The sequence below is a fragment of the Pantoea sp. sgz302252 genome, assembly GCF_047713085.1.
Lineage (GTDB): Bacteria > Pseudomonadota > Gammaproteobacteria > Enterobacterales > Enterobacteriaceae > Scandinavium.
The window spans coordinates 1-57,671 of sequence record NZ_JBLFJW010000030.1 but is presented as its reverse complement, the minus strand read 5'-3'; the positions used below and the strand labels follow the sequence as shown (position 1 = coordinate 57,671).

At 54.7% G+C, this 57,671-nt stretch carries 51 protein-coding genes and 2 pseudogenes (1 of these 53 running past the window's edge); 26 read left to right on the top strand and 27 right to left on the bottom strand.

Going from position 1 to position 57,671, the window contains the following annotated elements; all coding sequences use genetic code 11:
- On the top strand, positions 1 to 2,373 hold the 3' portion of the coding sequence (locus ACLW56_RS19735; RefSeq protein ID WP_330985411.1) for a valine--tRNA ligase. The gene continues 483 nt to the left of window position 1, outside the view; 2,373 of the gene's 2,856 nt are visible here — the last part of the coding sequence; its start codon lies off the left edge, out of view; the stop codon is at positions 2,371 to 2,373.
- Positions 2,374 to 2,421: 48 nt separating this feature from the next.
- Here ACLW56_RS19735 and ACLW56_RS19730 read toward each other — a convergent pair whose 3' ends face one another.
- Positions 2,422 to 3,621: a YjgN family protein gene (locus ACLW56_RS19730; RefSeq protein WP_330985410.1), complete on the bottom strand. Its 1,200-nt coding sequence runs from the start codon at positions 3,619 to 3,621 to the stop codon at positions 2,422 to 2,424.
- A 194-nt stretch (positions 3,622 to 3,815) separates the two neighbouring features.
- On the opposite strand from ACLW56_RS19730, the gene ACLW56_RS19725 reads away from it, so the two are divergent.
- Positions 3,816 to 4,319, top strand: coding sequence for a GNAT family N-acetyltransferase (locus ACLW56_RS19725; RefSeq protein WP_330985409.1), 504 nt, complete (start codon positions 3,816 to 3,818; stop codon positions 4,317 to 4,319).
- A gap of 70 nt (positions 4,320 to 4,389) precedes the next feature.
- Here the strand turns inward: ACLW56_RS19725 and miaE are convergent, their stop codons facing one another.
- Complete coding sequence (miaE, locus tag ACLW56_RS19720; RefSeq protein ID WP_415378001.1) at positions 4,390 to 5,184, bottom strand: tRNA isopentenyl-2-thiomethyl-A-37 hydroxylase MiaE; 795 nt, start codon at positions 5,182 to 5,184, stop codon at positions 4,390 to 4,392.
- 41 nt (positions 5,185 to 5,225) lie between these two features.
- Positions 5,226 to 5,648, bottom strand: a complete 423-nt coding sequence (rraB, locus tag ACLW56_RS19715) for a ribonuclease E inhibitor RraB (protein ID WP_330985408.1) — start codon at positions 5,646 to 5,648, stop codon at positions 5,226 to 5,228.
- A gap of 98 nt (positions 5,649 to 5,746) precedes the next feature.
- Between rraB and argL the strand changes: the two genes are divergently transcribed.
- Both argL and argF (ACLW56_RS19705) read left to right on the top strand, forming a co-directional pair.
- A complete protein-coding gene (argL, locus tag ACLW56_RS19710) occupies positions 5,747 to 5,812 on the top strand; it encodes a putative translational regulatory protein ArgL (protein WP_404660062.1) in 66 nt (21 codons plus the stop codon).
- Complete coding sequence (gene argF, locus ACLW56_RS19705; protein ID WP_330985420.1) at positions 5,812 to 6,816, top strand: ornithine carbamoyltransferase; 1,005 nt, start codon at positions 5,812 to 5,814, stop codon at positions 6,814 to 6,816. The genes argL and argF (ACLW56_RS19705) overlap by 1 nt, the downstream gene beginning before the upstream one ends.
- Positions 6,817 to 6,915: 99 nt before the next feature.
- Here the strand turns inward: argF (ACLW56_RS19705) and ACLW56_RS19700 are convergent, their stop codons facing one another.
- Positions 6,916 to 7,368 (bottom strand): YhcH/YjgK/YiaL family protein, encoded by a 453-nt coding sequence (locus ACLW56_RS19700; protein WP_330985407.1) that lies wholly within the window; start codon positions 7,366 to 7,368, stop codon positions 6,916 to 6,918.
- Between ACLW56_RS19700 and ACLW56_RS19695 the strand changes: the two genes are divergently transcribed.
- From ACLW56_RS19695 to ACLW56_RS19650, 10 genes are all read left to right on the top strand, one after another.
- Positions 7,352 to 7,651, top strand: a complete 300-nt coding sequence (locus ACLW56_RS19695) for a hypothetical protein (protein WP_330985406.1) — start codon at positions 7,352 to 7,354, stop codon at positions 7,649 to 7,651. The two genes, ACLW56_RS19700 and ACLW56_RS19695, sit on opposite strands and share 17 nt — an antisense overlap.
- A 379-nt stretch (positions 7,652 to 8,030) precedes the next feature.
- The gene (gene arcA / locus ACLW56_RS19690) at positions 8,031 to 9,251 is read left to right on the top strand and encodes an arginine deiminase (protein ID WP_330985405.1); all 1,221 of its coding nucleotides are present in this window, start codon (positions 8,031 to 8,033) and stop codon (positions 9,249 to 9,251) included.
- Between the two features lie 11 nt (positions 9,252 to 9,262).
- Positions 9,263 to 10,171, top strand: coding sequence for a carbamate kinase (arcC, locus tag ACLW56_RS19685; protein WP_330985404.1), 909 nt, complete (start codon positions 9,263 to 9,265; stop codon positions 10,169 to 10,171).
- Positions 10,172 to 10,209: 38 nt separating this feature from the next.
- Entirely contained in the window at positions 10,210 to 11,214 is a 1,005-nt protein-coding gene (gene argF, locus ACLW56_RS19680) for an ornithine carbamoyltransferase (protein ID WP_330985403.1), read from the top strand.
- Between the two features lie 53 nt (positions 11,215 to 11,267).
- Complete coding sequence (locus tag ACLW56_RS19675; RefSeq protein WP_330985402.1) at positions 11,268 to 12,668, top strand: YfcC family protein; 1,401 nt, start codon at positions 11,268 to 11,270, stop codon at positions 12,666 to 12,668.
- A gap of 149 nt (positions 12,669 to 12,817) precedes the next feature.
- Positions 12,818 to 13,315, top strand: a complete 498-nt coding sequence (locus ACLW56_RS19670; RefSeq protein WP_330985401.1) for an ArgR family transcriptional regulator — start codon at positions 12,818 to 12,820, stop codon at positions 13,313 to 13,315.
- A 42-nt stretch (positions 13,316 to 13,357) separates the two neighbouring features.
- The gene (gene pyrL, locus ACLW56_RS19665) at positions 13,358 to 13,522 is read left to right on the top strand and encodes a pyr operon leader peptide (protein ID WP_415378000.1); all 165 of its coding nucleotides are present in this window, start codon (positions 13,358 to 13,360) and stop codon (positions 13,520 to 13,522) included.
- A gap of 2 nt (positions 13,523 to 13,524) precedes the next feature.
- Positions 13,525 to 14,460, top strand: coding sequence for an aspartate carbamoyltransferase (gene pyrB, locus ACLW56_RS19660; RefSeq protein ID WP_330985399.1), 936 nt, complete (start codon positions 13,525 to 13,527; stop codon positions 14,458 to 14,460).
- 12 nt (positions 14,461 to 14,472) lie between these two features.
- Positions 14,473 to 14,934 (top strand): aspartate carbamoyltransferase regulatory subunit, encoded by a 462-nt coding sequence (gene pyrI / locus ACLW56_RS19655; protein WP_330985398.1) that lies wholly within the window; start codon positions 14,473 to 14,475, stop codon positions 14,932 to 14,934.
- Positions 14,935 to 15,021: 87 nt separating this feature from the next.
- Positions 15,022 to 15,408 (top strand): enamine/imine deaminase, encoded by a 387-nt coding sequence (locus ACLW56_RS19650; RefSeq protein ID WP_330985397.1) that lies wholly within the window; start codon positions 15,022 to 15,024, stop codon positions 15,406 to 15,408.
- 86 nt (positions 15,409 to 15,494) lie between these two features.
- Here the strand turns inward: ACLW56_RS19650 and ACLW56_RS19645 are convergent, their stop codons facing one another.
- From ACLW56_RS19645 to mgtL, 3 genes are all read right to left on the bottom strand, one after another.
- A complete protein-coding gene (locus tag ACLW56_RS19645; RefSeq protein ID WP_330985396.1) occupies positions 15,495 to 17,888 on the bottom strand; it encodes a beta-N-acetylhexosaminidase in 2,394 nt (797 codons plus the stop codon).
- 286 nt (positions 17,889 to 18,174) lie between these two features.
- Positions 18,175 to 20,883, bottom strand: a complete 2,709-nt coding sequence (gene mgtA / locus ACLW56_RS19640; RefSeq protein ID WP_330985395.1) for a magnesium-translocating P-type ATPase — start codon at positions 20,881 to 20,883, stop codon at positions 18,175 to 18,177.
- 154 nt (positions 20,884 to 21,037) lie between these two features.
- The gene (gene mgtL, locus ACLW56_RS19635) at positions 21,038 to 21,091 is read right to left on the bottom strand and encodes a mgtA regulatory leader peptide MgtL (protein ID WP_415378005.1); all 54 of its coding nucleotides are present in this window, start codon (positions 21,089 to 21,091) and stop codon (positions 21,038 to 21,040) included.
- 188 nt (positions 21,092 to 21,279) lie between these two features.
- On the opposite strand from mgtL, the gene treR reads away from it, so the two are divergent.
- The 3 genes from treR (at position 21,280) to treC (ending at position 25,496) form a co-directional block, all read left to right on the top strand.
- Positions 21,280 to 22,227, top strand: a complete 948-nt coding sequence (treR, locus tag ACLW56_RS19630) for a trehalose operon repressor TreR (protein WP_330985394.1) — start codon at positions 21,280 to 21,282, stop codon at positions 22,225 to 22,227.
- Positions 22,228 to 22,367: 140 nt separating this feature from the next.
- Entirely contained in the window at positions 22,368 to 23,786 is a 1,419-nt protein-coding gene (treB, locus tag ACLW56_RS19625; RefSeq protein ID WP_330985393.1) for a PTS trehalose transporter subunit IIBC, read from the top strand.
- A 51-nt stretch (positions 23,787 to 23,837) separates the two neighbouring features.
- Positions 23,838 to 25,496: an alpha,alpha-phosphotrehalase gene (treC, locus tag ACLW56_RS19620; protein WP_330985392.1), complete on the top strand. Its 1,659-nt coding sequence runs from the start codon at positions 23,838 to 23,840 to the stop codon at positions 25,494 to 25,496.
- A 98-nt stretch (positions 25,497 to 25,594) separates the two neighbouring features.
- On the opposite strand, the gene celB is transcribed toward treC, so the two are convergent.
- The 3 genes from celB to ACLW56_RS19605 all read right to left on the bottom strand — a co-directional run bounded on the left by celB (position 25,595) and on the right by ACLW56_RS19605 (position 28,668).
- Positions 25,595 to 26,947 (bottom strand): PTS cellobiose transporter subunit IIC, encoded by a 1,353-nt coding sequence (celB, locus tag ACLW56_RS19615; RefSeq protein WP_330985391.1) that lies wholly within the window; start codon positions 26,945 to 26,947, stop codon positions 25,595 to 25,597.
- A gap of 21 nt (positions 26,948 to 26,968) precedes the next feature.
- Positions 26,969 to 28,276 carry a 6-phospho-beta-glucosidase gene (locus tag ACLW56_RS19610; RefSeq protein ID WP_330985390.1) on the bottom strand — a complete coding sequence of 436 codons (1,308 nt, stop codon included), beginning with the start codon at positions 28,274 to 28,276 and terminating at the stop codon, positions 26,969 to 26,971.
- 83 nt (positions 28,277 to 28,359) lie between these two features.
- A complete protein-coding gene (locus tag ACLW56_RS19605) occupies positions 28,360 to 28,668 on the bottom strand; it encodes a PTS sugar transporter subunit IIB (RefSeq protein ID WP_330985389.1) in 309 nt (102 codons plus the stop codon).
- A gap of 255 nt (positions 28,669 to 28,923) precedes the next feature.
- Between ACLW56_RS19605 and ACLW56_RS19600 the strand changes: the two genes are divergently transcribed.
- From ACLW56_RS19600 to nrdG, 3 genes are all read left to right on the top strand, one after another.
- Entirely contained in the window at positions 28,924 to 29,667 is a 744-nt protein-coding gene (locus tag ACLW56_RS19600) for a MurR/RpiR family transcriptional regulator (RefSeq protein ID WP_330985419.1), read from the top strand.
- Between the two features lie 372 nt (positions 29,668 to 30,039).
- A complete protein-coding gene (gene nrdD, locus ACLW56_RS19595) occupies positions 30,040 to 32,178 on the top strand; it encodes an anaerobic ribonucleoside-triphosphate reductase (protein WP_330985388.1) in 2,139 nt (712 codons plus the stop codon).
- Between the two features lie 215 nt (positions 32,179 to 32,393).
- Complete coding sequence (gene nrdG / locus ACLW56_RS19590) at positions 32,394 to 32,858, top strand: anaerobic ribonucleoside-triphosphate reductase-activating protein (protein WP_330985387.1); 465 nt, start codon at positions 32,394 to 32,396, stop codon at positions 32,856 to 32,858.
- A 3-nt stretch (positions 32,859 to 32,861) separates the two neighbouring features.
- Here nrdG and ACLW56_RS19585 read toward each other — a convergent pair whose 3' ends face one another.
- The 12 genes from ACLW56_RS19585 to pmbA form a co-directional block, all read right to left on the bottom strand.
- Positions 32,862 to 34,772 carry a BglG family transcription antiterminator gene (locus ACLW56_RS19585; protein WP_330985386.1) on the bottom strand — a complete coding sequence of 637 codons (1,911 nt, stop codon included), beginning with the start codon at positions 34,770 to 34,772 and terminating at the stop codon, positions 32,862 to 32,864.
- A gap of 53 nt (positions 34,773 to 34,825) precedes the next feature.
- The gene (locus ACLW56_RS19580; RefSeq protein ID WP_330985385.1) at positions 34,826 to 35,971 is read right to left on the bottom strand and encodes a lactonase family protein; all 1,146 of its coding nucleotides are present in this window, start codon (positions 35,969 to 35,971) and stop codon (positions 34,826 to 34,828) included.
- 138 nt (positions 35,972 to 36,109) lie between these two features.
- The gene (gene dagF, locus ACLW56_RS19575; RefSeq protein WP_330985384.1) at positions 36,110 to 36,850 is read right to left on the bottom strand and encodes a 2-dehydro-3-deoxy-phosphogluconate aldolase; all 741 of its coding nucleotides are present in this window, start codon (positions 36,848 to 36,850) and stop codon (positions 36,110 to 36,112) included.
- Complete coding sequence (locus ACLW56_RS19570) at positions 36,847 to 37,965, bottom strand: DgaE family pyridoxal phosphate-dependent ammonia lyase (protein ID WP_330985383.1); 1,119 nt, start codon at positions 37,963 to 37,965, stop codon at positions 36,847 to 36,849. The genes dagF and ACLW56_RS19570 overlap by 4 nt, the downstream gene beginning before the upstream one ends.
- Positions 37,949 to 39,082: an amidohydrolase/deacetylase family metallohydrolase gene (locus ACLW56_RS19565; protein ID WP_330985382.1), complete on the bottom strand. Its 1,134-nt coding sequence runs from the start codon at positions 39,080 to 39,082 to the stop codon at positions 37,949 to 37,951. Before ACLW56_RS19565 ends, ACLW56_RS19570 begins: the two co-directional genes overlap by 17 nt.
- Positions 39,083 to 39,100: 18 nt before the next feature.
- Positions 39,101 to 39,745, bottom strand: a complete 645-nt coding sequence (locus tag ACLW56_RS19560) for a DUF4310 family protein (protein WP_097162682.1) — start codon at positions 39,743 to 39,745, stop codon at positions 39,101 to 39,103.
- Between the two features lie 11 nt (positions 39,746 to 39,756).
- Positions 39,757 to 40,533 carry a DUF4311 domain-containing protein gene (locus tag ACLW56_RS19555; protein WP_330985381.1) on the bottom strand — a complete coding sequence of 259 codons (777 nt, stop codon included), beginning with the start codon at positions 40,531 to 40,533 and terminating at the stop codon, positions 39,757 to 39,759.
- A 21-nt stretch (positions 40,534 to 40,554) separates the two neighbouring features.
- Positions 40,555 to 40,854 carry a DUF4312 family protein gene (locus ACLW56_RS19550; RefSeq protein WP_330985380.1) on the bottom strand — a complete coding sequence of 100 codons (300 nt, stop codon included), beginning with the start codon at positions 40,852 to 40,854 and terminating at the stop codon, positions 40,555 to 40,557.
- 2 nt (positions 40,855 to 40,856) lie between these two features.
- A complete protein-coding gene (locus ACLW56_RS19545; protein WP_330985379.1) occupies positions 40,857 to 41,219 on the bottom strand; it encodes an SFCGS family glycine-rich protein in 363 nt (120 codons plus the stop codon).
- Between the two features lie 10 nt (positions 41,220 to 41,229).
- The gene (locus ACLW56_RS19540) at positions 41,230 to 41,559 is read right to left on the bottom strand and encodes a glycine dehydrogenase (RefSeq protein ID WP_330985378.1); all 330 of its coding nucleotides are present in this window, start codon (positions 41,557 to 41,559) and stop codon (positions 41,230 to 41,232) included.
- 346 nt (positions 41,560 to 41,905) lie between these two features.
- Positions 41,906 to 42,292 (bottom strand): cytochrome b562, encoded by a 387-nt coding sequence (gene cybC, locus ACLW56_RS19535; RefSeq protein ID WP_330985377.1) that lies wholly within the window; start codon positions 42,290 to 42,292, stop codon positions 41,906 to 41,908.
- Between the two features lie 67 nt (positions 42,293 to 42,359).
- Positions 42,360 to 43,712: a metalloprotease PmbA gene (pmbA, locus tag ACLW56_RS19530; protein ID WP_330985376.1), complete on the bottom strand. Its 1,353-nt coding sequence runs from the start codon at positions 43,710 to 43,712 to the stop codon at positions 42,360 to 42,362.
- 93 nt (positions 43,713 to 43,805) lie between these two features.
- On the opposite strand from pmbA, the gene yjgA reads away from it, so the two are divergent.
- A complete protein-coding gene (yjgA, locus tag ACLW56_RS19525) occupies positions 43,806 to 44,360 on the top strand; it encodes a ribosome biogenesis factor YjgA (protein WP_330985375.1) in 555 nt (184 codons plus the stop codon).
- A 97-nt stretch (positions 44,361 to 44,457) separates the two neighbouring features.
- Here yjgA and mpl read toward each other — a convergent pair whose 3' ends face one another.
- Positions 44,458 to 45,831 (bottom strand): UDP-N-acetylmuramate:L-alanyl-gamma-D-glutamyl-meso-diaminopimelate ligase, encoded by a 1,374-nt coding sequence (gene mpl / locus ACLW56_RS19520; protein ID WP_330985374.1) that lies wholly within the window; start codon positions 45,829 to 45,831, stop codon positions 44,458 to 44,460.
- A 180-nt stretch (positions 45,832 to 46,011) separates the two neighbouring features.
- On the opposite strand from mpl, the gene fbp reads away from it, so the two are divergent.
- The 5 genes from fbp (at position 46,012) to ACLW56_RS19495 (ending at position 54,724) form a co-directional block, all read left to right on the top strand.
- Entirely contained in the window at positions 46,012 to 47,010 is a 999-nt protein-coding gene (fbp, locus tag ACLW56_RS19515) for a class 1 fructose-bisphosphatase (RefSeq protein ID WP_330985373.1), read from the top strand.
- A 569-nt stretch (positions 47,011 to 47,579) separates the two neighbouring features.
- A complete protein-coding gene (locus ACLW56_RS19510; RefSeq protein WP_330985372.1) occupies positions 47,580 to 48,116 on the top strand; it encodes a DUF2975 domain-containing protein in 537 nt (178 codons plus the stop codon).
- Positions 48,117 to 48,121: 5 nt separating this feature from the next.
- Positions 48,122 to 48,325, top strand: a complete 204-nt coding sequence (locus ACLW56_RS19505; protein ID WP_330985371.1) for a helix-turn-helix transcriptional regulator — start codon at positions 48,122 to 48,124, stop codon at positions 48,323 to 48,325.
- Between the two features lie 140 nt (positions 48,326 to 48,465).
- Positions 48,466 to 51,621 (top strand): S41 family peptidase, encoded by a 3,156-nt coding sequence (locus tag ACLW56_RS19500; protein ID WP_330985370.1) that lies wholly within the window; start codon positions 48,466 to 48,468, stop codon positions 51,619 to 51,621.
- Between the two features lie 70 nt (positions 51,622 to 51,691).
- Entirely contained in the window at positions 51,692 to 54,724 is a 3,033-nt protein-coding gene (locus ACLW56_RS19495) for an autotransporter outer membrane beta-barrel domain-containing protein (RefSeq protein ID WP_330985369.1), read from the top strand.
- 19 nt (positions 54,725 to 54,743) lie between these two features.
- Here ACLW56_RS19495 and ACLW56_RS19490 read toward each other — a convergent pair.
- From ACLW56_RS19490 to ACLW56_RS19475, 4 genes and pseudogenes are all read right to left on the bottom strand, one after another.
- Positions 54,744 to 54,845, bottom strand: a pseudogene (locus tag ACLW56_RS19490) (IS5/IS1182 family transposase); the annotation flags it as partial.
- A gap of 44 nt (positions 54,846 to 54,889) precedes the next feature.
- Complete coding sequence (gene yjfF / locus ACLW56_RS19485) at positions 54,890 to 55,891, bottom strand: galactofuranose ABC transporter, permease protein YjfF (RefSeq protein ID WP_330985368.1); 1,002 nt, start codon at positions 55,889 to 55,891, stop codon at positions 54,890 to 54,892.
- A pseudogene (locus ACLW56_RS19480) lies at positions 55,878 to 56,249 on the bottom strand (ABC transporter permease subunit); the annotation flags it as partial. The pseudogene ACLW56_RS19480 and the gene yjfF, both read right to left, overlap by 14 nt.
- 13 nt (positions 56,250 to 56,262) lie before the next feature.
- The gene (locus ACLW56_RS19475) at positions 56,263 to 57,588 is read right to left on the bottom strand and encodes an IS4 family transposase (protein ID WP_330983077.1); all 1,326 of its coding nucleotides are present in this window, start codon (positions 57,586 to 57,588) and stop codon (positions 56,263 to 56,265) included.
- Positions 57,589 to 57,671 lie beyond the last annotated feature (83 nt).

The following is a 57,671-nucleotide window of genomic DNA, read 5'->3' as shown; positions in this document are numbered from 1 at the left end:
AAAGAAGATTTAATCTATCGTGGTAAGCGTCTGGTCAACTGGGACCCGAAACTGCGTACCGCGATTTCTGACCTGGAAGTGGAAAACCGCGAGTCTAAAGGCTCGATGTGGCACATCCGCTATCCGCTGGCCGATGGCGCGAAAACCGCTGATGGCAAAGATTACCTGGTTGTCGCCACCACCCGTCCGGAAACCCTGCTGGGCGATACCGGCGTGGCCGTTAACCCGGAAGATCCGCGTTACAAAGATCTGATTGGCAAATTCCTCGTACTGCCGCTGGTGAACCGCCGTATTCCTGTCGTGGGCGACGAACACGCCGACATGGAAAAAGGCACCGGCTGCGTGAAGATCACCCCGGCGCACGACTTTAACGACTACGAAGTCGGGAAACGTCACGCCCTGCCGATGATCAACATCCTGACCTTCGACGGTGATATCCGCGAAAGCGCACAGGTGTTCGACACCAAAGGCGAAGAGTCTGACGTTTATCCGTCTGACATCCCGGCTGAATTCCAGAAGCTGGAGCGCTTTGCTGCCCGTAAAGCGGTTGTTGCGGCGATTGACGCCCTCGGCCTGCTCGAAGAAATCAAACCTCACGATCTGACCGTGCCGTACGGCGACCGTGGCGGCGTGGTTATCGAGCCAATGCTGACCGACCAGTGGTACGTGCGTGCCGACGTGCTGGCAAAACCAGCCGTTGAAGCGGTTGAGAATGGCGACATTCAGTTCGTGCCGAAGCAGTACGAAAACATGTATTTCTCCTGGATGCGTGACATTCAGGACTGGTGCATCTCTCGCCAGCTGTGGTGGGGCCACCGTATTCCGGCGTGGTACGACAACGAAGGCAACGTCTACGTGGGCCGCACCGAAGACGAAGTGCGTCAGGAAAACAACCTGAGCGCCGACGTTGCGCTGCGTCAGGACGAAGACGTGCTCGACACCTGGTTCTCCTCCGCGCTGTGGACGTTCTCCACCCTCGGCTGGCCGGAAAACACCGACGCGCTGCGTCAGTTCCACCCAACCAGCGTGATGGTCTCCGGCTTCGACATCATCTTCTTCTGGATTGCCCGCATGATCATGATGACCATGCACTTCATCAAAGATGAAAACGGCAAGCCGCAGGTGCCGTTCCACACCGTCTATATGACTGGCCTGATTCGTGACGACGAAGGCCAGAAGATGTCCAAGTCCAAGGGTAACGTGATTGACCCGCTGGACATGGTCGACGGGATTTCTCTGGCAGACCTGCTGGAAAAACGCACCGGCAATATGATGCAGCCGCAGCTGGCCGAGAAAATCGCCAGGCGCACCGAGAAACAGTTCCCGAACGGCATTGAGCCGCACGGCACCGACGCCCTGCGCTTCACTCTGGCGGCACTGGCTTCTACCGGTCGCGACATCAACTGGGACATGAAGCGCCTGGAAGGCTACCGCAACTTCTGTAACAAGCTGTGGAACGCCAGCCGCTTTGTGCTGATGAACACCGAAGACCAGGATTGTGGCTTCAACGGTGGCGAGAAAGTGCTGTCGCTGGCGGACCGTTGGATCCTTGCTGAATTCAACCACACCGTGAAAGCGTACCGCGAAGCGCTGGATAACTTCCGCTTCGATATCGCGGCAGGCATCCTGTATGAGTTCACCTGGAACCAATTCTGTGACTGGTATCTGGAGCTGACCAAGCCAGTCATGACCGGCGGTTCAGAAGCAGAGCTGCGCGGCACTCGCCATACTCTGGTGACCGTGCTGGAAGGTCTGCTGCGCCTGGCGCACCCGATCATTCCGTTCATCACCGAAACCATCTGGCAGCGAGTGAAAACCATCGTCGGTAACGATGCGGACACCATCATGCTGCAGCCGTTCCCGGCGTACGATGCGGCACAGGTTGATGAAGCGGCACTGGCGGACACCGAATGGCTGAAGCAGGCGATCATCGCCGTACGTAACATCCGTGCGGAAATGAACATCGCGCCGGGCAAACCGCTCGAACTGCTGCTGCGTGGTTGCAGCGCGGACGCTCAGCGTCGCGTGACCGATAACCAAAGCTTCCTGCAGTCAATGGCGCGCCTGGAAAGCATCACCGTGCTGCCAGCCGATGATAAAGGTCCGGTTTCCGTGACCAAAATCATCGACGGTGCAGAGCTGCTGATCCCGATGGCAGGCCTCATCAACAAAGAAGATGAGCTGGCGCGTCTGGCGAAAGAAGTGGCGAAGATCGACGGTGAAATCGGCCGCATCGAAAGCAAACTGTCGAACGAAGGCTTTGTCGCACGCGCACCAGAAGCGGTGATCGCTAAAGAGCGTGAGAAGCTGGATGGTTATGCGGAAGCGAAAGCGAAGCTGATTGAACAGCAGGCTGTGATCGCCGCGCTGTAATCGCCCTGAAAGTGAAAAAGCCGGAGAATGCTCCGGCTTTTTTTACGCCTAAATAAACGGCATAGCGGGAACAACGCCTCGCGACACCACCGCTAACAACCCAGTGTCGTTCTTCTCATCCGAATCGACTAATTCCACCGCATCGAGGTCGCCCTCTACTGAGGTGTGGTTGGCCAGGTAGCGAATAAAGCGAATCTTCGCCCACGGGTAGGCCAGACCCAGCGTTACCATTGAAACTAACGCCATCACCACGATTTGCAGCAACATGTCGATAAAAGTAATGGACGAACGAAAGCGCAGCGTATTCGCCAGCGTCAGGCCATTAATAAAAATATTACGTAATGCCGTCATGACAAACGTTGCAGCCAAAATAACGCCGACGAAATAAAGCAGATAGCTCATTGTGATTTCTGTCAGATATTGCGCGACCACGGCCTGCTGAGATTGCGCATCCATTCCGCCCAAAGCCATTGCGAAGGCGAATTGCTCGTAGAGTGGCGCAATGAGTTTGCCAATGACCACAATAAAAGGCAGCAAAATAAGCATCGACAGTACGCCCACTTTCATACAGCGTTTGAGGGAAACGGTAATATCAAAAGATTGGGTACCAAAGCGTGCATTTTTGCCCAACAATTGCATCCATTTTCCGTAGCAAATACCATTAATTACCCCAATCAGCAGCAGACCAGCCACCACCACCAGCACCATGTGGGCAATCAACGTCGTTAAATCGGATGGCTGGCCCAGGATAACATTGAACAGGTAGAGGAAAATGACGCTTGCCACCACCAACGCAGCCGGCAGGCCCAGCATCACCCACATGGCCTGCCCGGTACGACAGTGAAAACCGAAGCGGACATTATTCAGAGAGGTCATCATTGCCTGATAGCGCAACCCCTTTACCACCATCAGTGGCGACAACACGATTAACACTATTATCGGAAAAGAAGAAAAAAGCGGATTGATAGACGAGCAGATAATCGTGGCCAATGTAAAGAAAAGCATCAGTAAAAAAAAGCTCAGAAACAATGCGCCACCGGTTGCGCTGTAGCGAAAGCGCACGCCGTTCAGTTCCATATTTTCATAAATATAGCGGCGGCTTTTCACAAAAGCCCAGGGCATATAAATACCAAGCGTCACTATCGTCAGTAATAAATTCACCAGACAAATAATAAAAAACTGCCCGGTTTTTCCGTGAAAGACAAATTTATGCTGCGAAGATGTTGCAGCCTGCTCGATCCCAACCATAAAAATAAATCTCCATTTTATTAATTAATATAGAAGCAATGAATGCTTCAGAGCCGTTATTATAGGAATGCACAGTATGCGCAGCATTTAATCTGACAACAAGAGCCAGAACGCCCGGAAACGGAACTTGCACCGATCTAATGAGGGTGGTATTAAATAAAATCATGTTTAAAAGCTTCACATTGAGTAATTAAATGAATGCAACAGCCCTTCCCACGCTCAGCCTGCGAGCCCTGACCCCCCAGGACAACGCGGCCATTGCCAGCGTGATCCGCACCGTTTCAGCCGAATACGGCCTGACCGCCGACAAGGGCTACACGGTTGCCGATCCTAATCTGGACGAGCTGTATCAGCTTTATAGCCAGCCAGGGCATGCTTATTGGGTGATCGAACAGAATGGCAAGGTAGTGGGCGGTGGCGGCGTGGCCCCGTTGCAATGCAGCGAGACGGATATCTGCGAGCTGCAAAAGATGTATTTTCTGCCGTCAGCTCGCGGTAAAGGGATGGCGAAAAAGCTGGCGCTGATGGCGATGGACCACGCGCGTGAGCAGGGCTTTAAACGCTGCTATCTGGAAACCACTGCCTTTCTGAAAGAGGCGATTGCCCTATATGAGCATCTGGGCTTTGAGCATATCGACGGCCCATTAGGCTGCACTGGCCATGTGGATTGTGAAGTTCGGATGTTGAAGGTGCTCTGACCCTCACCCCGGCCCTCTCCCTAAAAGGGAGAGGGAGCAAATCGATCCCCTCGCCCCTTTGGGGAGAGGGTTAGGGTGAGGGGAAAAACGACACCGGAACTCCGCTATGAAAACGAAACTCCACATCCGGCGTGGAAATTAGCGCCGCCTCTACCTCACCAAAAAATCTTACTCGTGGCGTAATATCCTCATCAGACACCTGCTGTGCCAGCGCCAGATAATCCTGGTAGTGTCGCGCCTCTGAGCGCAACAACGACAGGTAAAACTTCTGTAGCTCTTCATCCAGATACGGGGCCAGCGCGGCAAAGCGCTCGCAGGAACGCGCTTCGATGTACGCCCCACAAATCAGCTTATCAATCAGCGTCAGCGGTTCGTGCGTTCGCACTTCCTTTAGCATGCCTTTGGCATAACGACTGGCAGTGATTTTGATATAAGGGATCTCACGAGCCAGCATGATTTCCCGCACCTGCCAGAAGTGATGCAACTCCTCTTTGATGAGCAACACCATACTGTCGATGAGCTGCCGCCCCCACGGGTCGTCGGTTTGCGGCATCACGCTTTTGCCAATCTGTTTTTGCAGGGCGATAAAATCGGGCTCTGGCCCGGCACGGAAGGCAAAGGCTTCGTAAGGCTGGAGCCACGCCAGAAGCTCATCTGCCCCGGCTTTATCGGCCACGTATTTACGCACCAGTAGCATCGCGGTTTGAGCGGCTTTGAGCTCACACACCAGGTGGTCAGTTAACAACAGAGGAAGGTGCTGGGGATCGCGGGCTTTGTCGATCCAGGCCTGAGGCGTTGGGCAGTGCAGAAACGTTAACACCTGGGCGAGTATTTGCGGGTAGTCCATGCTCAAAAACAGTCTCATGAAAGCGATGCGGCAGCGGACGCCACCGCATCGGTCAACACTTAGTGGCGAACGCCGTCATCGTCTTCGTCGATGTACTCTTCGTCGTCACCTTCGCCGTCTTCACCGTTAGGATCTTCGTAGTAGGTGCCCCAGCCGTCGTATTCAACGCCGAATTTTTCAGCCAGGTTCATCAGCTGTTCAACCTGCGCGTCGATGAGGTCTGCTTTCAGCGCACATTCACTGAGCGCGTCACAGCAAATCACCATTTCACCCTCTTCTACTTCCAGCTCTTCTGGCTCAGTCACTTCGTAACCCAGCTTGAAGACTTCTACGGCCAGCTTCTCAAGAGTGTCAAAATCGTCCGCCGAGAAATGATGCTCGATGGTATACAGCGCATCCGGATCGCTACCATCGTCCAGTAATTCTTCAATAATCAGACGCGTTTCTTCGCGCTGCTCTTCCAGGTGTTCCGGGTTTGCCATAGCTCGTTCCTCATGATGTGCGGCAGATACTTCTATTTTCACATACCGCGCCCATTGCCTCCACCTTTCCCGCAAAGATTTGTGAAACGGGGTTGCAAATGAATATTCATACATATAAATTGAATTTTAATTCAATAAGTGGCCTCAGCCATGAGAGGAAATGATGTCGACGTTTTATCAGAAGCATTTTTTGAAGTTACTGGATTTTACCCCTGCACAACTCACCCATCTGCTGTCTCTGGCCGCCCAGTTAAAAGCAGATAAAAAGCACGGCAAAGAAGTGCCAACACTGATCGGCAAAAACATCGCGCTCATCTTCGAAAAAGACTCGACCCGTACCCGTTGCTCTTTCGAAGTTGCCGCCTACGATCAGGGCGCTCGCGTGACCTACCTCGGCCCAAGCGGCAGCCAGATTGGCCACAAAGAATCCATTAAAGATACCGCGCGCGTTCTGGGCCGCATGTATGACGGCATTCAGTACCGTGGCTACGGCCAGGAGATCGTCGAAACGCTGGCGGAACACGCGGGCGTGCCAGTGTGGAACGGTCTGACTAACGAATTTCACCCAACGCAACTGCTGGCAGATTTGCTGACTATGCAAGAGCATTTACCGGGCAAAGCGTTTAACGAGATGACGCTGGTCTACGCCGGTGACGCACGCAACAACATGGGCAATTCGATGCTGGAAGCCGCCGCGCTGACAGGGCTGGATTTGCGCCTGGTCGCGCCACAGGCGTGCTGGCCGGAAGCGAGCCTGGTGGCTGAATGCAAAGCGCTGGCGCAGAAAAATGGCGGTGACATTACACTGACAGAAGACGTTGCCGCAGGCGTGAAAGGCGCCGATTTCATCTACACCGACGTGTGGGTTTCCATGGGCGAAGCCAAAGCAAAATGGGCCGAACGTATCGCCCTGCTGCGTGACTACCAGGTGAATAAAAACATGCTGACGCTGACGGGTAACCCACAGGTGAAGTTCCTGCATTGTCTGCCAGCCTTCCACGACGACCAGACCACGCTCGGCAAGCAAATGGCAGAAGAGTTCGGCCTGCATGGCGGGATGGAAGTGACAGACGAGGTCTTTGAATCTGAGGCAAGCATCGTGTTCGATCAGGCCGAAAACCGGATGCACACCATTAAAGCGGTGATGGTGGCGACGCTTTCGCAGTAATATTTTGCAATGGCACTCCCCCTCTCTCCCCGCCCCTCTCCCGAAAGGAGAGGGAGAAACCGGACAAGTTCCCTCTCCCCGCGGGAGAGGGGCAACCAATCACTCCACCAGCATTTTCACCACAGCCTTACGAACCTTCGCAGGCGTACCCACTGCGCAAAGAGGTTTATGCACTTCGCCCGGGTAGAACACCACAAAATCCCCTTCGCTCAGAATCACCGTTTTTTCCTGCACGCCTTCGGGCAAAAAGGCGATGTCTTTATCGGCCAGCCAGTCGGTATCGGGTTTTCCGGCGGGTTGGGTGCTGAAGGTCATGCCTTCCTGACCTTTAAGGACTATCTGGATATCCAGATACTTCGCATGATACTCCGCGCGGCGGTCAGCGAACGGCTCGGTGGTATCTTCGGAAATCAGATAAAACAGGCGGTTGCCATCGATATCGTGTTTCCCCAGCGGCGTGGCCTCGGTCACGTGCGCTTTGATGTGTTCAATGGCCTGACGCAGCGCCTGCGGCAGCCAGCTTTGCAGATGGTGGATGTTGCCAGTAATCATCAATGACCTCTCAATTAAAACGATGTTTTATTTTTTACGTTATACGCCATCAACCGATTGCCATACCACCCTTTTTCACAAACTTTTGCGTCAGCGCATGTTTATTGCCACCGCTGTTAAGAGCCTGTTAATCCGCAGCACGGATTATGCAGCCACCGTGCATAACCTTTTCTCAGCCTCCGCAGTCGGTGCTAATAACTGGCTGATTTTAGATGAGTTATCTAAAGTCCTGATCCTGTCTCACACTTTGCTTCCCACGCATCCTGCTGGGTGGATGCCATAATTATTTCTCTCTTTCCTGACTGCTGAAAATAAATAAAGAACGGCAGTGAATAGTTATGCGCAACCCCCATTAAATATCCTTAAAAATCAATTGAATATATGTTTCATCTAAAAATGCAATCGCTACATCGCCGCAACAATATGGAATAACGACGCGAATTACTGACTGGCTATTCATCTGGCAATGGCCACAATATTATTATTCCTCGACGTTAATCATATAAATTAAATATAAACTTCACCGTCGGATTACTCGTGATAGTCATCACATTCCTGTGCAGAAATAATCCTGATGATTATCCCTGACAAGTCATTCCCTTACGACTACGGGCGCCAGTTCGCAGCCCCTTTTATTCTGAAATAATACTCAAGGAATAATTATGGAAAAACATTATGTCGGTTCTGAAATAGGCCAGTTGCGCAGCGTCATGCTGCACCGACCTAATTTAAGCCTGAAAAGACTGACGCCTTCAAATTGCCAGGATCTGCTGTTTGATGACGTCCTGTCGGTCGAACGCGCCGGAGAAGAACACGACGTTTTCGCCAGCACCTTACGCCAGCAAGGGATTGAAGTCTTGCTGTTAACCAGCCTCCTCACCGAGACGCTGGATGTCACAGATGCCAAGGGCTGGCTGCTGGAAACCCAGGTTTCGGATTATCGCCTGGGGCCGCAGTTTGCCAGCGATGTCCGCACCTGGCTCGCGGACCTTTCCCACCGTGAACTGGCGCGACATTTAACCGGCGGCGTCACCTATGGCGAAATTCCGGCATCGATAAAAAATATGGTGGTCGATACCCACGACATCAATGATTTTATTATAAAGCCATTGCCAAACCATTTATTTACCCGAGATACCTCTTGCTGGATTTATAACGGCGTATCTATTAACCCGATGGCAAAATCAGCCCGCCAACGCGAAACAAATAATCTCCGCGCTATTTATCGCTGGCACCCAAAATTCGCCACTGGTGAATTTATTAAATATTTCGGTGATGAAAACATTAATTATGACCATGCCACCCTTGAAGGCGGCGACGTACTGGTGCTGGGTCGTGGCACGGTACTGATTGGTATGTCTGAACGTACCACGCCGCAAGGTGTGGAATTCCTGGCCACCTCACTGTTCCGCCATCACCAGGCAGAAAAGGTCATTGCGCTGGAGCTGCCGAAACACCGCTCCTGCATGCACCTCGATACCGTCATGACCCATATCGATATCGACATTTTCTCCGTTTACCCCGAGGTCGTGCGGCCTGACGCCCAGTGCTGGACCCTCACGCCGGACGGTCGCGGCGGCCTTAAACGCACAGAAGAGAGCAGCCTCCTGCACGCCATCGAAAAAGCCCTGGGGATCGATCAGGTCCGTCTGATCACAACCGGCGGTGACGCCTTTGAAGCCGAGCGCGAACAGTGGAACGACGCCAACAATGTGCTGACACTGCGCCCCGGCGTCGTGGTGGGCTACGAGCGCAACATCTGGACTAACGAGAAATATGACAAAGCCGGGATCACCGTACTGCCGATCCCGGGTGACGAACTGGGCCGGGGCCGCGGCGGCGCACGCTGCATGAGCTGCCCGCTGGAACGCGACGGAATATGAGGAGCAGCAGAATGACGAAACCCACTCTGGTTGTCGCCCTTGGCGGCAACGCCCTCCTGCAGCGCGGCCAGCCGCTGGAAGCAGAGCTTCAGCGCCACAACATCGGGCTGGCAGCGAAAGTTATCGCCGGGCTGACGGCGCAGTGGCGCGTGGTGTTGGTCCACGGCAACGGGCCGCAGGTCGGGTTGCTGGCCTTACAGAACAACGCTTACAAGCAGGTCGCCCCCTGGCCGCTCGATATCCTCGGGGCCGAAAGTCAGGGAATGATCGGCTACATGCTGCAGCAGGCTCTGAAAAACCAGCTGCCGCAGCGCGAAGTCAGCGTGCTGCTGACCCAGGTAGAAGTGGCCGCGGACGATCCGGCCTTGCGCAACCCCACCAAATACATCGGCCCGGTCTATGAGCAGGCGCAGGCCGAAAAGCTGAGCGACGAGAAAGGCTGGATTTTCAAAGCCGACGGCCAGTGGTTCCGTCGGGTGGTGCCCTCCCCGCAGCCGCAAAGCATCGTCGAGCGCGACGCCATTAGCGCGCTGATTGCCCGTGACCATCTGGTGATTTGCAACGGCGGTGGCGGTGTACCGGTAGTGGCGAAGGCCGATGGCTACCACGGTATCGAAGCGGTGATTGATAAAGATCTCTCCGCAGCCCTGCTGGCACAACAGCTGGAAGCGGATGCCCTGCTGATCCTGACCGATGCCGAAGCGGTATTTCTTGACTGGGGTAAACCCACCCAGCGCCCGCTGGCCGGGTCCACCCCCGAAGCGCTGCGTGAACTGCATTTCGACGCAGGCTCAATGGGGCCGAAAGTCGCCGCCTGCGCCAACTTTGTCAGCCGCTGCAACGGTATCGCCGGTATCGGCGCGCTGGCTGATGGCGCCGCCATCCTGGCCGGGGAAAAAGGCACGTTGATTCGCCAGTAACTTTGCCCCCTCACCCTACTGTTTAAAAAGGATCACTCATGACCATCACGCTGAAAAACCGTCATTTCCTGAAACTGCTCGACTACACCCCGGAAGAGATCCAGTTCCTTATCGATCTTGCCATTGAGTTGAAAGCCGCCAAACAAGCCGGATGCGAAGTGCCGAAGCTGGCAGGGAAAAATATCGCTCTGATCTTCGAAAAAACCTCCACCCGCACCCGCTGCGCCTTCGAGGTAGCAGCCTTTGACCAGGGCGCGCAGGTAACCTACCTCGGCCCAAGCGGCTCACAGATCGGGCATAAGGAGTCGATGAAAGACACCGCCCGCGTGCTGGGGCGAATGTACGACGGCATCGAGTATCGCGGCTTTGGTCAACAGATCGTTGAGGAACTGGGCCAGTATGCGGGCGTCCCGGTCTGGAACGGACTGACCAATGAGTTCCACCCAACGCAGATCCTGGCCGACCTGATGACCATGCTCGAACATGCGCCGGGCAAAATGCTGCCAGAGCTGAGCTTCGCCTATCTCGGGGATGCTCGTAACAACATGGGCAATTCGCTGATGGTCGGTGCTGCCAAAATGGGGATGGATATCCGTCTGGTCGCACCGAAATCATTCTGGCCGGAGGTGGCGCTGGTCGCCGAATGCCGCCAGATAGCCAGCCTCACCGGGGCGCGTATCACCCTGACGGAGGATGTCGACGAAGGCGTGTACGGCGTTGATTTCCTCTACACCGATGTCTGGGTATCGATGGGCGAACCGAAAGAGGCGTGGAGCGAGCGCGTCAGCCTGATGCTGCCGTATCAGGTCAATCAGCGCGTCATTGAAGCTACCGGAAACCCGGACGTCAGGTTCATGCACTGCCTGCCGGCTTTCCACAACGAGCACACCACCCTTGGGCGCGAAATCGAGATGGCTTACGGCCTGAAGGGGCTGGAGGTCAGCGAAGAGGTGTTCGAATCCCGTCACGCCATCGTCTTTGATGAAGCGGAAAACCGCATGCACACCATCAAAGCGGTGATGGTGGCCACTCTCGGCGACTAACTTCTCTGGGCGCGTCTCTTCCAGTACGCGCCTGCTCTCCAGGAGACAACACCATGAGCAAGTTTAAATTCCCCAGCGCGTACACCATTCTGTTTCTGCTGATAGCCCTGGTGGCCGCCGCCACCTGGATAATCCCCGCCGGACAGTATCAGATGGCGATGAACGAAACGCTCGGCAAAGAGGTGCCCGTCGCAGGCACCTATGCCCTGGTCGATGCGGCCCCTCAGGGGATCGCCGCCGTTCTGCTGGCCCCCATCGACGGTCTTTATAACCACCAGACCAACATGGCGGGTGCCATCGACGTGGCCCTGTTCGTGCTGATCATCGGCGGCTTTCTGGGGGTAGTGAATAAGACCGGCGCGATCGATGCCGGCATTGAGCGCGTGACGCTGCGGCTCAACGGCAAAGAAGAGTGGATGATCCCTATCCTGATGGCGTTGTTTGCCGCCGGGGGCACCATCTACGGCATGGCCGAAGAGTCGCTGCCGTTCTATACCTTGCTGGTGCCAGTGATGATGGCGGCGCGTTTTGACCCGCTGGTGGCAGCCGCCACCGTGTTGCTCGGCGCCGGGATCGGCACCCTCGGTTCAACCATCAACCCTTTCGCCACGGTGATCGCCGCCAACGCGGCCGGGATCCCCTTTACTCACGGTATGCTGCTGCGCGTGTTCCTGCTGGTCGCAGGCTATCTGATCTGCGCATTCTGGGTGATGCGCTACGCCCGCAAAGTGCGGCAGGATCCGGCGCTCTCCGTCGTTGCCGACAAATGGGATGAAAACAGGGCGTACTTTCTCGGCAACCGCAGCGACGCTCTGCTGGCATTTACCGCCACCCGCAAGTGGGTGCTACTGATCTTCACCCTTGCTTTTGCAGTGATGATTTATGGCGTGGCGGTGCTGGGATGGTGGATGGCGGAAATTTCCGCCATGTTTCTGGCCGCCGCCATTGTCGTCGGTGTCATCAGCCGCATGAGCGAAGAGGCCTTCACCAGCACCTTTATCGAGGGGGCTCGCGATCTGCTGGGCGTGGCGCTGATTATCGGCATCGCCCGCGGTATCGTGGTGGTAATGGATAACGGCATGATCACCCACACCATTCTGCACAGCGCCGAGGAGCTGGTTTCCGGCTTATCAACCACCGTATTTATCAATGTCACCTACTGGCTGGAGGTGCTGCTGTCATTCCTCGTCCCCTCCTCCTCAGGCCTCGCAGTGTTAACGATGCCGATCATGGCCCCGCTGGCCGATTTCGCGAACGTGCCGCGCGAGCTGGTGGTCACGGCCTATCAGTCGGCCTCAGGGATTGTCAACCTGGTGACCCCAACGTCGGCGGTCGTGATGGGCGGGCTGGCGATTGCCCGCGTGCCCTATGTGCGCTACCTGAAGTGGGTCGCGCCGCTACTGCTGGTGCTGACACTGCTGAATATGGCGGCTCTGAGTCTGGGCGCTCTGTAGCAAGTTCAGACGCTGCCGCTCGTTTCCGTCGGCAGCGTTTGATTGGCCTCACACTTTTCCTTCAACCCCATCGATGCTCCTGACGGCACGACAGAAAAAGAATTATTTTCGCCAGATTTTTGATCTTCCTAACAATGACAAGGAGCATTATGAAGGAATACAACAGTTACCAGGATAAAGAGCAGTTTCAGTTGGCGGTCTGCCTGCGTCTGATTAACGAACATAGCTATCTGTCACAGGAGGAGCTCCGCCTCGATCTTAAACGGCACGGATTTGCCACCATCAGTCAGTCCACCGTATCACGGCTGCTAAAGCTGCTCGGCGTCATAAAAATAAGAAATGCCAAAGGGCAAAAAATTTATTCGGTTAATCCTCAGCTACGCCCCGCCCCCAGCGCCGCCCGGTCAATAGCGGAGATGGTTGTTAGCGTGGAGCATAACAGCGAATTTATCCTTATCCACACTGCGGCAGGGTACGGTCGCGCGGTAGCAAGAATTCTGGATTATCACCAACTACCGGAGATCCTCGGGGTAGTTGCCGCCAGCAATATCGTCTGGGTCGCGCCACGCGATGTAAAACGCACCGCACTCATCCACAAGCAAATTCATTACCTACTGACTATGAATTCATCGCGGTTACCTGTCTGAAATGTGCACTTATCGCTTGATCCCTTCGTTTTGCTGCGTATAATGCCAGTCGTTTTGCCGGGAGGAAGCATGGTCAACTGCGTACGACATTCTGTCTTATCGCGTCTGAAAGCAGACGTTGGCCTGCCGTTTTTCTCCCGTGACATCATCGAATTCAGAAGCCCCTTTTATAAGGGGCTTTTTTTTTGCCCAGGCGTCAGGAGATAAACATGGCTAACCCGCTATATCAAAAACATATCATTTCCATCAACGATCTCAGCCGCGAAGACCTTGAACGGGTTCTGGCGACTGCCGCCAAACTGAAAGCCCATCCTCAACCCGAGCTGCTCAAGCACAAGGTCATCGCCAGCTGCTTCTTTGAAGCATCGACCCGCACCCGTCTGTCGTTTGAAACCTCGATGCACCGTCTGGGTGCCAGCGTGGTGGGCTTCTCCGACGGCGCGAATACCTCGCTGGGCAAAAAAGGCGAAACGCTGGCCGATACCATTTCGGTCATCAGCACCTACGTTGACGCCATCGTGATGCGCCATCCGCAGGAAGGTGCGGCGCGTCTGGCAACAGAGTTCTCTGGCGGTATTCCAGTCCTGAACGCAGGCGATGGTGCGAATCAGCACCCAACACAGACGCTGCTCGATCTCTTTACCATTCAGGAAACGCAGGGCTGCCTGGAAAACCTCAACATTGCGATGGTGGGCGACCTGAAATATGGCCGTACCGTTCACTCACTGACCCAGGCGCTGGCGAAATTTAACGGCAACCGCTTCTACTTTATCGCCCCGGATGCGCTGGCGATGCCGCAATACATTCTCGATATGCTAGATGAAAAAGGCATGGCCTGGAGCGTGCACGGCACCATCGAAGAGGTGATGGCCGAAGTGGACATTCTTTATATGACTCGCGTGCAGAAAGAGCGTCTGGACCCGTCTGAATACGCCAACGTAAAAGCCCAGTTCGTACTGCGAGCGGCGGACCTTGAAGGCGCACGTAGCAACATGAAGGTGCTGCATCCGCTGCCACGCATTGATGAGATCACCACCGATGTCGATAAAACGCCGCACGCCTGGTACTTCCAGCAGGCCGGTAACGGCATCTTCGCACGCCAGGCATTGCTGGCGTTGGTTCTGAACAGCGACCTGGCTCTGTAAGGGGAAATGACGATGACACACGATAATAAACTTCAGGTAGAAGCCATCAAACGCGGCACCGTAATCGACCATATCCCGGCGCAGATTGGCTTTAAATTGCTGACATTGTTCAAGCTGACCGAAACCGACCAGCGCATCACCATCGGCCTGAACTTGCCGTCTGGCGAAATGGGCCGCAAGGATCTGATTAAAATCGAGAACACGTTCCTGACCGACGAGCAGGTCAATCAGCTGTCTTTGTACGCGCCGCACGCCACGGTGAACCGTATCGACAATTACGAAGTGGTCGGCAAATCTCGCCCAAGCCTGCCGGAGCGTATTGAAAGCGTATTGGTGTGCCCAAACAGCAACTGCATCAGCCACGCGGAGCCGGTCTCGTCGAGCTTCAGGGTCAAAAAGCGCGCTGATGATATCGCCCTGAAATGCAAATACTGCGAGAAAGAGTTCTCACACACCGCGGTGCTGGCGAACTAATTGAGGTTGATGGTTGGTATCGGGTGCCCGGCTCCCTATAATGGCCGGGTTCCAACGAAACCTAATACGCAGTCAATAGGAGATATCATGAGCAACATTATCGCGACGGAAAAAGCACCAGCAGCCATCGGCCCCTACGTTCAGGGCGTTGATCTGGGCAGTATGATCATCACCTCCGGCCAGATCCCGGTGTGCCCGAAAACCGGTACCGTAGCGGAAGACGTTGCGGCACAAGCGCGTCAGTCTCTGGAAAACGTGCAGGCTATCGTTGAAGCCGCAGGCCTGAAAGTGGGTGACATCGTGAAAACCACCGTTTTCGTGAAAGATCTGAACGATTTCGCCACCATTAACGCCACCTACGAAGCGTTCTTCACCGAACACAACGCCACCTTCCCGGCACGTTCTTGTGTGGAAGTGGCTCGTCTGCCGAAAGATGTGAAAATTGAGATTGAAGCGATCGCGGTTCGTCGCTGATCGTCTTATTGCCCGGCGGCACTTCGTTTGCCGGGCCTACGAGTCGTGTAGGCCGGGTAAGCGCTAGCGCCTCCCGGCAACTAGTTTCACTCTATCCGCGTCGCCCGCAGCAAAGTCTCAATCGGGTAGACCGCCGCAATCACCACTTCATCTTGCGTTTTCGCGGCTTCATCAAGCTGCGTCTGAATCGACGCATACTCTTTGTCATCCAGCGTGCCCTGACGTGCCACCAGATCGGTTAAGCGCAGCCCAAGTGCCGACAGTTTATCGACCTGCAACGCCACCGGTTTGATTGCCGCCAGTTGATGATTGCCATCGGTCAGCACCAGCACGTCAGCGGTGTTGTTCTGCCAACGAGTGAAGACATGGCGCAGCGCGTCAGCACTTTCATTGTCTTCCGCATCGCTCACCAGATTATCCGCCCACTCATTGAGATGACGCACGGTGTTGCTTTCGGCTGGCAGCGCGTCCGCAAAGCGGTTCAGTGGCTCAAACTGGTGATAGTTTCCAGCCTGGAATTTCAGATGCTGACGGGTGTAATACTGTGCCGGTTCAATCGCCTGAGCCAGCACCTGCAATGGTAGCGTGTCGTTGCCGTTTGCCAGGCGCGTGAACTGCACCAACTGCTGAGTGTGCTGTTTGAGCCCGACCGAGACCGTCGACCAGCCGTCAATCGCCTGCAAACGCTGATACATGTTGTCGGTATCGTTAACATCTTTCGCCGACCACAGGCGTTCTGCCACCACAAATCCTCGTGGCCAGAGGCGAATATCCAGCACCGGTGCGACGATATTTTCCGCCCACAGCGCGGCTTCACCCCCCAGCAAATTTTTCTGCTGATCCGCATCTGGGATCACCGGCTGAATGCCTTTTGGCACATCCTCCAGTCGTGCGCCTGTAATCGGGTAACGCACGTTACCAATCAAGAAATAGCCGCTCAGGCGATCGTCGTGGATGCTGACCACCGGGCTGGTTTCGCCCATCCAGGTATCGACGGTGAACGTCACCTGATCCGGCGTCAGCCATTCAATGTCATCTACCGCGCGGCGAGATTTACCTTTGAAATCAATAAATCCACGCCACTCCTGATCGCCTTTCACCAGCGTGAAGGTACCTTCAACCGGGCTACCTTTCAGACGCGGCATGCTGAAACTCCAGCTCTGCGCGCTGTCGGCATCGCTGATGTTGTCCACGCCGTTAAGCCCTTGCGGCACAATCTCATTGCGATAGTGATAGGCCGCGCTCTGCGGCTGATCGAGATAAAAACCGGTGGAGAGAATGCCCTTGTAGCCATTTTTCGCCACATCGCCCAGCGCATCCTGCCCTTGCCAGGACTGGATCAGAATGCTTTTTGGCAGATCCGGATGGTAAATCTCATCCCAGCCCACCATCTGGCGGTGATGCTTTTCGAGGATAATCTCCAGCTTGCGGTTAAAATAAGCCTGCAAGGCGTGGCTGTCCGCCAGCTTGTTCTCTTGCATAAATTTCTGGATAGCCGGATTGTTTTTCCACTGCGTATCGTCAACTTCGTCCCCGCCAATATGCAGATAAGGGTCCGGGAAGATCGCCGCAAGTTCACCGACAATCGCATCAGCAAAGGTGTAGGTTGCGTCTTTAGTCGGATCGAGTACCGGCTTCAGCACGCCCCAGTGACGTTCCATTTCATACGGTCCCGGCGCGCTCATCAGTTCGGGATAGGCCACCGCAATCGCCGAGGCATGACCCGGCATATCGATTTCTGGCACCACGCGAACCCCACGCTCCGCCGCGTAGTGAACGACATCCTTCATTTGTGCAGGCGTATAGAACAGCCCGTCACTGGCGAGCTGTTGCAGTTTCGGGTAGCGCGTCAAGGCAAAGCGCCAGCCCTGATCGTCCGTCAAATGCCAGTGGAAGACGTTCAGCTTAGCCGCCGCCATCCCATCAATCTGGCGTTTGATATCTTCAATGGGCAGGAAATGACGCGCGGAATCCAGCAGCACACCGCGCCACGGGAAGCGCGGGGAGTCTTCAATGGTGACGTAAGGAATGGCGGTGTTATCTGGCCCGTTTTGAATGAGCTGAAGCAGGGTTTCGATCCCGTGTAGCGCGCCAAAACGGGTATTGGCCGTGAGCTTCACGCCGTTCTCATCCACCACCAGCTTGTAGCTTTCATCGCTGTCCGGACGCGGAAGGTCGGGCACTTTTTTGGCTATCACAATGTCGATAGTTGGCGCTTTCGCCGGGCCGCTTTGCGGCACCATCTCCCACCCTGTTTGCTTTGCAATTCGCCCACGCAGACGACTGACCGCATCGCCGAGATCGTCACCGCTCAAATTGATGGTGAGCTGGTTATTCAGCACCAGAGCGCCTTGCGCTGAAGGCCGCTCGACCTGAGCAGGCCAGGGCATCAGAGGGAGATCGCCAGCGGGCGTGGCCAGAGCGAAGCCACTTAACAACAATCCAGTCGTCAACAAGCTGTAGCGCACAGTTTTAAGCATCAGGGTTTCCTTTATGACGGGCCAAAAACGGCAAAGCATTCAGTTAACACGGGCGGATTCAAGGGGTCAAGGGTAGGAGGCGACCTGGGTCACAACTTATTGAGATTCAGCGGAATACCAGTTTGGAAATGGGGAGTTTCCCCTCTCCCCTGCCCTCTCCCAAAGGGAGAGGGCGAATTCAGGTTCCTTCACCGGACAGCCTCTCTCTGCGGGAGAGGGTGAATTCAGCACCGGACAGTTCCCTCTCCCTGCGGGAGAGGGTTAGGGAGAGGGGTTTGCACCATTCTTACTGCCACCCATAACGACGAGTGTAGAACCCTTTCACTAACTGAGTCAGCGTCATATACCCCACCAGAATCGCGACCAGCCATGGGAAGTAAGACAGCGGCAGCGGTTGCAGTGACAGCCAGGTTGCGAGCGGCGTAAACGGCAGCGCGATACCGACCGCCATCACCACCAGCGTCATCACAATCAGCGGCCACGCGGCGCGGCTCTGGATGAACGGAATGCGACGGGTGCGGATCATATGCACAATCAGCGTTTGCGACAGTAAGCCCACCACGAACCAGCCAGACTGGAACAGGGTCTGGTGTTCTGGCGTGTTGGCGTGGAACACAAACCACATCAGGCAGAAGGTCAGAATGTCGAAGATGGAGCTGATTGGCCCGAAGAACACCATAAAGCGCCCAAGATCGGCCGGGTTCCAGCGCTGTGGCTTCTGGATTTGCTCGTCATCGACGTTATCAAACGGGATCGCCACCTGGGATACATCGTACAGCAGGTTCTGAATCAGCAAGTGCAGCGGCAACATCGGCAGGAACGGCAGGAAGGCGCTCGCCACCAGCACGCTGAAGACGTTACCGAAGTTAGAACTGGCGGTCATTTTGATGTATTTCAGCATGTTGGCGAACGTGCGGCGACCTTCGATCACCCCTTCTTCCAGCACCATCAGGCTTTTTTCCAGCAGAATGATGTCTGCTGCTTCACGGGCGATATCGACCGCGCCGTCCACGGAAATGCCGATATCCGCTGCACGCAAGGCCGGGGCGTCGTTGATGCCATCGCCCATAAAACCGACCACATGGCCTTCGCGTTTCAGCAGAGTCACAATGCGCTCTTTATGCATTGGCGTCAGGCGGGCAAAGAGCGTGGTACGTTTGGCGAGCTCAGCCAGCTCATCATCGCTCATCGCGTCGATGCTGCTGCCGATAACCACCTCACCCGCATCGAGGCCAACCTCATGGCACACTTTCGCGGCCACCAGTTCGCTGTCTCCGGTGAGGATTTTCACGGTGATACCGCTGGCTTTGAGGGCTTTCAGCGCCGGAGCCGTCGTCTCTTTCGGTGGATCGAGGAACGCGATGTAGCCTTCCAGAATCAGGTCTGACTCATCAATACGCTGGTAATCCCCTTCACGCGCGGGCAGGTATTTGGTCGCCACCGCCACCACGCGCAGCCCCTGGCGATTGAGATTATCCGTGACGCGCTTAATGCGGCGCAGCATGGTGTCATCGAGCGGCACGATCTCACCGTTGTAGCGCACCTGAGTACAGACGTTGAGGATCTCCTGCAGCGCGCCTTTGCAGATCAGTTGATGCACATCGTCCTGTTCCGCGACAACCACCGACATCCGGCGGCGCTCGAAGTCGAACGGGATCTCATCAATTTTCTGCCAGCGTTCAGACAGGCAACGGGCGGGCTCTTGTTCCACGCCTTCCAGCACGGCCACATCAAGCAGGTTTTTCAGCCCGGTCTGGTAATGGCTGTTCAGCCACGCGTTATGCAGCACGCGCTCGCTGGTTTTACCGGACACATCGGTGTGGTTCTCCAGCACGATTTTGTCCTGGGTCAGCGTCCCGGTTTTATCGGTGCAGAGGATGTCCATCGCGCCAAAGTTCTGAATGGCATCGAGGTGTTTGACAATGACTTTCTGTTTCGACAGTTTCACCGCCCCGCGAGCCAGCGTGGAGGTCACAATCATCGGCAGCATTTCCGGGGTCAGGCCCACGGCCACAGAGAGCGCAAACAGCGCCGCTTCCCACCAGTCACCTTTGGTGTAGCCGTTGATGATCAGCACCACCGGTGCCATCACCAGCATGAAACGAATCAACAACATGCTGACGCGACTGATGCCTTTCTGGAACGCGTTGGGTTCGTTTTCTTGTTCGCTGACGCGCCCGGCGAGCTGACCAAACCAGGTGTTGCCGCCTGTGGCGAAGACAATCGCCTGCGTCGAGCCGCTCACCACGTTGGTGCCCATGAAGCACAAAGTATCGGCTTCGAGCGGGTTGGTTTGCTCTGGTTCACGAGTCCTCGCCACCTTTTCTACCGGCAGCGATTCACCGGTCAGCGAGGCTTGCGCCACGAACAGATCGCGCGCCTGGAACACGCGCAGATCCGCCGGGATCATGTCGCCCGCAGACAGTTTGACAATATCGCCCCGCACCAGCTGATCGATAGGGATCTCCAGCCAGCGGCTTTCGCCCTGATCGTTAACCACTCGCAGCACGGTCGCGGTGTTGCTGACCATCGCTTTCAGCGCATCGGCCGCCTTGGTGGAACGAGCTTCCTGAATGAAGTTCAGCAGCGTGGAGATAACCACCATCAGCGCGATGACGCCTGCCGCAAAGAGATCCTCAGTGGAATAAGAGATAACGCCGAGAATGGTCAGCAGCAGGTTGAACGGGTTGCGATAGCAGAGCCACAGGTGCACAAACCAGGGAGAAGGCTTCTGCGCCGGAATGACGTTTTCCCCGTGTTTTTCACGAGAAGCGGCCACATCCTGCGGGTTGAGCCCTTCCGGATGGCTGTTGAACGCGCGCCAGATTTCATTTTCATCCATCGCAGCGACGTTCAGGCACTGCTTGCCGAGCGTGTCTGGGATCGGCCCGCTGGCGACTGTTTTTCCGTCCAGCAGCGGATCGCGGCTGACCAGACGATGTGGGAGATGGCGGCTGAGCTGTGCGAGCAGCTGCCGGGTGATGTTTTTCAGCATAATAAGTCCCTCTGCGCTCGCCGTTCGGCGATCGCTGGTAACTTTCGGGCACAGAAAATCCGCACCCGAATGGCACTTTTGAGTTAAAACAGGGACATCAAAAAGGTGACGTCACTGCCTCACGGTTTACCGGCAAGGCAGTGAAAAGACTGGCTTACCGGAAAGAAAATTCGCTCCATCGAGGATGGGGAGTGGGATCAGGATCCATAACGCCTCCGGTAAGTGAAAGAAAACGCCGCGCAGTATACGCCGATAGCCTTACAATGCGTAGCGATAATGCCAGCATTCTACGCGCCAATAATTAAACGGCACGTATACCAGACTTTACTCATTGAACTGACGTTGAGTACGATTACGCTCTGACACATTGACCGCTTCGCTGATACGGATAAAAAGATGCAAAACCGGCTGACCATTAAAGACATTGCCCGCTTAAGCGGCGTCGGAAAATCGACGGTTTCTCGCGTCCTCAACAATGAAAGCGGCGTCAGCGACAGCACCCGTGAAAGGGTGGAAGCGGTGATGAACCAGCACGGATTTTCACCTTCTCGTTCTGCGCGTGCGATGCGCGGTCAAAGCGACAAAGTGGTAGCGATTATCGTCACCCGCCTTGATTCGCTGTCAGAAAACCTGGCAGTGCAGACCATGCTCCCGGTGTTCTACGAGCAGGGTTACGACCCTATCATGATGGAAAGCCAGTTCTCGCCAGAGAAAGTCGAAGAGCACCTTGGCATGCTGCAACGGCGAAACATCGATGGCGTGGTGCTGTTTGGCTTTACTGGCGTTTCTCAAAGTATGCTAACGCCGTGGCGGGAAACGCTGGTGATGCTGGCGCGTGATGCCAAAGGCATTGCTTCCGTTTGCTACGACGACGAAGGGGCCATCACCCTGTTAATGCAGCGCCTTTACGACAAAGGCCATCGCCATATCAGCTATCTCGGTGTGCCGCAGAGCGATGTCACCACCGGTAAACGCCGCCATGCGGCTTATCTCGCCTTCTGTAAAAAGCACAAACTCGACCCCGTCGCTGCCCTGCCCGGCCTGGCGATGAAACAGGGTTATGAAGCCGTAGCCAGCGTCAAACATGAAAAGACGACGGCGTTAGTCTGCGCCACCGACACCCTTGCCATGGGCGCCAGCAAATATCTGCAGGATCAACGCATCGACACCCTGCAGCTCGCCAGCGTCGGCAACACACCATTGATGAAGTTTCTGCACCCGGAAATCGTGGCCGTTGATCCCGGCTACGGCGAAGCCGGTCGCCAGGCCGCTAATCAATTGATCGAACAGATCAACGGGCGCAGCGAACCGCAGCAGCTGGTGATCCCCGCCACGCTTGCCTGATTTTTAATCCTGCCTGAAAACGAAATAGTGTGATCTTTCCCCAATTTCGGGAACGTTCCCATTTTCCCGCAAAAGCGAAACGGATAGTCTTGCAGCCAGAAAATGACACTCCCTCTCCCCTACGGTCATGAGGCTTCATGATGAGCAAAGTAAAACAACAGGATATTGATAGCCTGATAGAGCTGGTCGGCGGTCGCGACAATATCGCCACCGTCAGCCACTGCATTACCCGTCTGCGTTTCGTGTTGAACGATCCGGCGAAGGCCAATCCGAAAGCGATTGAAGAGTTATCGATGGTCAAAGGCTGCTTCACCAACGCCGGGCAGTTCCAGGTGGTGATTGGTACCGAAGTGGGCGATTACTACAAAGCGCTGCTGGCGAGCACCGGCCAGGCTTCTGCCGACAAAGAGCAGGCTAAACTGGCCGCGCGTCAGAACATGAAATGGCATGAGCGGATGATCTCGCATTTCGCGGAGATCTTCTTCCCGCTGTTGCCAGCGCTGATCAGCGGCGGCCTGATCCTCGGCTTCCGTAACGTCATTGGCGATGTGCCGATGAGCAACGGGCTGACGCTGGCAAAAATGTACCCCGGCCTGCAAAGCCTGTATGACTTCCTGTGGCTGATTGGCGAAGCCATCTTCTTCTATCTGCCAGTCGGTATCTGCTGGTCTGCGGTGAAGAAAATGGGCGGCACGCCGATCCTCGGCATTGTGCTGGGCGTGACGCTGGTTTCCCCGCAGTTGATGAACGCCTACGAGCTCGGCAGCAAAATCCCGGACGTGTGGAACTTCGGCCTGTTCACCATTGAAAAAGTGGGTTATCAGGCACAGGTTATTCCGGCGCTGCTGGCAGGCCTGATGCTTGGCTTTATTGAAACGCGCATGAAGCGCATCGTTCCGGATTATCTCTATTTGGTGATTGTGCCAGTGTGTTCGCTGATCCTCGCGGTATTCCTCGCACACGCCTTTATCGGCCCGTTTGGTCGCTGGATTGGCGACGGTGTGGCCTTCGCGGTACGCCACCTGATGACCGGCAGTTTCGCCCCGATTGGCGCTGCGCTGTTCGGCTTCCTGTATGCGCCACTCGTTATCACCGGTGTGCACCAGACCACGCTCGCCATCGACATGCAGATGATCCAGAGCATGGGCGGCACGCCAGTCTGGCCGCTGATTGCCCTGTCTAACATTGCTCAGGCTTCTGCGGTCGTCGGCATCATCATCTGCAGCCGTAAACAGAACGAACGTGAGATTTCCGTCCCGGCCGCGATTTCCGCCTTCCTCGGCGTGACTGAACCGGCGATGTACGGCATCAACCTGAAATACCGCTTCCCGATGCTGTGCGCGATGATTGGCTCCGGCCTCGCTGGGTTGCTGTGTGGCCTGAATGGCGTAATGGCAAACGGGATTGGTGTCGGCGGCTTGCCGGGCATCCTCTCCATTCAGCCAACCTACTGGCAGGTGTTTGCCCTCGCGATGGCTATCGCGATTATCGTGCCAATCGCCCTCACCACCGTGATGTACCAGCGTAAGTTCCGTCAGGGCACGCTGCAGATTGTTTAACTCTTTTTTGGGGCGCCCTTGCGCCCTTTCCTTTTTGACCAGGAAAGCCTTATGAACAACCTTCCCCACTGGTGGCAAAACGGCGTTATCTACCAGATTTATCCAAAGAGTTTTCAGGACACCACCGGCAGTGGAACCGGTGATTTACGCGGCGTAACGCTGCGTCTCGATTATCTTAAAACCCTCGGCATTGATGCTATCTGGCTGACACCGTTCTACGTTTCCCCGCAGGTGGATAACGGCTATGACGTGGCAAACTACACTGCCATCGATCCGGCTTACGGCACGCTGGAAGATTTTGACGAACTGGTCGCCGAAGCCAAAGCTCGCGGTATTCGCATCGTGCTGGATATGGTGCTGAATCACACGTCCACGCAGCATGCGTGGTTCCAGGCCTCGTTAAACCCGGAAAGCCCGTACCGTCAGTTTTATATCTGGCGCGACGGCAAATCCGGCGAACTGCCAAACAACTGGCGCTCGAAATTTGGCGGCAACGCCTGGCAGTGGCACGCCGAAAGCGAACAATATTATCTGCACCTGTTCGCCACCGAGCAGGCAGATTTGAACTGGGAAAACCCAGTAGTGCGCGCCGAGCTGAAAAAAGTCTGTGAGTTCTGGGCCGATCGCGGCGTGGACGGTCTACGTCTCGACGTGGTGAACCTGATTTCTAAAGACCAGAGCTTCCCGAGCGATCCGGTTGGCGACGGACGCTGCTTCTATACCGATGGGCCGCGCGTCCACGAGTTCCTTCAGGAAATGAGCCGTGATGTGTTTGCCCCGCGCGACTTAATGACCGTCGGTGAAATGTCTTCCACCACCCTGGATAACTGCCAGCAGTACGCCGCGCTCGACGGCAGCGAACTGTCGATGACCTTTAACTTCCACCACCTGAAAGTGGATTATCCGAACGGGGAAAAGTGGACGCAGGCCTTGCCGGATTACGTCGCCCTGAAAGCCCTGTTCAGCCACTGGCAGCAAGGCATGCACAACGTCGCATGGAACGCGCTGTTCTGGTGTAACCACGACCAGCCGCGCATCGTGTCGCGCTTTGGTGATGAAGGTGAATACCGTGTTCCGGCGGCGAAGATGCTGGCGATGGTGCTGCACGGTATGCAAGGCACGCCGTATATCTATCAGGGTGAAGAGATTGGCATGACTAATCCGCACTTCACGACGATCGGCGACTATCGCGATGTAGAAAGCCACAATATGTACGCTGAACTGCGCGCGCAGGGCCGCGATGCCGATGAGCTATTGGCGATCCTCGCCGGCAAATCCCGCGATAACAGCCGCACGCCAATGCAGTGGAGCGCAGACGCTCATGGCGGTTTCACCACAGGAAAGCCGTGGATAGCATTGGCCGACAACGCGCAGGAGATCAACGTCCAGGCCGCGCTCAACGATAAGGATTCGGTATTTTACGCCTACCAACAGCTGATTCAGCTGCGTAAAAACGAGCCGCTGCTGACCTGGGGCAACTATCAGGACTTGCTGCCGGAGCATCCGTCGCTGTGGTGTTATCGCCGCGAATGGCAAGGGCAAACGCTGATCGTCGCGGCTAACCTCAGCCGTGAAACGCAGCGCTGTGAGCTTGATGAAATGGACGGTGAATGGGAGAGTGCGATGAGCAATTACCCGCAACCGCAAAACAAGCCGGGCGCGATGACATTGCGCCCGTTTGAAGCCATTTGGTGGATGCAGCGAGCGTAACATTGCCGGGCGGCACTCCGTTTGCCCGGCCTACAAAATCACACATTGTAGGCCGGATTTGTAGGCCGGATAAGCGATAGCGCCATCCGGCATTGCCATTACGCGTTCGGCAACCCTTCCACCGCCGCAGCACTCTCCTTCTGCTGAGAAGCGTGTTCTTCTTTCGCCTTCAGGCGATCCCAAATCCGGAAGAACGGATAGTAAATCACCAGTGAAATCGCCAGATTCACCACCTGCAATACCGTGCCGGAAACATGCCCACCCGTTGCCAGATAGCCGCTGATGAAAATCGGCGTGGTGAACGGCAGTGCTATCCCCGCAGGCGGCGCGACCAGCCCGGTGGCCATCGCGGTGTAGGTCACAATCACCAGGATCACTGGCGTCAGAATAAACGGCAGGAAGAAGTACGGGTTCATCACCAACGGGATGCCGAACACCATCGGCTCGCTGATGTTGAACAGCGCTCCCGGAGCCGCGATTTTACCGAGCTGTTTCAACTGCACGCTGCGGCTTCTGAACAGCATAAATATCACCAGACCCAAAAGCGCACCCGTGCCGCCCGGCGCAATCCACAAATCGTAAAACTGCTGGGTAATGATGTGTGGGATCGGCAGGCCCTGCTGGAACGCGGTCAAGTTTTCCGCCATGTTGGAGAGCCACACGGGCTGGATGAACACCAGCACAATGGCGTCGCCGTGCAGGCCGAGCGTCCACAGAATGCCAATCAGGATAACCGAGATGATCATCCCCGGCAGCGTGCCGCCAACGTGGTGCATCGGAATGCCGATAATTGTGGCGATCATGCTGTTAATATCACCGAACGGTGAGGCTTCTACCACCAGACGCAACGCCAGCACAACGGCAAGCACGCAAAAACCAGGGATCAGCGCAAGGAACGATTTTGCCACCGCAGGTGGCACGCCATCTGGCATACGGATAACCAGATTACGACCGGCGACGAAGCGGTAAATCTCGGTCGAAAGCAGCGAAATCACAATCGCCACAAACAGCCCCTGGCTGCCCACCAGATTGACAGGAATCACGCCTTTCACCACCTCTGTCGCACCGTGAACCGGCGTGAACAGCGTGTTCTGCGGAATAGTCATCACGAATGCCACCAGCGACATCGCCCCTGCGGTGAGCGGGTCTAGCGTGCGGTATTTTTCCGCCAGGCGGTAAGCAATGCCGAAGCTCGAAATCAGCGCCATGATGTCGTAGGTCGCTTTCACCGGGTAGAGCATCTTATCGCGCCAGACGTCGCCAAACAGATGCGTCATCATTTCGGCATAACCCGGCACTGGCAGATAGGCGAAAATCAGGAAAAACGAGCCAATCAGCATAAACGGCATGTTGAGAATGATACCGTCACGCACCGACAGCACGTGTTTTTGCCCGGCGATTTTCAGCGCGACGGGCATGACATAGCGTTCAATCAAAGTCGTTTTTGACATGGTGAAATCCCGTCTAAAAGATCAGTTAAACTGCGGCAACCACTGACGATTCAGGGTTAACACTTCTTCCAACAGCGCCTGCGCATCCGTCACGTTGCCCACCAGCGGGTTGGTGACCAGCGCCAGCAGCGCACTCTCGCGGCAACCATGAACCGCCGCTTCAATCGTTAAATGCTCAAAGGCTTTGACCTGCTGCGTCAGGCCGTTCATGGCGGGAGGCAACGGCCCGAATGCCAATGGACGCGCACCCTGTGCATCGATAATGCTGTTAATCTCCACCACCGCGTCATCGTCCAGGCCATGGATAGCCCCGTTGTTGCGGGTGTTGACCACCATCTCTTTGCCGAGGTTGTTGTGAATCGCGTTGATTAATTCCACGGCCACTTCGGAGTAATACGCGCCACCGCGGAAACTCAGTTGTTCCGGTTTTTCGTCGAGGTTCGGGTCGGCATACAGCTCAAACAGTTCCTGCTCGACCTTCATCACCTGCTCCGCGCGGGTGCCTTTGCTAATCGCTGCTTCAATTTCATCGGCAAGCATCGCAGGCGTCAGCCAGAAATAGCGGTGATACGGACACGGAATCGCTTTCAGCGCACGCAGGAAATCGGCGGGCCACGGCAACTCTTTAATGTTGTTCATCGAAAGCGCAGTGCCGTCACACAGCATCTCAATCACCTTCGCGGTGACGTCCTGCTCGCCCTGCATCACTTTGTGGATCCAGACCATGTGATTCAACCCGGCGAAACGCAGGTTCAGCGTGGCTTCATCGGCATTCAGCATTTTGCCAATCATGTGCTGCATGTTGATCGGCACATTACACAGCCCGATGATTTTCGCCTTGCTGTAGCGGCTGACGGCCTCAGTCACAATGCCCGCCGGGTTGGTGAAGTTGAGGATAAAAGCGTCCGGGGCCAGTTCTTCCACTTTGCGAGCCACTTCGAGAATGACCGGAATCGTGCGCAGCGCTTTCGCAAACCCGCCCACGCCGGTGGTCTCCTGACCCAACAGATTGTATTTCAGGCCCAAACGCTCATCCTGAGCGCGCGCCGCGAGTTGCCCAACACGCAGTTGAGTCAGCACAAACTTCGCCCCACGAATCGCGTCATCGAGGGTGAAATGGACGCTAACTTTGACGTGCTCCAGCCCTTTGTGTTTAAGCATTCGCTCCGTCAGCGCCGCGATGATGTTGACCTTTTCACGCCCGGATTCCACGTCCACCAGCGCCAGCTCCGTGACCGGCAGCTGCTCGTAGCGCACGATGATGCCTTCAATCAGTTCCGGGGTGTAGCTACTGCCTCCGCCGATCACGGCGATTTTCAATGGTTGCATGACGACCTCATTTTCGGCACACGAAAGCCTGCGCGTGAACGCCAGCGTCACGCGGAAGTGCCTGTCAGGAGTGATGGAAAAAGTTAGTGAGCGATGAGTGCCAGCGCTTTGTCGAGCACCGCCGCGCCGCGCATCAGGCCGTAATCGGCCATGTCGATAACCGCCACGGCTTTGCCTTGCGGGGCGGCAATCGCGGTCAGACGCGCAGCTTCATACTTGACCTGCGGCCCAAGCAGGACGACGTCCGCACCGGGCAGCTCGCGTTCAAATTCGGCCACTGGCACCGCGTAAATATCCAGATCCAGCGAGCGCTGCTGGGCTTCGGCTTTCATTTTGCTGACCAGCATGCTGGTCGACATCCCAGCGGCACAGCATAAGACGATACGTTGCATAACATCCCCTTGGGTTATTCGCATCACCAATCAGATGAGTGCGACTATATTGTTAAGATTATGTAATGGTGAAGGCTATATGAAATTTATTTTCATGCATGTGATCCAGGTACACTTTCCGAGTATTATTTGTTCGCAACATATCCCTGATTCAAGTCGAAACGTAGGCATCATCACGATTTAGTGGTATAACCAGCACTATCGCCAATTGAAAAATATTTTCAAACCGTGACATCACGCAAAGGAAAACAGCCGATGGATATCGTGGGTCAACTGCAGGATGGGATGAGACGTTTCAGTGCCCAGGAATCCCGGGTGGCAGCGTTTATTCTGGAAAATATGGGCTTTACTGCCAGCGCCTCGATTGACGAACTGGCGGCAAAAGCGGGCGTCAGCCCGGCGACCATCACCCGTTTTGCCCGTTCGGTGGGCTGTGATGATATTCGCGACCTGCGTAAGCAACTGGCTCAGGCCAGTGAGCGTCGCTCGACCTGGCTTCAGGAAAATAGCGCCGCGCTGCCCTCCAGCTGGCGTGACCGTTTCGATGTCATCAACCTCACGCTGGCGCATCAGCTTCAGCACACCAGTGAAAGCGCGGTAGAAAAGTTGAAGGCCCGGCTGCTGAGTGCCCGTGCGGTTCACTGTTTTGCACTTGGCGAACACGACATTCCGCTGGCGACGCTGCTTCAGCACCAGCTGTTGCCGTTAGGCATCGTCATCAATTTGTGTCAGGACGGCAACCTGATGCGGATGATTGCCAGCACGCTCAGTGATGATCATGTTCTGATGGTGCTGGCCACCGGCGCCGCCGACAGCATTCTGCAAAGTGCGACACTACAGGCGCGGATGCAGGGTGCCACCATTTTCGCCCTCACGCCGGACGGCCATGCGCTCAGTAATATGGCCGCTGAAGTCCTGCCGCTCGCCCCGTCGCCGCAGGCAGCACGTTACGCGCTGTTGATGCTGACAGACTTGCTTAACGACGCCCTCATTGCGTGATCGTTTTCACCGCGTTGCTGGCGCTGTGAAAACCTGATTCCGTTGTTCTTTTGCACAGCTCTCAGTATCAGAAATTTCGCCTTAAGCGAAACAGCCCGTCTGCCGCGCTGTGCCATTTTTACTTTGTTCTGAATCAAAAAAATCGCAAACATGTTTGATGCAAATCACTACATATAGAAATTAGAATGCACACCGGCCCTATATATTGTATTAATCGTCTATTCTCTCATCAACAACTGCCAAAGACTGGCGGTGAGAAGTGTGGATAAAAAGGGCCGGTACTGAAGAAAGTGTTTGGCTGACAAGCCGAATCCTCTCTGAGGTTTGCATTCCCCCACTGTGGATAACCTGTTCTTTAATTATGGAGTGATCATGACACCGCATGTGATGAAACGAGATGGCTGCAAAGCGCCTTTCAACTCAGCACGCATCCAGGAAGCAATCCTGCGTGCGGCCAAAGCAGCGGGAGTCGATGACGCAGACTATTGCGCCACCGTCGCAGAAACCGTCAGCCTGCAAATGCAGGGGCGCGATCAGGTTGATATCAATGAAATCCAGACCGCGGTTGAAAACCAGCTGATGTCTGGGCCGTACAAACAGCTGGCTCGTGCCTATATCGAGTACCGTCACGACCGTGACGTACAGCGTGAAAAGCGCGGCCGCCTGAACCAGGAAATTCGCGGTCTGGTTGAGCAAACCAACTCCTCGCTGCTCAACGAGAACGCCAACAAAGACAGTAAAGTGATCCCGACCCAGCGCGACCTGCTGGCGGGCATCGTGGCGAAACACTACGCGCGCCAGCACCTGCTGCCGTACGACGTGGTGCAGGCGCACGAGCGTGGGGAAATTCACTACCACGATCTCGACTATTCGCCGTTCTTCCCGATGTTCAACTGCATGTTGATCGACCTGAAAGGCATGCTGACGCAGGGCTTTAAGATGGGCAACGCGGAAATTGCGCCGCCGAAATCCATCTCAACCGCCACGGCGGTCACCGCGCAGATTATCGCTCAGGTCGCCAGCCACATTTACGGCGGCACCACCATCAACCGCATTGATGAAGTGCTGGCGCCGTTCGTCACCCTGAGCTACGAGAAGCACCGTAAAACCGCAGAAGAGTGGCAAATTCCGGATGCGGAAGGGTATGCCCATTCCCGCACCGAAAAAGAGTGCTATGACGCGTTCCAGTCGCTGGAATATGAAGTCAACACCCTGCACACCGCCAACGGTCAGACGCCGTTCGTGACCTTCGGTTTTGGCCTCGGCACCCGCTGGGAATCTCGCATGATCCAGCAGTCGATCCTGCGCAACCGCATTGCGGGTCTGGGCAAAAACCGCAAAACCGCGGTGTTCCCGAAACTGGTGTTCGCTATCCGCGACGGCCTGAACCACAAAGTCGGCGATGCCAACTACGACATCAAACAGCTGGCGCTGGAGTGCGCGAGCAAGCGCATGTATCCGGATATTCTCAACTACGACCAGGTCGTGAAAGTGACGGGCTCGTTCAAAACGCCAATGGGCTGCCGCAGCTTCCTCGGCGTGTGGGAAAACGAGAACGGCGAAGAAGTGCATGATGGCCGTAACAACATCGGCGTTATCAGCCTTAACCTGCCGCGTATTGCGCTGGAAGCCAAAGGTGACGAAGCCGCATTCTGGAAACTGCTGGACGAACGCTTGCAGCTGGCGCGTAAAGCGCTGATGACCCGTATTGCCCGTCTGGAAGGCGTGAAAGCCCGTGTGGCCCCAATCCTCTATATGGAAGGCGCTTGCGGCGTACGTCTGAAAGCAGACGATGATGTGGCGGAGATCTTCAAAAACGGCCGCGCCTCCATTTCACTGGGTTACATCGGCATTCACGAAACCATCAACGCGCTGTTCGGCAATCAGCATATGTACGACAGCGAAGCCTTGCGTGAAAAAGGCATCGCGATTGTGCAGCGTCTGCGTGATGCGGTCGATTTGTGGAAAGAAGAAACCGGCTACGGCTTCAGCCTGTACAGCACCCCAAGTGAAAACCTGTGCGACCGCTTCTGCCGCCTTGATACCGCGCAGTTTGGCCTGGTCGACGGCGTGACGGACAAAGGCTACTACACCAACAGCTTCCACCTCGACGTGGAGAAGAAGGTGAACCCGTACGACAAGATTGATTTCGAAGCGGGCTACCCGCCGATCGCTAACGGTGGCTTCATCTGTTACGGCGAGTACCCGAACATTCAGCACAACCTGAAAGCGCTGGAAGACGTGTGGGATTACAGCTATCAGCACGTGCCGTATTACGGCACCAACACGCCGATTGATGAGTGCTACGAGTGCGGTTTCACCGGTGAGTTCGAGTGCACCAGCAAAGGCTTCACCTGCCCGAAATGCGGTAATCACGACGCGGCACGAGTGTCTGTCACCCGCCGAGTGTGTGGCTATTTAGGCAGCCCCGATGCGCGTCCGTTCAACGCCGGTAAGCAGGAAGAAGTGAAACGTCGCGTGAAGCATTTGGGGAATGGGCAGATCGGTTAAGCATCGGCGTTCGCTGGAAGATTTCCCCCTCTCCCCTGCCCTCTCCCTCAAGGGAGAGGGAGAAAACCGTTCCCTCTCGCGATCCTCGTTTTCTGCAAAGCAATTGGCGTCAGAGCAAGGCGGCAAGGGAGGGAATCCCAGGGAGCTTACTTAAGTAAGTGACCTGGGTGAGTGAGTGCAGCCAACGCCGCTATGGCGTCAATTGAGAAGCAGAAATGAATTTCCACCAATACTACCCCGTCGACATCGTCAATGGCCCAGGAACAAGATGCACCCTGTTTGTCTCAGGCTGCGTCCACGAATGCCCTGGCTGCTACAACAAAAGCACCTGGCGGCTTAACTCCGGCTTACCGTTCACTCAGGAAATGGAAGACCGCATCATCGCCGACTTGAACGACAATCGCATCAAACGTCAGGGATTGTCGCTGTCTGGAGGCGATCCGCTGCATCCGCAGAACGTGCCACACATTCTTCGGCTGGTGAAGCGCGTTCATGCGGAATGCGAAGGGAAGGATATCTGGGTCTGGACGGGCTATAAGCTGGATGAGCTGACTGAGGCTCAACTGGACGTCGTTAATCTGATCAACGTACTGATCGACGGGAAGTTTGTGCAAGACCTGAAAGATCCCGCACTTATCTGGCGAGGCAGCAGCAATCAGGTCGTGCATCACCTGCGATGAGCCTCAGAAGCGGCTGACGCACTCCATCGCCACCGTTTTAAACTCGCTGAAGTTTTTACAGCCGCACAGCCGCGTCATCGCCCTTTCCCGCAGGAACGTCACGAAGATATCGTAAATCGCCATCGCTTCTTCGTATTCGCTTTTGCTTATCGCCAGCAGGAAAATCACGTGGGCGGTTTCGTCACCCCAGGCAATGCCTTGCGGGGCCAGCACGGTGTAAACCACGGTTTTCTTCGCCAGCAATCCTAAGGCGTGCGGCAGTGCGATACCATCCCCCAGCATGGTGCTGACGATGGCTTCACGCTCGGTCACGGAATCCAAAAATTCCGCATCAACAAACCCTTCTGCGCTGAGCTGCTGGCAAAGCTCGCTGAACAGCGTCTGTCTTTCCATCGGTTCGTTGATAATGCGGAAATGGCGCGCGTCGAAGTATTTTTCCAGCATCCACGGGCGGGTTCTGTCGACCAACACCAGCTTGCCGATTTGCTCAAGCTGATACTCCGTCGGGAACGGCGACATCACCACCACTGGCTTATCTTTTTCAGCGATGCGCACCGTCGAAACCACAAAATCTTCGCTGATGCTTTCTCGCTGTTCATACTCACGCAGCGTGATGGTGGCGGTCATTTCCAGCTGTGGATATTTGCGCTGCAACACCGCTTCAATCATGCGCACCATCGCATTCCCGGCATCGCACACCAACAGCACGCGTGGCTGGCGCTGATAGCCAATGTTGTAATGCCGCTCAAGCCCCACGCCGATGTGCAGCACCAGGAAACCAATCTCATTTTCGCTGATGGTCCACGGGGTGTATTTACTCCAGCCGGACACCGCCGCCAGCGTCATGTCCCAGGCCATCGGGTAGTGCTGCTTGATGTTATCCAGCAGCGGATTGGGGATCATAATCTGGTAGCGCACGCGGGTGATCATGGTCCTGATGTGCGTCAGCAGGTCGGCGTGCAGCTGCTCGTCGCTCAGCAAGTTGTAGTTATAGTGCGTGTTGATGAATTGCAGGATGTCATTGACCAGCGCTTCGTCGTCATCGGCATTGATGTGGCTGGGCGCAATCTCTTGTACCTGACGCGCGGCGATATGCACCCGCAGCCAGTTTTCTTCCGAAGCCGCCCGCGTTTTGCCGGTCATTTTTTCGATCGTGGCCACAATGTTACGCGCCGCGTGGAATACCTTCTCGTCGACATCGTCCGCGGTAAATTCGGGCAGTGGATAACCCTCGCTGATGCGTCGTACCGCTACGGCACAGTAAAGGCGCACAAACAGCTCGCCCTCATCGGTCAGACGAATATGCCAGCGGTTGAAGACTTCCTGCAAAATCCCGGCAAGCTGATCCGGCACGCCTGCATTCAGCGCTTCTTCGGTCAGCAGCGGATTGTTGCTGTCCTGCTGCGCCAGTTGCCAGAGCAAATCGGTCAGGCAGGCGCGAATCGCCATTTCACTGCCGAACAGCTTCACGCCATGACGAGGGCGCGTTTCGAGGGTCAGCTGATAACGCGCCAGCCACTCACGCACTTCAGCCATATCGCCCTGAAGCGTCGCACGACTGACAAACCATTCATCGGCCAAATCTTCGAGCTTGAGTGAAAAGGCGGAAGTCAGAAAGCGAACCATCAGATAGTGAACGCGTTCCGGCCCGGTGCGAGGGATGCGCAGCGCACGAGGCTGGGCCTCCTGCAACGACTGAAAGAGCGCCTGATCGTCGACCCGAAGCTGATAACCATTGCCGCGACTCAGCACGAACTGCGCCCCGTGCTGGGCCAGCAAAGCATTGAGCGCAGTAATATCGGCCCGAACGGTACGTGTGGAAACGGACAACCGCTGTGCCAGCTCGTCCTGCGGCAGCGTTTCGTTTTGCAACAGACTGAACAGTTGCGCCAGGCGTTGGTTCGGGAATCGCACTCACTATCCTCTTTGCTCAAACGGGCCAGGTCGGCCCGTGTTCCTTGCAGGGTTTACGGTGATATCACCATTTGTGACGGGCTGCCTACGGCAGTATAGCCAGGTTCAAAACTCAGCTTGCCGGTCTTCGGAGCAACCTTAAAGCGGGTGATATTGTCGCTACGCTGATTCATCACATACAGCCACTGGCCTTTCGGGTCCAGCGTGACGGTACGTGGGTAGTCGCCTCGGGTCCAAACATCATCTTGATGAATGAGTTCGCCGTCGGCGGATACCGTAAAGTGTGCGACGCTGTTATGCAATCGGTTGGCAACATATAACTGCTTGCCATCATGGCTCAGCACCAGCCCGGCGGCAAAGTTGGTGCCTTTAAATTCTTTGGGCAGTGACGAGACGGTTTTACCTTCCGTCAGCGTGCCTTTCGCGAGATCCAGTCGATAGTGGGTTAGCGTGGAGGCTTCTTCGTTGATGAGCCACAGCGCATCGCCCTTCGGCGTGAAGACAAAGTGGCGCGGGCCAGCCCCTTTCGAGGAGGCATTGATAAACGGCGGATCGTTTGGCGTCAGCTTTCCGGTTTCGTCGTTGAAGTGATACTGATAGATGCGATCCAGACCCAGATCGGTTGAGAAGACATATTTATCCTGCGGATCGGCAGAGATCATGTGCGCATGCGGCCCATTATGATCGCTGATGGCAAAGCTGCCTTCCGCGGCCGCTTCAGGTTTTCCGGCACCTGCCGGGCCTTCATCCTGATGCGTATCAGACGCTTCGGCCAATGAGCCATCGTCTTTAACCGGCAGCACCGCAATCGTGCCGCTGACGTAGTTCGCCACCAGCAGATGACGCCCGTTCGGCGTCAGGCTCAAATACACCGGCCCGGCCCCGCCAGAAGAAACCTGATTCAGTTCGGTCAACGTCCCGTCAGCGCCAATTTTCAGCGCCTGCACCAGCCCTTTTTCCGCTTCGCTGGCAAGGTAAAGCGTTTTGCCATCGTGAGACACGGTCAACTGCGCCGCGTTAGGGAGCGAACTGACCAACGTTTTATCGTGAAGGTCGCCAGTTTGCGGATCGACAGTGAAGCGATAAAGCCCTTCGCCGTTGGGGTTGTAGGTGCCAACCCAGGCGAACTGTGTCTGTGCGGTGGCAGCAGTGGCAAGTAACGAGAATGAAGCGACAAGCAGGTGACGTGCAGACAGCATGATGACTCCTTGACGGTGGTTGAACTTAGGTGCGGCCTGATGCCCTCTCCCCGCCCCTCTCCCACAGGGAGAGGGAGAAAATCCAGACTCGATCCAGTCCCCTCTCCCTTGGGGAGAGGGTTAGGGAGAGGGGGAAAATTACCCCACTAACTTTTTCGTCATATCCAGCAGAGTACGCACATCCTCAGGACGCGTGTCGCCGCTGGCTTTATCAATGATCGAGCTGTAGATATGCGGGATAACTTTCTTCACGCCCGCATCGAGGGCAATCTTCAGGATCTCGCTGTAGTTTTCCAGGTCGATGCCGCCAGTTGGCTCCAGCCAGAAATCGTGGCGGGCGCAGGCTTGAGCGACAACCTGATACTCATCGCGGCATTTCAGGCCGCCCATCGGGAAGTATTTGATGGAGCTACAGCCCATGTCTTTCAGCAGCGCAATGGCGGTATCAATTGGCACGATGCCATCCTGCTCTTTGCTGCTCAGCGGGCCGGTGGAGATTTTCACCCTGCCCGGCGTACCGGTTGGAGAAACCAGACCGTTGACCACCGTCTCTTTCTGCCCCAGCAGCGCGCGGCTGGTTGCCACGCCGGTGAACACCTGGTTCACGTGCTGCGGCTGCACTTCGCGGGAGATCAGGCTTACCATTTCAGACTGGTTCGGGTCGCCCGCGCCCAGGCCCACGGAGAGCGCGTTGTCGATGAGCTTCGCGTATTCACGCATGTCAGCAACGGCAGCGGGTACATCCGGATAATTTTTGGAGAGCACGCCAACCAGCACATGACCTTCTGCTGCTTCATAAACCGCGCTGGCATTGGCTTTAGAGCCTGCCAGTACGTTCAGGCACACGCGGTCACGGTAAAAGTTTGGGGTCAGTTTCATGCGTTTTTCTCCTTGTTCAGCACTTCGCCGATGCGGGTGGCCACGATATCCAGTTGCTGTGCGTTCACGCTGCGCACATCGGCTTCAATAATGCCTTCGTTAGCTTTGTAGCCGCGGAAGTAGATGGCGTATTCGCCTTTCTTCAGTTCGGCCACCAACTCTCCAGTGGCGATTTGGGTTACCGCTTCATCGAACTTGATTTCGGTACGCGCGATATCACGACCCGCCGCATCCCACACCACGCGGGCAGTCACGCCGTTCAGGTTGTTGAGCGCAGTAATGAATGGCGTCATTTTCTCAACCATCTGTGCGCCGCTTTCTTTGTCTGCCGTCAGGTAATGTTCGATGGCGCAGGTCAGGCCGAGAATGCCTTCCTTGCCGACTTTCATCGCGCGACCAATCCCCGCCGTCTGGCGTTTCACCCACTCAACGTACTGGGTTTTGCCGATCACCAGACCACTGGTTGGCCCTTCAATCGCTTTCGCGCCGCTGTAAATCACGAGGTCTGCACCGGAACGGTAGTAGCACTGCAAATCTTCTTCAGCCGCCGCATCCACAATCAGCGGCAGGTTGTGTTTGCGTGCTACCACAACGGCCTGTTCGACGCTGAGCATGCTTTTCTGCACGCAGTGGTGAGATTTGATGTAGAGGATTGCCGCAGTGCGCGGGGTGATTGCCGCCGCCAGCTGATCGGCAGAGCATTCGTTGGCGTAGCCTGCTTCGACCATTTTCCCGCCACCGAGCGCAATCATGGTGCTGACAGGCGCGCCAAAGTTAACGTTGTGACCGCGTGGCAGCACGATTTCGTTGTTCTCAATCGGCGTGACGTGCAGGTTTTCCAGCAGCCAGTCGCTGTCTTTCGTCAGCACACCGGCGATGGACTGCGCGATACCCGCAGAGGCGCAAGACACCACGGTCGCGCCTTCTACGTCCAGCAGCTTCGCGATGTATTCCCCGGTCTTGTTCACCAGGTCTTTCATTTCGAAGTAGTGGTTCATGCCGGTCAGCACCGCTTCAACCACTTCCGGGCGCGGCGTGGACACGCCCAGCGCCGTCATACGGCCTGATGCGTTAATCACTTGTTTCAGCTGGTATTTCTCATAAATCGAAGGCATGTTCAGCACTCCCTTGTTCGGTCATATAGCCCTTGCCTGCACGGATTGCGGCGAGCGGCACCAGATCCTGGTCCGCCTGCAGGGCGTTGTTTTCTGCGTCCACCAGCGTCACCGGCTGGTGTTTGAGCGTAAAGAGGGTCAGGTCAGCATCAAAGCCGACGGCCAGTTGGCCTTTTTGCTTGAGACGAATCGCCTCGGCCGCATTTGAGGTCACGCAGTTGATGACCTGCGGCAGCGACATGCCAATGGCGAGGAATTTCGCCATCACCCGCGCCAGGGAATGGACCGGGCCGTTGATACGGTTGCGGCAGTAAATATCGGAGCTGATGGTGTGCGGCAGAATGCCCATCGCGATGGCCTGCTTCGCCACCTCAAAGCTAAAGCTCGCGGTGCCGTGACCGACATCCAGTTTGATGCCGCGCTTGAGCGCACCGGAAACCGACGCTCGCAGCTCGCCAGCAGGCGTCAAAATGCGGTTCGGTTTGCCGTTATAGCAGTGAGTGATGATGTCGCCGGAAGTCAGCAGTTCGGTGATTTCATCCAGATTCGGCGGGTTGTTACCGATGTGGACCATCAGCGGTAAATCGCCGTTGGCTTTCTGAATGTCCTTCGCCTTTTCCAGCGGCGTGATGCCGTTTTCACCGACCACGCTGCTGCTCATGCGCGCTTTCAGACCCACGATGAAATCAGGGTGGCGCTTGATAGCCGCACTCGCAGCCTGCGCATCAATGTTCGCCATGTTCGCCAGTTCGTTCTGTGCAATCAGCCCCACACGGGAGATGTTCAGCAGCGCATAAACGTCCGTGGCGCACGGGCGAGTGAGCTCATAGAAGGTGTCTACGTCATCGGCACCGGTACTGCCTGCATCAATCACCGTGGTGACGCCGGTTGCGATACCTACGCTGTCCGGCTGATCGTTGTAAATCGGTGATTTCGGGTAGCAGTGGACGTGGAGGTCAATCCAGCCCGCGCTGACGTAGTGCTCGCCATTGAGGGAGACGACTTTCGTCGCCTCGCCGTCAATGTCGCCCAGAGCCGCAATTTTGCCGTCTTTAATGGCGATATCCGTTACCGTATCGTCAACCAGGCGTGCACGCTTCAGCAGTAAATCAAACATCGCTTTCTCCTTGCTGGCTTAACCAATTGCCACCGGGAAGATGGACCCGAGGATCATCGCCCCGAGGATAGCCCCGCCGGTAATCGGCTTCTGCCAGATGTAGAACAGTAACGCGCCAACCAGCGACCCAATGCCGATAGGAATGGACGCCGTCATCGCGCTGAGAATAATCAAAGGGCCGAGGAAGCGGCCAGAGGCGTTGCCCGCGCCCATCATCACGTCCGCACCGTAGGTGGAGTTGCTCTGATTGACCGTGAACTTACGCGCCAGAATGATGATGTAGCCAATCGCCAGGCCGATAATCAGACCCGTTGCCAGGGAAGCGGCAAAGTTAGCCACCGGGAACACAATCCCTGCGCCCAGCAGCAGCGCTGGAACGCCGAGGCCAACGCCCGTCTGAATCGCGCCGCCGATATCCAGGATACCAACCAGTGAACCTTCAATGATTCGGGCAAACAGGAAGCTCGCGCCAAACGCGGCTACCGCACCGTAGACACCGGTGTCGATGCCGGATTTCAGCATCGCCACGAAGGCCACTTCGTTAAAAGCACCGATACCGTACAGGTAGTACATGTGTGTCCCGGCGAAGACGCCGGAGGAAAGCAGGCCGACAAAGATCGGGAATGACCAGTCCGCGTACCAAAAACCTTTATTCTGTTCCATCTGTTATCCCCTTATTTGCCGCTCAACGCGTTATGCAGCAGATCCAGCCAGTTCGGCACCGTCATGTGGAAGGACTCGATCATCTTCATGTCGAAGCCACGGAAGAAGGCACTCAGAACGAACAGGGCGATAATGGCTGCCATCATGATTTTGGTGACACGGTTCCAGCCCGCGTCTTCAACGCCTTTACCAATCAGAATACCCAGTACCAGACCCGGCACGGCGTTACCCATAATCAGCTGCGCTGCGCCGCCGAAAATAGTGGCCCAGAAGCCAGATTTCTTACCGGCATCAATCGCTGCCAGCCAGAAAATCACTGGCATGATGATGTTCACCAGCAGGTTAGCCGCAGGCACCAGCACTTTAACCGCAGTGACCTGCAACGCTTCCGGTACCGCCGACGCAGTAGAGTTGAGGAACGCCACCACGACCATGCCGATAAGGCCACAGGCAATCGCCATTTTCTTCGGGTCATGCAGGGTTTCTGCGACGTTGCGATTTTTCAGCATCAGCGCTGAAGCACCCCAGTGCGGGATGATGCGGTGGTCGACGTCCTGGGTGAACGCACCCGCTGCGACGGACGATGCCCAGGCGTTAAAGAAGAAGCCCAGACCAAAGGAGAAGTGGGAAGCCGGGTCGCCCTCACAGGAGTTGAGTTCGCCCAACGTACGAAAAGCACCCATCCCTTGCGTGGTGGGTGCATGAAACATGCGTGCTGCGCCAGCGCCCACACCGACGCCCACGAGGCCACCGATGATCAGCGATTTAAAAAGAATAATCAGGAACATGAGTCTGTCCTTTTCTAATGGTTATGTTGTCGTGACGAAATCCACTTTGTCGAGGTTTAACGCTGTCACGTTGACGGTGACATCCAGCTCCACACTGAATGTGCGACGTTCCCGGCGCAGAAAGAAAAACAGAAACGCCTCTTTCCGAACCGCCTCCTGCGCCTGAACAACCACCACGTCCTGTGGTTCAATGCGCAGTAAGATATGCGGTGATGCTTTCATCACCGTGCCTTGTACCTGGTTGAGTGCATCGGCAAAGGCACGTGCTTTCGCCTCGCCTTTGCCCTTAACCCTCACCGTGGTGGTGAATTGTTCTTTCATACTTACGCGCCGTATTTCTTCTGCCAGGCCTGAACCAGACGCTCGCCCAGCTCTTCTTTATCCATAAAGCCAAAGCCCAGTACGTTCGCGCCTTCGTTGATGGCGGTCACGCCTTCATCGACAGAACGCATGCCGTATTTCGCTTTGTAGCCATGCCTGGTCTGCGCGGTAATAGCGCCTGCGCCACCGCTGCCACAGAAGGAAATGCCGAAGGTGGCGCCTTCCGCTTTCATGACATCGCCGAGCTTCATATCAGCGGCAACGCCGGGTACGACTACGGCACGTCCACCCGCTTTCTCAACACCGGCTGCTACTTTCTGGCCTTTGCCCAGACGGTCGCCAATCACTACGGTAATCTGTCCCATGTTTGTCTCCTTAAAGGTTTTCTTTTGCCACTTCGAAGTGCACCGACAGCAGCCAGGCTTCTTCGTCCGGAAGGTTGCCAAACTGCGCCACGACTTCGCGGGCCAGTGCCATTGATTCGGGTGAAATTTCTTCAAACAGGCTGGCTTCCACTTCGGGCAACGGTTCACCGGTCATTGATCGGTGAGCCATGGCACGGACATGGGATGTCAGCATTTGCTCCTGGACGTCGTTCGGGATGATGTCGTGACCTTTGAGCAGGCTGTACACCTGGCTCAGCATGCGTGTAGCAAGTTCTTCGGTCTGACTCCCTGCGTCGGTAATGACTGCTCCGTTGTTCACTCTTCTGACCCCGTTTGTTGCGTCTGAGTAAAAACTAACGTGGCAAGAGGGAGGTTTGTAGCGAGTTGTTTTCCACTTCAAAGTGGAAAGGCGGGCGGCAGGAGTGATCTGTCCCACAGAATTCGGCCGAATACGGCATAAATGCGCGATTAGCGTGATGAGTGTCACGGGAATAAGCTAAGAAGTTGGCCGTCCAAAGTGGAAATACATTGCGAGGTAATACGTAAAACTGTGATGTCGATAAGGTTTTGTTATGCAAAGTGGAAGCGAAAACGGAAGAACTGACGAGGAAAGGTCATTTTCCTCGCCAGCGGATCAGCGCTTGCCTGGATGAGCAGGCGGCTGATTAGCGGTATTTCTGGTGATAGGTGTTGCGGGTGCCTGCCAAATCAAGAGCCACGCCCTGCGCTTCCTTGATTTTGCCTTCATTTGCAAGCTTGGTTGCGCCGTCAATCTGACCAATCAGAATGTCGAAACCGTGACGATAGTCTTTCATTTCTGCGCTGTCCGACGCTTTGCCTTCCAGCTTCGGTGGCGTCTGCTTCTGCGCATCTTGTGCCGCGGTGCGCATTTTCGCCAGTGCCGCTTTCATCTCGGTCGCATCATCGGTTTTTTGCACAATCTTCAGGTTTTCGGACAGGGTGTCCATGTCATCGCCAAGGTCGGCAAATGCCGGTGCAGCCCCCATCATCAGGGTGGAGACAGCCAGGACTGCCAGCAGGTGTTTACGCATCGCTCACTTCCTTTTACAGGTATTTTAATTATGTGGCACGCTCAGCGCGCCACCATGAGAACACACATTATTGACCGGCGATTTTCATTTCCGGCAGCAGGACAGAACCGCACTGAATGTTGCTGCGCGTTTCGATATCGTCGGCCACGGTCACGATATTACGCCACATTTCTTTCAGATTTCCGGCGATGGTGATTTCACTCACCGGATACTGGATTTCGCCATTCTCCACCCAGAAACCTGACGCACCACGAGAGTAATCGCCGGTGACGGCACTCACACCCTGCCCCATCAGTTCGGTCACGACAAGGCCGGTGCCCATCTCTTTAAGCAACTTTTCAAAGCTGAGGCCACGACCGGGAATACGCCAGTTGTGGATGCCGCCCGCATGCCCGGTGCTTTTCAGCCCCAGCTTGCGGGCAGAATAGTTGGTCAGCAGCCACTGCGTCAGAATGCCGTCTTTGATGATGTCACGGCGTTCGGTGCGCACGCCTTCGCTGTCGAACGGCGTGGAAGCCAGCCCTTTCAGCAGGTGCGGGTGCTCTTCAATGGTCAGCCATTCCGGCAGAATTTGTTTCCCGAGCGAGTCGAGCAGGAAGGTCGATTTACGATAGACCGAGCCACCTGCAATCGCCCCAACCAGATGACCAAACAGACCGGTCGCCACTTCGTTGGCAAAAATCACCGGCGCTTTCATGGTGGAAAGCTTGCGCGGCGAAAGGCGAGAGAGCGTGCGTTGTGCGCACTCTGCACCGACGGATTCCGGTGAGTTCAGGTCGCTCAGCGCGCGGCCAATGGTGTACGCGTAATCACGTTCCATGTCACCGTTCTCTTCCGCAATGACGCTGCTGGACAGCGAGTGGCGGCTGGAGCAGTAGCTTTGCAGCATGCCGTGGCTGTTGCCAAAGACGCGAATGCCGTAGTGGCTGTTGAAGCTGCCGCCTTCGGTGTTGGTGATGCGTTTGTCGGCTTTCAGCGCCGCTTGTTCCGCACGCGCCGCCAGCTCAATGGCCTCATCCGGAGTGACTTCGGCCGGATGGAACAGGTCGAGATCCGGCGCTTCAAACGCCAGCAGATCTTTTTCCGCCACGCCCGCATACGGGTCTGGCGAGGTATAGCGAGCGATATCCAGCGCCGCCTGCACCGTGCGCGCAACCGCGTCCGGGCTTAAATCTGTGGTCGAGGCGCTGCCTTTACGGTTTTGATGATAAACCGTGATCCCCAGCGCGCCGTCGCTGTTAAATTCCACGTTTTCTACTTCACCGTACCGCGTGCTGACGCTGATCCCGGTGGTCTTCGAGACGCCCACTTCTGCACCGTCAGACTTGCCCGCAGCCAGCTCCAGCGCGGTAGAGACGGCTTTTTCCAGTGCTTTACGCTGTTCTGCAACCTGTGTGATGACTTTCATCGCTAATGCCATAATGTAGAAAGGAGTTTAGTGAAGTCTAACAGAGAACCGTTTTTCAGTGCGCAATGAAACTGCTAAGATACGCCTCTTTTTTAGGAGCCTGAGATGACAAAGCAGCCCGAAGACTGGCTCGACGACGTGCCCGGTGATGACGAAATCGACGATGAAGATGATGAAATCATCTGGGTCAGCAAAAGTGAAATTAAACGTGACGCCGAGGAGTTAAAAGACCTCGGGGCCGAAATCGTAGACCTTGGTAAGAACGCGCTGGATAAAATCCCGCTCGACGAGGATCTGCGTGCCGCCATTGAACTGGCACAGAAGATTAAGAAAGAAGGCCGCCGCCGCCAGATGCAGCTGATCGGTAAAATGCTGCGCCAGCGTGACGTAGACCCGATTCGCCAGGCGCTCGACAAACTGAAGAACCGCCACAACCAGCAGGTTGCCTTGTTCCATAAACTGGAACAACTGCGCGATCGTCTGGTTGATGAAGGGGATGATGCCGTTGCCGACGTGCTGAAACTGTGGCCTGACGCTGACCGTCAGCAGTTACGCTCGCTTATCCGCAACGCCAAAAAAGAGAAAGAAGGCAATAAGCCGCCGAAATCTTCTCGCCTGATTTTCCAGTATCTGCGCGAACTGGCAGAGAACGAAGGGTAAGCATTGCGTATTGCCGGGCCGACAAAAGCAACAGCCCGGTTTGTAGGCCCGGTAAGGCGTAGCAGCCACCGGGCAATTAACGCCACCGGGCGCTGTTTTACTCTACCGCTTCCGCTTTCTTCGCCAACCCATCCAGCAGTTTCTGGTGAATGCCACCGAACCCACCGTTGCTCATGACCAGAATGTGATCGCCCGGCTGGGCCGATTTCACAATCATATCCGTCAGCGTATCAACGTCAGCACTGAAGTGAGCTGGCTGAATGCAGGCTTCCGCCACTTCAGCGACCTGCCACGGAATGTGCGGCGGCTGCAGCAGGAAGACTTCATCGGCGCGGCCAAGTGATGGCGCGAGGTCGTCTTTGCAAACGCCCATTTTCATGGTGTTTGAGCGTGGTTCCAGCACCGCAAGGATGCGAGCCGTACCGCCCACTTTGCCACGCAGCGCCTGCAATGTGGCGAGAATCGCCGTTGGGTGATGAGCGAAATCATCGTACACAGTGACGCCGTTGGCTTCACCGCGCAGTTCAAGACGACGACGCGCGTTCACAAACGAGCCCAACGCATCGGCGGCATCCGCAGGTTTAACCCCCACGTGACGTGCAGCCGCAATCGCCATCAGGCCGTTATGCATGTTGTGCTCGCCCACCAGGTTCCACTTCACCTGCCCGACTTGCTCGCCGTCCAGCCACACTTCCCACTCAGAGGCGTCAGTGCTGAGTTTCTTCGCCTGCCAGTGGCCTTGTTCACCCACCAGCTCCTGCTCACTCCAGCAGCCCATCGCCAGCGTTTGCTTCAGGTTGATGTCGTTTTCAGGCGCAATAATGCGGCCCTGGCCCGGCACAATGCGCACCAGATGGTGGAACTGTTTCTGAATAGCTTTCAGATCGTCAAAGATGTCCGCGTGGTCAAACTCAAGGTTATTGAGGATCAGCGTGCGTGGGCAGTAATGCACAAACTTGGAACGTTTGTCGAAGAAGGCGCAGTCATATTCATCGGCTTCAATCACGAAGAACGGGCTGTCGCCCAGGCGTGCAGAAACCTCGAAGTTGCCCGGTACGCCACCGATCACAAAGCCAGGTTTGTAACCGCAGGCTTCCAGAATCCAGGTCGCCATGCCAGCTGTTGTCGTTTTGCCGTGCGTGCCCGCTACAGCCACAACCCAACGATCGCGCAGCACAAAATCATGCAGCCACTGCGGGCCTGACATGAACGGAATGTTTTTTTCCAGCACCGCTTCAACACACGGGTTCCCGCGAGTCATGGCGTTACCGATGATCACCAGGTCTGGCTGCGGCTCAAGCTGGCTCGCGTCATAGCCCTGAATCAAATCAATGCCCTGCTCTTCAAGCAGGGTGCTCATCGGCGGATACACGTTGGCGTCCGAACCGGTCACTTCGTGGCCAAGGGAACGAGCCAGCATCGCCAGTCCGCCCATAAAAGTGCCACAAATCCCCAAAATATGAATGCGCATACGTCACTGTTCCTCTTTCATCAGCCGCGTATTTTACCCTCTTGTGGGAGGAGTGAGAAACGCATTTCAGTTAATTCCGTACTTTGCTGGCGCGATTCACCTGTACGCGAGTTTTTGAATGTTTGTTAAGATTGTTGGATATCAACCGCTTTACTCAACATCAAATGCAGGGAAAGTGTTATGAAAACGTTAGGTGAATTTATTGTCGAAAAGCAGCACGAGTTCTCTCATGCGACCGGTGAGCTCACTGCTTTACTGTCGGCAATAAAGCTGGGCGCCAAGATCATCCACCGCGATATCAATAAGGCCGGACTGGTCGATATCCTGGGTGCCAGCGGTGCTGAGAATATTCAGGGCGAAACCCAGCAGAAGCTGGACCTGTTCGCCAATGAAAAGCTAAAAGCAGCACTTCGCGCACGCGACATTGTGGCGGGCATTGCGTCCGAAGAAGAAGATGAGATTGTCGTCTTTGAGGGCTGCGAGCACGCGAAATATGTGGTGCTGATGGATCCGCTGGATGGTTCTTCCAACATCGACGTTAACGTTTCTGTGGGGACGATCTTCTCTATCTATCGCCGCGTGACGCCAGTCGGGACGCCGGTCACAGAGGAAGATTTCCTGCAACCCGGTAACCGCCAGGTCGCCGCCGGTTATGTGGTTTACGGCTCCTCAACCATGCTGGTTTATACCACCGGTTGCGGCGTTCACGCCTTTACCTACGACCCTTCCCTCGGCGTATTCTGCCTGTGCCAGGAGCGCATGCGCTTCCCGGAAAAAGGCAATACCTACTCCATTAACGAAGGCAACTACATCAAATTCCCGCAGGGCGTGAAGAAATACCTCAAGTTCTGCCAGGAAGAAGATAAGTCCACCCAGCGCCCTTACACCTCACGCTACATTGGCTCACTGGTGGCCGATTTCCACCGTAACCTGTTGAAAGGCGGGATTTACCTCTACCCAAGCACCGCCAGCCACCCACAGGGCAAACTGCGCCTGCTGTATGAGTGCAACCCGATGGCGTTCCTTGCAGAACAGGCCGGCGGCAAGGCCAGCGACGGCGAAGAACGTATTCTGGATATCGTGCCGGAAACGCTGCACCAGCGCCGTCCGTTCTTTGTCGGCACCGAGCACATGGTTGATGACCTTGAGCGCTTTATGCGTGAGTTCCCGGACGCGTAATTTTATCATGTGAAAAAATGCCGCAGAATTCTCCGCGGCATTTTTTAGTGGATAAAGGTTCTCTTCACACGGACCAATACCAAAAAGTAAGGGACCCAGAGCCAGTACCCTATAAGCCAATCCCGCAATCAGCAACCCAATGTAAAAGCGAGGAAGCTGTCGTTTTTTGCGCACGAACAGGCTGAAAATATAGCCCGAAGCCAGAGTCAGCGCCGCAAATGAGATAAGCTCAAAGTAGATCATACCCGATAATGCACCACTAATGAGCGAACCCTTCTCTATAATAACTTTCAATGTCTTGGTGAAAGCGACGAGGTTAGTCAGAACATGAAGCTACCAGCCCAATCGCGGGTAACCAGGGCCAACCCCCCCATCTTCTTAAAAGCTTTATCCTCGCAACGTTCGCACAGTTTAGCCATTGCGCTAAAAACACATCAACAATCACTTTGAACTGTGTCACATCTTTCATCAAATCTGGAAAAATTATCGTTTATCGATAAATTTCTATTGTTTTGTTATCGATAAACGATAATATTACTGTATGGATATACTCAGGTCAGGAGTCGGGGATGGAAAACAAGCAAAATACGCTAATAGCAATGTGTTGGTTTATGGAGATCGGTCTGATCATTTCGATGATATTGTTACCTTTTTTGAGTTTGATGCTGATTAGTCCAGATATTTTTCCAAAAACATTAGCCGAGCTGATTATATCAGAAGCTGAAAACTCCGAGATTTTTGTTTCGCCGGGTCATTTTCAGTATATTAAGATGATTTATGTGTTTCATGATGTTGTGATAATGGCCGTGTTGGCTCATATCTATCTCTTTTTTAAGAGTGTACGGAAAGGAGATATCTTCAGCCAAAAGCAGATCGATAGAATCTTCAGGATTGGTGTCGGCATTACAACCCTGATTTTTCTTGAAGAGATAGAAAATTACATGACATGGGTGATGAGCAATATGCACTATAGCTATATGGATTCCATTATCAACAGAGTTTTCAACAGGATAGTTCAGTTAGCGATGGGAACAGGAATTATTATAACGAGTTACATACTGAGAATGGCTAAGGAAATGAAAGATGAGCAAGATTTGGTGGTTTAATTAGTATGCCAATTTACATCAAATTGGATGAGGTACTGAAAAGTAGAGGGTTAAAATCCAAAGAGCTGGCAGAACGAATTGGTTTAACAGAGGCTAATCTCTCTGTTCTAAACAGTGGAAAAGCAAAAGCCGTTCGTTTCAGTACTCTGGAGGCGATATGTCGTGAGCTGAATTGCCAGCCTGGCGATATATTAAAGTATTCTGAATAAATGTTCCTGCCAGTGGGGTTAAATTTATTAATCTCACTGAGTTTAATTCATCCATCCTGATGCCTTTATTTATAATGATTGCTTTGCTAATGACAATTGGCTCAGGTTAATATCGGCTAAATCTGAATAATGGTGAAATTATGTCATCACTTATTTATATCATTCTCTTTATTGTATTTTTATTTTCTTTGCCAGTGAACGCTGAACCGGCGACCTGGCAAAGAAATTCCGCCATTTCACCTGACGGCTCCCGTATTGTATTTACGCAACGGGGGCAGCTATTTATGGGTTCCAGCCGTGGCGGCCTGGCGACACCACTCACTGGCAGTGAATATCGCAGCCATTATCCTCGATGGTCTCCAGATGGAAAGCTCATTGCATTCTCTGCCAATATCCACGGTAATGATGACGTATATGTGCTCTCTGTTGATGGTAACGGGAAAATGGTGCGTTTGACCTATGATTCACGCGATGACAAACCATTAGACTTCACCGCTGACAGCAAAGAAGTATTACTGAATTCCAGGCGGCCAGGAAAGCTGGAGTTTGATCATTATCTGCTTGCGGCCTTCAAATCCGGTGCGGTTTACCGGGCAAATATTGCCACGGGAGCATTGCTGGCTGATTATCCCTTTCCTGTTGTGCAGGCCAGGAAAATGGGTAATGCATTGCTATATCAGATGGCCGGCTCCGATCAGCCCTGGCGTAAACATCAGCGCTCATTTGCAGTAACACACCTGTGGTTATTGAAGGATGGGCAACATACACAGTTGACTGAAGATTATATTGCCGCCAGCGATCCCTGGTGGGGAAATAACGGCAAAGGGATTTATTATTTAAGCGAACGCAGTGGTAATTTTAATGTCTGGTATCGGGATCTGGCCACTCAAAAAGATGTTCAGTTGACTTACTATAAAAAACACCCGGTACGCGATCTTAGCGTCTCTGCCCAGGGAAGCCTTGCGTGGTCATGGGATGGTGGGATTTATATCCGTTCAGCCGGTTCCTTTGATGCGCAAAAAGTTGTCTTTAACTCCCCGCAAGCCATTGACGATAGCGGAGATAATTTAAATATAACAACTTTTGATGGGGCAGAAATCAATAAAGATGGCAATGAAGCCATTTTGACTGCTCTGGGCGATCTTTTTGCCGTCGATATTAAGCGAGGGCAAAGTACACGCCTGACTCACTCGGCGGAAGAAGAAAAATCACCACTTTATCTGCCTGGAGAGCAGGCCATAATCTATCTCTCAGAGCGTGATGGTGAAGCTGCCCTGTACAAAATGCATCATCGTGATGCTGCTCTCCCACTCAGCAAGCCTGGCGAGATTATTGAGACATTACTATTCCGTATTCCCGGTAAAAACATCAGCAAGCCGGTCTTGAGTAACAGCGGAAAAATGCTGGCATTTGTCGTTGATGGCCAGGCTATACACGTATTGAATCTTAAGAGCGGTAAGCAAAGGCAAGTGCTTTCACCGACATTTAATTCAATTCGACACCAAATCTCATTGGCTTTTGCACCCGATCCCCGATATCTGGCCGTGAGTTTCCAGCCTGACGCCTCTAAGAATGAAATCGCAGTAATTGATACCCAGGATACGAATACTAAACCATTTAATATCACCCAGAATGGCTATCACAACTCTTTGCCTGGCTGGAGTGATGACGGTCGCATACTGTACTGGGTATCCACTAAATATAGTGCGCTGGATGCTGATGGTGAACCTTCCGGGCAAACGCTACTCGGTATTTATAATAACCGACGCGCATATGCGGATTTTCTGGCGGAACGAAAATCGAAGCCAAATTATAATTTTGAAAATAGCCAATTATACAACCTGGACGCGCTAAACTTAACGTTATCCGGTTTCCTGTTAACAAGCCGAATAGTCAACGACAAGCTTATTTATGTTACCGCCACTGAAGAACAGAGAAACGCTAGCAATACCGAGCCACTGATAACAATAAAAGCATATTCTTTCGATTTGCAGAAAAATGAAAATAAGGAGCTATTCACTGATACTTCAGGTGCGTCGTTTGCCACTATTGATGATAAAGGTGAGAAGATAATATTAGTCGGCGGTGGGAGAATGACTACTGTAGATCTGAACACGGATGACAGAACATCGACGGAAATTATCCTCCGCCGGGATTTCCTTTGGCAGGAGGCGATGGCCGCAAGTTTTGAGCAAATAATCCGCCAGACCCGCGATGAATTTTACACATCCGATATGAATGGGGTGAAGTGGGATGAATATGCAAATCATTATCGACGTTTTTTACCCAGTATAAATAATAGTTCTGATTACGCTCTGCTACTGGAAGAGCTTGCCGGAGAATTAAACGTTTCGCATACCTGGGGAGTAGCGCCACCGCGCTTTACAAAATCTCCTGACAACACGGCCAGTTTGGGCGCTACTTTCCAGGAGCGGAATAATAAAATCATTATAGACTCGCTGCTGCCGGGAGGGCCGTTAGATATCGCAGGCAATGCCCGTGCCGGTGATATATTACAGGCGTTCAATGGGGAGAATATGACATCGCTAAATCAACTGGATCGGCTGCTTAATCATAAGGCTGGCGAAAATATACAGTTGACATTAATAAGCGGACAAAAGACGTATCAGGTAAATAGCCGGGCTATCAATCAGGAAGCGGAATCTCAATTGCTATTGTCCGCGTGGGTTCATCAACGCCGGGATTACGTTCATCGCGTCAGCAAAGGCAGGGTTGGCTATATTTATATTCCGGCGATGGACAGCGACAGCTATCGGGATGCTGTTTCACAGGCGCTGGGTATCGAGCAGGGGAAAGAAGCCCTGATTGTTGATGTGCGTTTTAACGCTGGCGGTTTTTTGGCAAATACCCTGGTTGAATTTCTGTCGGGAAGCAAAGATGTGCCTAAAAATTGGCCCCGCTCAGGCATTGCGGCTTCTGATGCCGCTCGCCGCCAGTGGACGAAACCAACCGTGCTTCTGGTCAATGCCGATAGCTATTCTGAAGGCTCTGCTTTTCCCCGATATTATGATGCCCAGAAATTGGGGCCCGTGGTAGGTGAACCGGTGCCAGGCACCGGAACAACCGTCTTTTATCATAGCTCAAAACTTATTCCCGGACTTTCTTATGGAATACCGACACTGGCTCTGCGAGCGCCCGATGGTTCAACTTATGAAAATAGCGAACAGCAACCACATCGATTAGTTCGTTTCACACCGGCAGATCTTGTCGCTAAGCGATATCCACAACTGGATGCCGCTATAGAAGAAGCCAATAAGCTCATTGACGTCAAATAAATGAGGCTGGATCCAACGTTGCCGATTTTGGCACTGATATGAAAATACAACAACGGTAAGGAGAGTAATAATGAAAGGATCAACGACGAACAACCCTCTGTTATATAGCGTGACGCTGGCATTTAGCTTATTACCAACGGATATGGTTTTTGCTGAAACGCACTATAGCGAACGCGGTAAAAATGGCGCCCCCACAAGCTGGATATCTGATGAATTCAATAAACAGTGGGGGTTGGAGTCCATTGGTGCTCAGTTTGCTTACGCCAGCGGCTATACCGGCAGAGGAATAACCATTGGCGTACAGGATCAAACCCTGCTGGAACATCCAGAATTCTCGGGAAAACTGAACAAACTGGGGTCTAACCCTTATGACTTTGACACTGGAGAAGATGGCGAATTTAGTTTTGGCGATCATGGTACTCATGTGGCAGGTATTGCGGCTGCGAAACGTGATGGTACAGGTATGCATGGCGTAGCTTTTGACGCCCAGTTGGTTTCCAGCAAGGCGTTGGATGAACAAAGTAACCAGATAGAAGCCATGATCCGCAGTCATGTTCGGGTGATCAACAATAGCTGGGGTGCTGACGTAGACATCAATAAAGACAGTGAAGGCAACCGCATCACCCGGCCAGACGGTACGTGGGATTACGTTCAAATGACGCCCCAGGACGTTCTCGACGAAATCACGCCCCAGAAAGCCAGCATTGACCAAATGAGCCGCGCGCCTATTTCCACTCAGACATCTGAGCTTAGCGATTTTGCCGGTATGCTGCGTGCGGCGCGCGACGGTAAACTGGTGGTTTTCGCCGCGGGTAATGAAAACAACTACAACGTACCGATGTATGACGCCAGCTTGCCGTATCTTTTCCCGGAGATTACCCAAAATTATCTGGTGGCCGTCAATCTGGATGAAAATGATGATTTGCACGTCTCTTCTACCCGCTGCGAGCATACCGCCAGCTATTGTCTGGCCGCGCCGGGAACGGATATCGAGAGCACCTCAGGCACACTGGTTTCGAAGACCGGGGGGGACATTAACGCGGCAACGCAGGCAAGAGGCGAGCTGGATATTTTACCTGCTTACGTGGACATGACGGGGAGCTCTATGTCTGCGCCAATGGTCAGCGGAACGGCAGCCGTACTGATGCAGCGCTACCCTTATATGAGCGCCGACCAAATCTCCACGGTGATAAAAACCACCGCGACTGACCTTGGCGCGCCGGGCATTGATACGCGTTTTGGCTGGGGAAAGATCAATCTGCGGGATGCCATAAACGGCCCGAAAATGTTTATCACTGCGGAAGATATTCCCACTGACTTGTATATCGAGGGTTCTTATACCGATAAACAATTCACTGCCAATATTCCGGGTATTGGCAGTTTGCTTGACGCAGGCACCAGCATACAACGGTACTGCCTGAGCAAAGAGTGTGCCTATGACCTCTGGAGCAACAGCATTGGCGGGCACGGCGGCCTAACCAAAACGGGTGAGGGCACGCTGGAACTTACCGGTAACAGCACATATCTCGGTGCCACGCAGGTCAACCAGGGGCAGTTGAAAATCAACGGTGCGGTGACGTCTGATATTACGGTGCAAAGTAGCGGCACGCTTAGCGGATCGGGCCGGGTGGGTTCACTCACCGTCAGCCGCGGCGCTACCGTGGCGCCGGGTAACTCAATCGGTACTCTGACCGTCAGCCAGAACGTTACCTTTGAACCGGGCTCACGCTATCAGGTAGACGTTGCGCCAAATGGCCGAAGCGATCGTATTGAAAGCAGTGGCAAAGCGAATCTACAGGGTGGTGACGTACTGGTGACTCTCGAAAATCGCCAAAACCTGTTATCTCAGCCGAGGGCCTATAGCCTGTTGGGTCAGCAATACACTATTTTGCAGGCCAGCAAAGGCGTGAGTGGTCAGTTTTCCAGTGTAGCGCCGGGCTACTTGTTTATTGGCAGCCAACTCATTTATCAGCCGAACAACGTCAGGCTGGGCATTACGCGTAGTAACGTCACCTTCGCCGACGTAGCCCAAACGCCTAACCAGCGCTCGGTGGCACGGGCCGCCGAGCGGTTGAAAGCTGGCCATCCGGTATACGAAAGTCTCCTGCTGTCCGGCTCGGCTAAGCAAGCTCAGCAGGCATTCCGGCAGCTTTCCGGGCAAATTCATGCCGATGCGGCGTCGGTTCAAATCAATAACAGCCGCTATTTGCGCGATTCCCTTACCGGTCGTCTGCGTCAGGCGTCAGGCCAGGCTACCGCACAGGGGATTAAGGCAAATGAGCAAGGGGGCTGGGCACAGATGCTCGGCAACTGGAGTCACGCCAGCGGTAATAGCAACGCTGGCGGATTTAACGACTCGACTTACGGTGTATTGCTGGGTATCGACAGAGAGCTGGCGGATAGCTGGCGGCTGGGGATAGCGACAGGCTATACCCGCGATTCACTGCACGGCAGCTATCGCTCTTCGGCGAACAGCGATAGCTACCACCTGGCGTTGTACGGCAGCAAACAATGGGATGCGCTGACGCTGCGAGCGGGAGGTGCGACCAGTTGGCACCGTTTCGATACACAGCGTCGGGTGGCCTATGGCAGCCAGTCCGGTCATCCGCAGGCAAAATATAACGCCACGACTCAGCAACTGTTCGCTGAGCTTGGCTATGATGTACAAATGAACGAGGTGGCGCTGGAACCCTTCGCGAATCTGGCCTATGTGAACTTCCGTAATAACAGTATTAATGAGCGCGGGAGCGCTGCCGCACTACGCGGTGATAGCCAGTCACAGGACGCTATTTTTTCTACCCTTGGGCTGCGGGCCGATAAAAAGTGGTGGGTGGGCGAAACAACCAGACTGGGCCTGTACGGAGAGTTGGGTTGGCAACATCAGTACGGCAGTCTGAACCGTACCAGCAGCCTGCGTTTTGACGGCAGCAATGCGGTCTTTAGCGTCAGCAGCGTCGCGGCCGCGCGTGATGCCACAGTGATAAAAACCGGTGTGGAATTCGCCTTTGATAAAAACGCCACGCTGGCACTGGGGTATGGTGGTTTACTCTCTGATAAATACCAGGACAACGGCGTTTTCATGAATGCGAGGATTGCGTTTTAACGGTGCCTGGCTGTGTCCCTTAATTGCATAACCTATTGCAAAACAGTCGGATGCAGCCCAGCTTCACCCTTGCCAAATCATTTCTCGCTGTTTTGTCGTAGCGTGTAGCAATGCGACGGTATATTTATACTAAAGCCCATCGGCTGGCATAAAAGACCGCTAACGCTATTGCTTTGTTATCGCCGGAGCCACGCGCGTCACCGGTGAGCTCTGACGGTTCTCCCAAAGCACGGTCAGTCCGCGTTGTAGGGCAATAAAAATGAACAGCAAAATACCGATGGCGATTTTGGTCCACCAGGAACTGAGCGTTCCGTCGAAGTTGATGTAGGTCTGAATCAGCCCCTGAATACCCACGCCAAACAGCGTGCCCAAAACAGTCCCCACGCCGCCGCTCAGCAACGTGCCACCAATGACCACCGAAGCAATCGCATCCAGCTCAACGCCCACACCAGCCAGCGCATAACCCGCTTGCGTGTAGATGGAGAACACAATGCCCGCCAGCGTTGCCAGCCCCGTTGAAAGCATGTAGATGCGAACTGTGGTGCTGCGGGTAGAAATCCCCATCAGGTTCGCTGAAATCGCGCTGCCGCCGATGGCGTAAACCTGATTGCCAAAGCGTGTGCGATGAGCCATGAACATGCCCGCCACCACCACCAGCAACATCAGAACACCCATGGCGCTAAGGCGTCCACCGCCGGGGATCATCCACGCCATATCTGAAAGCTTGTCGTACAGCGGGTGGTTAATCGGGATCGACTCTTCCGAAACGAGGTAGCTCACGCCGCGCAGGAAAAACATGCCCGCGAGGGTGATGATAAAAGCAGGAATTTTCAGTGCATCGATCAGCAACCCCATAAACGCGCCGAACGCACAGCCCATCAGCAAGACCAGCGGAAATGCCACCAATGGCGACATGCCCCAGAAGCCGATCGCTTTGGCCAGGAACACGCCGGTGAAGGCGATCACCGAGCCGACCGAGAGATCAATCCCGCCGGAGAGGATCACAAAGGTCATGCCGACGGCGATAATCCCCAGAAAGGCGTTATCAGTCAGAATGTTGCAGATAACGCGCGTGGAGGCGAAACCCGGAAATTGCGTCAGGCAGTAGAGATAGCCGAGCACAAACACCCCGAGGGTAATCATCAGCGGAAGATTACGTTTTACCATGGCCACGCACTCCTTTCAGTAAGCTGATAAAACGCGGGGACTGGACAATCAGCACGCACATCACCACTACCGCTTTCACCACCTGATTCAGCTCCGGCTGGAACCCGGAAAGCAGGATCCCGGTGTTCATGCCCTGAATAATCAGCGCGCCAATCACCGACAGCAGCAGGTTGAAACGCCCGCCCATCAGTGAACCACCGCCGATCACCACCGCCAGAATCGCATCCAGTTCCAGCCATAGCCCCGCGTTGTTGGCATCCGCACCGCGAATGTCGGCGGCCACAATCACCCCGGCAATAGCTGCACAAACACCGCTCAGAACATAAGCCAGCATCACCACAACGCGCGTGTTTACCCCTAATGCCGTTCACTTAAGCCTCGCGTGACTTATAGCTGAACGGATATTTAGGCGGAATATAAAGCACCGAACGCTCGTATCGTCGGTGCTTTCTTTTTTCCGGAAGGATAAAGGCTTTTACATTTTCCCTCATTCCTTTCAGATGCTTAGGTATATTCCCCGTCGCGCCCTTACCACTCACCCTGACCTGCGATATCAGAATATTTAATGCCGCCACGAAACTTATCCGGGTTGGAATAACGCCGGCCTCTCCTGCAATATCCACCATTTCCTTTCTCAGCAGGTTGTACGACACCAGGATCCCCCACAGCTCCTGTTTTACCCCCTCCGGAAATCGGCTCCGCAGTGTGACCTCCCCCTTCAACTGCCGTCTTTTTAGCTCTCCATAGCCTAGTTCGATCTCCCAGCGTTCCCAGTAAATTCGCAGCAAATCTTCGACTGGCCAGGCGACCGGATCGGTCAGCGACGTTAAAAATCCCGTGATTTTCCCTTTACCGCCACCGCTGACATAACTCACCATCCTTGCCCGCCAGACTTCCGGGAGATGAGGCGCAGCCTTGCGAGCCTGAGGTGAAACCGGCATCTCAATCAGCATGTCGTAATCGCTGTATCGTTCGATAACCTCATAGCGGAGTTTACTTTTTACTGGTGTGAGCCAGTGTGTGCAGGCTCCGGCCTGCTGCCATTCCAGGAAAAAAGCCGCGCTGAAATAACAGCGGTCGAACAGGGTCAGCGTATGGTCAGGGGCGGAGGAAATCAGACGATGCGCCAGCGTTAGCTCCCCCTCGGCCACACCGCCAAACGCCGCATCCAGCAACATATGGGAATGGGTTGCCATCAGCCCGACCATCCGTACCTGCGGGAATGTCCCCGTGGACGGTTCGATAAACCCAAAAGCAGCGGCGTTCTCAGGTGAATCGGGCGTGCGAAAAAGTGTTCCGTCAACGCTCAGAACCCGGAGGCCATGGAACGTAGCGGGCCCGAGTGCCGCAGGTTGCCAGGCCTCGTTGCAGGCATGAAAAAGGTAGCGAAGTGGGGCTTCGCCCAGGCGCTGGCGTGCGGCAGTGAGTACGCTGGGGGCAAGGCTTTGATAACCGTCTTCAGGCTGGAGAACAATGTCGAGATGATGGCAGACATCTTTAATGGATAAGTCACGCAGCAACCCCATCATCAGAATAAGCCAGACAGCCTGCTCAGCAGGGAGGCGACGCCTGCGAATGCTGGCCTTCTGGCAGGCGCTTAATGCCTGGTGTATCCAGAGGGGGTCAAGGGAGCGAGAAAAAGCATCCAGCTCAGAGGCGAAAGCATCAACAACAAAATCCATATCCTGTTCAGACATAAAAAAATCCGGGAGCAGAGGGCTGTTCCCGGATTGTCTCTCACTGGCAGGATCGTTCAAGTACTCTTAAATGATCGGCATTA

Bases quoted from the DNA above. Each gene is read 5' to 3' on its own strand.
- ACLW56_RS19730 (WP_330985410.1), bottom strand. From the start codon at position 3,621: ATGGTTGGGATCGAGCAGGCTGCAACATCTTCGCAGCATAAATTTGTC.
- ACLW56_RS19725 (WP_330985409.1), top strand. From the start codon at position 3,816: ATGAATGCAACAGCCCTTCCCACGCTCAGCCTGCGAGCCCTGACCCCC.
- miaE (WP_415378001.1), bottom strand. From the start codon at position 5,184: ATGAGACTGTTTTTGAGCATGGACTACCCGCAAATACTCGCCCAGGTG.
- rraB (WP_330985408.1), bottom strand. From the start codon at position 5,648: ATGGCAAACCCGGAACACCTGGAAGAGCAGCGCGAAGAAACGCGTCTG.
- argF (WP_330985420.1), top strand. From the start codon at position 5,812: ATGTCGACGTTTTATCAGAAGCATTTTTTGAAGTTACTGGATTTTACC.
- ACLW56_RS19695 (WP_330985406.1), top strand. From the start codon at position 7,352: ATGTTGCCAGTAATCATCAATGACCTCTCAATTAAAACGATGTTTTAT.
- ACLW56_RS19700 (WP_330985407.1), bottom strand. From the start codon at position 7,368: ATGATTACTGGCAACATCCACCATCTGCAAAGCTGGCTGCCGCAGGCG.
- arcA (WP_330985405.1), top strand. From the start codon at position 8,031: ATGGAAAAACATTATGTCGGTTCTGAAATAGGCCAGTTGCGCAGCGTC.
- arcC (WP_330985404.1), top strand. From the start codon at position 9,263: ATGACGAAACCCACTCTGGTTGTCGCCCTTGGCGGCAACGCCCTCCTG.
- argF (WP_330985403.1), top strand. From the start codon at position 10,210: ATGACCATCACGCTGAAAAACCGTCATTTCCTGAAACTGCTCGACTAC.
- ACLW56_RS19675 (WP_330985402.1), top strand. From the start codon at position 11,268: ATGAGCAAGTTTAAATTCCCCAGCGCGTACACCATTCTGTTTCTGCTG.
- ACLW56_RS19670 (WP_330985401.1), top strand. From the start codon at position 12,818: ATGAAGGAATACAACAGTTACCAGGATAAAGAGCAGTTTCAGTTGGCG.
- pyrL (WP_415378000.1), top strand. From the start codon at position 13,358: ATGCCAGTCGTTTTGCCGGGAGGAAGCATGGTCAACTGCGTACGACAT.
- pyrB (WP_330985399.1), top strand. From the start codon at position 13,525: ATGGCTAACCCGCTATATCAAAAACATATCATTTCCATCAACGATCTC.
- pyrI (WP_330985398.1), top strand. From the start codon at position 14,473: ATGACACACGATAATAAACTTCAGGTAGAAGCCATCAAACGCGGCACC.
- ACLW56_RS19650 (WP_330985397.1), top strand. From the start codon at position 15,022: ATGAGCAACATTATCGCGACGGAAAAAGCACCAGCAGCCATCGGCCCC.
- ACLW56_RS19645 (WP_330985396.1), bottom strand. From the start codon at position 17,888: ATGCTTAAAACTGTGCGCTACAGCTTGTTGACGACTGGATTGTTGTTA.
- mgtA (WP_330985395.1), bottom strand. From the start codon at position 20,883: ATGCTGAAAAACATCACCCGGCAGCTGCTCGCACAGCTCAGCCGCCAT.
- treR (WP_330985394.1), top strand. From the start codon at position 21,280: ATGCAAAACCGGCTGACCATTAAAGACATTGCCCGCTTAAGCGGCGTC.
- treB (WP_330985393.1), top strand. From the start codon at position 22,368: ATGAGCAAAGTAAAACAACAGGATATTGATAGCCTGATAGAGCTGGTC.
- treC (WP_330985392.1), top strand. From the start codon at position 23,838: ATGAACAACCTTCCCCACTGGTGGCAAAACGGCGTTATCTACCAGATT.
- celB (WP_330985391.1), bottom strand. From the start codon at position 26,947: ATGTCAAAAACGACTTTGATTGAACGCTATGTCATGCCCGTCGCGCTG.
- ACLW56_RS19610 (WP_330985390.1), bottom strand. From the start codon at position 28,276: ATGCAACCATTGAAAATCGCCGTGATCGGCGGAGGCAGTAGCTACACC.
- ACLW56_RS19605 (WP_330985389.1), bottom strand. From the start codon at position 28,668: ATGCAACGTATCGTCTTATGCTGTGCCGCTGGGATGTCGACCAGCATG.
- ACLW56_RS19600 (WP_330985419.1), top strand. From the start codon at position 28,924: ATGGATATCGTGGGTCAACTGCAGGATGGGATGAGACGTTTCAGTGCC.
- nrdD (WP_330985388.1), top strand. From the start codon at position 30,040: ATGACACCGCATGTGATGAAACGAGATGGCTGCAAAGCGCCTTTCAAC.
- nrdG (WP_330985387.1), top strand. From the start codon at position 32,394: ATGAATTTCCACCAATACTACCCCGTCGACATCGTCAATGGCCCAGGA.
- ACLW56_RS19580 (WP_330985385.1), bottom strand. From the start codon at position 35,971: ATGCTGTCTGCACGTCACCTGCTTGTCGCTTCATTCTCGTTACTTGCC.
- dagF (WP_330985384.1), bottom strand. From the start codon at position 36,850: ATGAAACTGACCCCAAACTTTTACCGTGACCGCGTGTGCCTGAACGTA.
- ACLW56_RS19570 (WP_330985383.1), bottom strand. From the start codon at position 37,965: ATGCCTTCGATTTATGAGAAATACCAGCTGAAACAAGTGATTAACGCA.
- ACLW56_RS19565 (WP_330985382.1), bottom strand. From the start codon at position 39,082: ATGTTTGATTTACTGCTGAAGCGTGCACGCCTGGTTGACGATACGGTA.
- ACLW56_RS19560 (WP_097162682.1), bottom strand. From the start codon at position 39,745: ATGGAACAGAATAAAGGTTTTTGGTACGCGGACTGGTCATTCCCGATC.
- ACLW56_RS19555 (WP_330985381.1), bottom strand. From the start codon at position 40,533: ATGTTCCTGATTATTCTTTTTAAATCGCTGATCATCGGTGGCCTCGTG.
- ACLW56_RS19550 (WP_330985380.1), bottom strand. From the start codon at position 40,854: ATGAAAGAACAATTCACCACCACGGTGAGGGTTAAGGGCAAAGGCGAG.
- ACLW56_RS19545 (WP_330985379.1), bottom strand. From the start codon at position 41,219: ATGGGACAGATTACCGTAGTGATTGGCGACCGTCTGGGCAAAGGCCAG.
- cybC (WP_330985377.1), bottom strand. From the start codon at position 42,292: ATGCGTAAACACCTGCTGGCAGTCCTGGCTGTCTCCACCCTGATGATG.
- pmbA (WP_330985376.1), bottom strand. From the start codon at position 43,712: ATGGCATTAGCGATGAAAGTCATCACACAGGTTGCAGAACAGCGTAAA.
- yjgA (WP_330985375.1), top strand. From the start codon at position 43,806: ATGACAAAGCAGCCCGAAGACTGGCTCGACGACGTGCCCGGTGATGAC.
- mpl (WP_330985374.1), bottom strand. From the start codon at position 45,831: ATGCGCATTCATATTTTGGGGATTTGTGGCACTTTTATGGGCGGACTG.
- fbp (WP_330985373.1), top strand. From the start codon at position 46,012: ATGAAAACGTTAGGTGAATTTATTGTCGAAAAGCAGCACGAGTTCTCT.
- ACLW56_RS19510 (WP_330985372.1), top strand. From the start codon at position 47,580: ATGGAAAACAAGCAAAATACGCTAATAGCAATGTGTTGGTTTATGGAG.
- ACLW56_RS19505 (WP_330985371.1), top strand. From the start codon at position 48,122: ATGCCAATTTACATCAAATTGGATGAGGTACTGAAAAGTAGAGGGTTA.
- ACLW56_RS19500 (WP_330985370.1), top strand. From the start codon at position 48,466: ATGTCATCACTTATTTATATCATTCTCTTTATTGTATTTTTATTTTCT.
- ACLW56_RS19495 (WP_330985369.1), top strand. From the start codon at position 51,692: ATGAAAGGATCAACGACGAACAACCCTCTGTTATATAGCGTGACGCTG.
- yjfF (WP_330985368.1), bottom strand. From the start codon at position 55,891: ATGGTAAAACGTAATCTTCCGCTGATGATTACCCTCGGGGTGTTTGTG.
- ACLW56_RS19475 (WP_330983077.1), bottom strand. From the start codon at position 57,588: ATGTCTGAACAGGATATGGATTTTGTTGTTGATGCTTTCGCCTCTGAG.